This window comes from Desulfohalobium retbaense DSM 5692, assembly GCF_000024325.1.
GTDB classification, from domain to species: Bacteria; Desulfobacterota; Desulfovibrionia; order Desulfovibrionales; family Desulfohalobiaceae; genus Desulfohalobium; species Desulfohalobium retbaense.
In genome coordinates this window covers 346,029-403,699 of the sequence record NC_013223.1, presented here as the reverse complement: position 1 = coordinate 403,699, position 57,671 = coordinate 346,029, and the positions used below count along the sequence as shown (strand labels likewise).

Here is a 57,671-nt window from a genome sequence, read left to right as displayed (position 1 = left end):
ATCCGAGAACGGAAACGCTGGACACCGCCTCCGGACCATTTCACGGCTGACAGGAGCTATACGATCCCTGCGAGCGAGTTTTTCCGGGCCGTTTTGCAAAGTTCCGGAACCGCCCCCCTGACAATCTAAAAACTTCCCTGCGGTGGCTCGGGCCACGGTCCATGAAAACCGTAACACAGGTAGATGGAAAAACCCTGCGCCGACTGACCGCGGTGTTGACTGCGGTAGTCGATGCGCTCACTGACCCGGGCGAACATCTTCCGCACTTCCGGGGCCATGGATTCACCCAGTTCCTGACGGACGTAGATGGCGTCCCAGCCGTGACGTTTCACCGGACCGGGCCAGAAATCGTATTGATTGAGTCGACGTCCGGTATTGACGCAAAAGGCCCGCTTTTGCCCCGGCACATAAAACGACAGGGCCGCTGTGGTATTGTAGCGGTCGCTGAAAACAAACACCCGCTGGGGAAGGGCGAATTCCTCCCGCTTCAGGGTCTGGACCTGCGCTCCGAGATCGCTCCACCCCTTGAGCCGGGCTGCGGGATTATACTCGGCTGGCAGCGGCAGAAGATTTTGCATGTGCACAAGGATAAAGAGCAATACGCCCAGACAAGGCCAGAGATACCGGAGTTTCTTGTGCCGCCCTGACGCAGTGTTCCAATACCGTTCCCAGGCCAGTGCCGCCAGCAAGATCCCGGCGCCGTAACTGACCGCCGACCAATTGGCCTCAATATGGGTGTGCAGACTCCAGATCAGAAAAAAGAGCCAGACCGGCCAAAAACCGACCGTCAACAACCACGCCTGCCGGCGCTGCAACCCCATGCCGTCGGCTCCGGGCCGTTGCAACCGCTTCACGGCCCCCCACGCTCCGAACAGAAGAAAAACAAACCACCACGGGGTCAGCACGCCCACTTGGCTGCCGAGATATTCCGGAAATTCTTCCCAGTCGAACCACTCCAACAGGCCAGCCCCGCCCACGCCGCCACGATGCAGCACGTGCCGAAACCCGACCCAGTCGTGCCCGGCGTTCCAAAGAACAATCGGCAGCAGGCCGACAACCACACCGCCCAGGCAGGCCAGCACCAATCGGCGCCAATACCGTTGCGGCAACATGGCTTGCCGCTGCACTCCGGCGCTGTACAATACGGCAATGAGCGGAAACACGACCATCATGTATTTGGCCCAGGTGCCGAAAGCGATAGCCAAGGCGAGAATCCAGAAATAGCGCCGGCTGTTTTCTTCCCGGACACTGGCGGCGTACAGGGCGAACAGTCCAACAACCCAGCTCAACAAGAGCGGATTGTCCGTGGTCATCAGGACTCCTGCAGCCATGAACAGGAGCATCGTATTGGCGATGACCAGGGCCCACAAACCGGTCAGCGGCCGTCCCCACAACCGGGCCAGCCCCCAATAGACCACCCCTTGGATGGCTGCGGATCCGGCAATGGCCATACTGCGCACCCCGAGTTCGGTGGCCCCGAAAATTTTGGTCCCCAGGGCAATCAGGTAGGCGATCAGCGGCCCCTTCGAGTAGTAGGAGAGCTGGAGATGGCGGGTCCAATCCCAATAATGGGCCTCATCCTGGACCAGATCGAGTTGCCCGGAGGCGACGAACCAGACCCGGACCAGAGTTGTCACGCAAATAATGACGCCGGCCCACAATCCCGGCCGGCGTTGCAAGTGTCGCGCAAAAAGAGACTGCGTTTGGGGCATACGACTATTCCGTGGAACAGACCGTGTCACGGCCTGCGTGTGTTTGGACAGTGCTCGACTATCGATTCAACTCCGATCCAGCGCGCACTGCGGCGTGCGCCGTCAATCGGATACCCAGCCGGGAAATCAGCGCCGGGCGGACACATGGCGAGGTTCAGGCAAACCGGAGACGCCCTTTGCCCAACAGGTCGTGCAAATGGATAATGCCCTGCAACCGGCGCTCTGCATCGACTACCGGCAAAACGGTAATCGCCTTTTGTTCAAGGATGTCCAAGGCTTCGGCCGCACTTTGCTCCGGATGCACCGCACTGGGACGCACGGTCATCAATGTCTCCACCGGCACGGCCACATCCAGACCCCCGCGGCAGACCAGGCGGCGCACGTCCCCGTCGGTCAAAACCCCGGCCAGACGGTGCTCCTGATCCACAACGACTACGGTTCCCAGACCGCCGCTATTGAGAACCTCCAGGGCCTGCTGCAGGGAAACGCCCTCCATGACCAACGGCACTTGCACTGTGTGCATCAAATCCTTGAGACATTGGCGCAACCGGCGCCCCAGCGAGCCGCCTGGATGGTACCGTTTGAAATCCTGGGAATCAAAAGACCGATGGGTCAACAGACAGACAGCGAGCGCATCGCCCATGGCCAGGGCCGCCGTCGTGCTGGCTGTCGGAGCCAGCCCCAGAGGACAGGCCTCCCGCGGCACCCTGGTCTGCAAGACAACATCGCTTTCCCGGGCCATGCGCGAGTCCGGATCGCTGGTCAGCGCAATCAGCCGCGCCCCCAGGGAGCGCAAGGTCGGCAAAATGGCGTTGAGTTCGTCGGTCTCCCCGGAATTGGAAAGAGCCAGCACGACATCGCCCTTGCGAATCAGACCCATATCACCGTGCGCGCCTTCGACCGGATGCAGAAAATAGGCCGGCGTCCCGGTACTGCTCAACGTGGCGGCGATCTTGCGTCCTACCAGACCAGATTTGCCGAGCCCGGTGACGACTACTCTGCCGCGGCATCCGGCCAAGACCTCCACTGCCTCGACAAACGATTCGCCAAGGCTGGCGCGAATGGCCTGCAGCCCTTCGATCTCCACATCAAGGACATCGCACCCCAGGCGCAGCCAATCGGCCTGCGGGTCCGCATCACATTGCGGCGAACTTGTATTGCTCTGATTGTGATCCATAGTCCTGCGATCTACTCAAGACAGGATTTACTGCCGCCTTGGGGCGGCGGCACGGGATACGTGCCCTGAAAGCAGGCCAGACAGTATTCGCTCTTGGCCTGAACCGAGTCCAGCAGACCATCGACACTCAGGTAATGCAGAGAATCGAGGTTCATGTAGCGGGCGATATCCTCGACGCTGTGGTTGGCGGCAATGAGTTCGCCTTTGGAAGAAAAATCGATCCCATAATAGCACGGGTGGCAAATAGGCGGACAGCTCACCCGGAGATGGAGTTCCCGGGCCCCGAGTTCGCGGAGTTTTTTGACCCGTGTACGAATAGTCGTACCGCGAACCACCGAATCCTCGACAATAACGATCCGCTTGCCGTTGATCATGCTCTTGACCGGGTTGAGTTTGACCCGGACCCCGAAATCGCGCATATCCTGCGACGGCTGGATAAAGGTCCGACCCACGTAATGATTGCGGATCATGGCCATTTCGTAGGGCAGTCCCGATTCCTGGGCGTATCCGACCGCCGCGTACACGCCTGAATCCGGGAAAGGCATGACGAAGTCGGCGTCCACCGGAGCTTCGCGAGCCAGAGTCCGGCCCATGGCCTTGCGGCTTTCATAGACGTTCTTGCCAAAGACAATGGAATCCGGCCGGGCAAAATAGATGAGTTCAAAGATGCACGGGGAGGTTCGCTCGGGCTCGCAGAAGCGGTAAGAATGCAGACGGCCGTTTTCTATGACCACCATCTCGCCGGGTTCGATATCCCGCAAATACTCCGCTTCCAGGAGATCAAAGGCACAGGTCTCGGAGGCCAGGACATACGCGTCGCCGACGCGTCCGAGGCACAGGGGACGAAACCCCCAGGGGTCGCGCAGGCCGATGAGTTTATTGTTGGCCATGAAAAGCAGACTGTAGGCCCCCTTCAGCCGGCGGCAGGCCGTGGACATGGCCTCTTCCAGACTGGAGTCGGACAGGGTCTGGGCCACCAGGTGCATGACGATCTCACTGTCCATGCTCGTCTGAAACAGGGACCCGTTGTTTTCCAATTCCCGCCGCAATTCGACGGTATTGACGAGATTGCCGTTGTGGGCCACGGCCAGCCCCATATCCTTGTAGCGGACCATGAAGGGCTGGGCGTTACGCAACAAAGAGGCCCCGGTGGTCGAATACCGGATATGCCCCATGCCCACCGTGCCTTTGAGCTGACGCGAAAGGTGCTCTTCGCGAAACACGTCGGCCACCAGGCCCATGCCGCGCTGTTCGCGGAGTTTTTGACCGTCCCAGGTCACAATGCCGGCGCTTTCCTGACCCCGATGCTGCATGGCGTAAAGCCCAAAATACGTCATCCGGGCCGCTTCCGCATGACCGGAAATACCGAAAAGACCGCAATACTCTTTTTTCAAAATAGCCTACCTGAGGGTTACAAGACACACATTGCAGCTGACTGATTCGTCAAGATATACTGACGGACGATAGGTCTGCTCTCCGTGCGCGGCGGGCGGGAGCCCTATGTTGCGCGGGAGCGAGTTTTTTCGCCCCTCTGCATTGAGCCGACCTCCCATTATCCTTTGCCCAACTTAAGGGCGGCGACGGGGATGGGCCCACTGGGGCGAAAGCTGTCTGAGCGACCTGCGCAGCGTTGGTTCTCCGCCTGCTCTCAATACAAAACGCAGAACTTTCTCGGAGACGGCTCCAACGCTGGCCTCTATTCCGGGCGGGCGGGAGCCCTATGCTGCGCGGGAGCGAGTTTTTTCGCCCCTGTGCATTGAGCCGGCCTCCCATTATCCTTTGCCCAACTCAGGGGCGGCGACGGGGATGGGCCCACTGGGGCGAAAGCTGTCTGAGCGACCTGCGCAGCGTTGGTTCTCCGCCTGCTCTCAATACAAAACGCAGAATTTTCTCGGAGACGGCTCCATCGCTGGCCTCTATTCCGGGCGGGCGGGAGCCCTACACTGCGCGAGAGCGAGTTTTTTCGCCCCTGTGGGCCCATCCCCGTCGCCGCCTTCGTCGCGGGATCACTCCATACCGTAGTATTCCTGAAGGCTTTTCACCTCCAGTCCATGCCCCTGCAAAGCGGCAATGGCCTGGGCCATGGCTCGGGCACCGGCGACTGTGGTCGTATACGGGATACCGTAGAGCAGGGTCGTCTGTCGCAGGGAAGACGAGTCCCGGATCGTTTTCTTGCCCGAGGAGGTATTGATGACCAGATCGATCTCGCCGTTTTTGATCAGATCGATGGCATTGGGGCGGCCTTCATAGACCTTGTTCACCCGTTCGCAATCCACACCGGCCCGCGTCAAATAGGCCGCCGTGCCCTCGGTGGAAACAATGCGCAATCCGATCCGGGCAAAAGTCCGAGCCGCTTCGACCACGGCATCCTTGTCGGCATCGTTGACGGAAATGAACACCGTGCCGCTGGCAGGGAGTTTCTGCCCGGCACCGAGCTGGGCCTTCATAAAGGCCAGGCCGAATTCCGTGTCCACGCCCATGACCTCGCCGGTGGAGCGCATCTCCGGGCCAAGCAGGACATCCACGCCCGGGAAGCGGTTAAACGGCATGACCGCCTCCTTGACCGCCAGGTGTCCCCATTGACGCATCGACCAGGGATTAAGGTCCTCCAGCGTCCGGCCCATCATGACCTGGGTCGCCAGTTTGGCCAGCGGCACACCGGTGGCCTTGCTGACAAAAGGAACCGTTCGCGAGGCCCGCGGGTTGACCTCCAGGATAAAGATCTCCCCGTTTTGAACTGCGAACTGGACGTTCATCAGCCCGACCACGCCGAGTTCCTCAGCCAGGGCACTGGACTGCCGGCGGATTTCGTCGATGGTCTCCTGACTGACGGTGTGCGGCGGCAAGACACAGGCCGAATCCCCGGAATGGACACCGGCTTCTTCAATGTGCTCCATGACCCCGCCGACGTAGGTCTGGGTCCCGTCACACAAGGCGTCGACATCGATTTCCACAGCGCCTTGCAGGAATTTGTCGATCAGGATCGGGTGGTCGGGAGAAGCGACTACCGCATCGCGGAAATAATTTTTGAGTTCATCCGAATCGTAGACGATTTCCATGGCCCGTCCGCCCAGAACATAGGAGGGGCGGACGACCACCGGGTAGCCGATGCGCTCGGCCACATCCAGGGCACCCTCCTCAGAGGTCGCCAGGCCGTTATCCGGCTGCTTGAGACCGAGTTTGTTAAGCAGAGCGTGGAACCGCTCACGGTCTTCGGCCCGGTCGATGGAGTCCGGGGTCGTGCCCAGAATCGGCACGCCAGCGCGCAGCAGCGGCACAGCCAGATTGAGCGGCGTCTGGCCGCCAAACTGGACAATAACCCCTTCGGGTTGCTCCTGCTCGATAATGTTCAGGACATCTTCGCGGGTCAGGGGCTCAAAATAGAGTCTGTCCGAGGTGTCGTAGTCGGTGCTGACCGTCTCCGGATTGGAATTGACCATGACCGACTCGATATCCATGTCGCGCAAGGCGTAGGACGCGTGGACGCAGCAATAGTCGAATTCGATCCCCTGACCGATACGGTTCGGGCCACCGCCCAGGATGACTACCTTGCGTTTGCCCGTAGCCCGGTTTTCATTTTCCCGCTCGTACGAGGAATAATAATACGGCGTATAGGCTTCGAATTCCGCCGCGCAAGTATCAACGAGCTTATAGGTAGCGGTGATCCCCATTTGGATCCGCAACTGCCGGATGTCGTCCTCGGTGCGCTTCCAGAGATTGGCCAGTTGGAGATCGGAAAACCCGAACTCCTTGGCATGGCGCAGGACTTCTTCCATATGGGGGTTGTCTGCGCTGATGGCCTGCTCCAGGCTGAAATGTTTCAGCTCGGCCTCGCAATCCACGATCGCCTTGATCTGCTGCAAAAACCAGGGATCGACAAAAGTCGCCTGGTACAGGGTCTCCAGTGGCATCCCCTGGCGCAAGGCGTCGCGAATAGCGAAAAGGCGCTGCGAATTCGGGGTCTTGAGAAGCGCCATCAGGCTCTCGGCATCCAGATCGTCTTCGCCGGTGCCATTGCCCAGGCCGGCCATGCCGACCTCCAGGGAACGCAGCCCTTTTTGCAGGGATTCCTTGAAGGTCCGGCCGATGGCCATGGTTTCCCCGACACTTTTCATGGTCGTGGTCAAAAAATCTTGGGAACCGGGAAATTTTTCAAAGGTAAATCGGGGAATCTTGACCACGCAATAGTCGATGGTCGGCTCGAAGGAGGCCATGGTTTCGCGGGTAATGTCATTGGGGATCTCGTCCAACGTATAGCCCACAGCCAATTTGGCCGCGATCTTGGCGATGGGAAATCCTGTGGCTTTGGAAGCCAGGGCCGAAGAACGGGAGACCCGAGGGTTCATCTCGATGACCACCATGTCGCCGTTTTCGGGATTGACGGCGAATTGGACGTTGGAACCGCCGGTTTCGACGCCAATTTCGCGCATGATCGCCAGCGAGGCGTCACGCATCTTTTGAAATTCCCGGTCGGTCAATGTCTGGGCCGGTGCGACCGTCACGGAATCGCCGGTGTGCACTCCCATGGCATCGAGATTTTCGATGGAGCAGATGATGACGCAATTGTCGTGCTTATCGCGCATGACCTCGAGTTCGTATTCTTTCCAGCCGAGCACGGACTCTTCGAGCATGACCTCGTGACTGGGGCTGGCCGCCAATCCCTGACGGGCGATCTCTTCGAGATCCTCCCGGTTGTAGGCCACTCCGCCGCCAGTTCCGCCCAGGGTAAAGGCTGGTCGGACAATCATGGGAAAACTCAAGGTGTTGGTCCATTCCCGGACCTCCTCGAGACTGGAGGCGATACCGCTTTGGGGAACAGTCAGCCCGATATTTTCCATAGCGGTCCGGAATTGGCGCCGGCTTTCGGCCTTCTGGATCACCTCCAGTGAGGCGCCGATGAGTTCGACCCCGTATTTTTCCAGCACCCCGGATTCGGCCACGGAAACCGCCGTATTCAAGCCCGTTTGGCCGCCGAGAGTCGGCAGCAAGGCATCCGGACGCTCTTTGGCAATAATCTTGGCCACACTTTCTGGTTCCAGGGGTTCGACATAGGTGCGGTCGGCCAAACCCGGATCGGTCATAATCGTTGCCGGATTGGAGTTGATCAGGACAACCTCGTATCCCTCTTCTTTCAGGGCCTTGAGGGCCTGAGTGCCTGAATAGTCAAACTCGCAGGCCTGTCCGATAATAATCGGACCGGAGCCGATGAGCATAATTTTCCGGATATCAGTCCTTTTGGGCATACCTTTTCCCGTCTTCGGTTTGGCTTGGTGTTGAACAGAGGTGATGTACTCTATTCGTTTCCTGCGAGCAAGTCTCGGCCCGCCAGACCGGTAGCGGCGGGAGCCCAGCTAGAGCCGCACCAACACCCCGTCCGAACCTCTGCCTCGCTTCCCTTTGGACCCGCTTTGCGCTTCAACGCAGACAGCTGTGTTGCCGGACACAAGACTGGCTCATGGGCTCTGCGGAAAAATCAGATCTTGACAAGACCCGAAACGGACTATAGTTTGCATTCACGAACTTTTTTTGGGAGGCCGCATGACATCACGCCCTTTATGCCAGTTCCCGAGTGGGAGCAAAGTCCGGGTCACCGGACTCGAATCAGGTGGCGGAGCACGTTGCCGATTGTGCGCTTTGGGTCTGACACCGGGAACGGTCATTGAGGTCACCCAAAACGGCCCCGGGCCGTGTCGCTTGAAGGTACGCGGTTCCGACCTGGTCTTGGGGCAAGGGTTAGCGCACAAGGTCATGGCCCTCCCGGCCGACGCGGCCTAGAGGGGCCATTTTTTTTGGGTTAAAAGTTAGGACCACCTAACTTTGGAGGTTTTATGTTGGAAAAAATCATCGTCATCGGCATAGTACTGGCCGCGCTTGCTTTCGTCCTCCGGCGCTGGCGCGCCTCCTGGAAAGCGGCCCAGCGCGGGGAATCACTCTGCTCGGGATGCGGTGGATGCGGTCCCGACCAGACCACCTGTCAATCACAAACCACCATAAAGGATATGCGTGATGAGTAAGCCCTCCATATGCCTGAGACACCTCAAAGCCGGGCAGCGCGCCCGTATCATCTCCCTCGCCGCCCAGGGCGAATTGGGCCGGCGCATTAGAGACATGGGGCTGATCCCCGGTACGGAAGTCCGCATTATCGGCCGGGCGCCACTCAAAGATCCTGTGGCCCTGCGATTGAAAGACTTCACCCTGTCCCTGCGCAACAACGAAGCCGACCACATTTATGTCGAGCCTTTGGAGGATGAAAATGGCTAACACCCTTTCCGTGGCCCTGGCCGGCAATCCGAATTCCGGCAAAACCACTCTTTTTAACGCCCTGACCGGATCTCGGCAGCATGTCGGCAACTACCCCGGGATCACCGTGGATAAAAAAGAGGGGTTTGTCCAAGCCGCCGGTCAGGAACTGCATATCGTCGACCTTCCCGGGACCTACTCCCTGACCGCCTATTCCCAGGAAGAACTCGTGGCCCGGAATTTCCTGGCCGATACCCGGCCCGACGTGGTCGTCGATGTGGCCAACGCCAGTTCTCTGGAGCGCAATCTCTATCTCGCCGTCCAGTTTTTGGAGATGGGGGCCCCATTGGTCCTGGTGCTGAACATGATTGACGAAGCCCGCAAGCACGGCTTGGCTATCGACAGCGATCTCCTGTCGCAGCGGCTCGGGGTCCCAGTTGTGGAAACCGTCGCCCGCTACGGCCAAGGTAAACAGGCCTTGCTCAAAGCCGTTCAACAGCGCGGCAAACAGACCGAAGGCGACTGGGAGCCACTGTATATTTCCTACGGCCCCGACCTCGATCCGGTTCTCCAGGAAATGACCGAGTGGATCGAACGCGAACACTTCCTGACCGACCGTTACCCCGCTCGCTGGGTGGCCTTGAAATACATGGAAAGCGATGACGAGATCCGGGTGCTGGGGCGCAAGCACGGACAACTCGCCTCTGCCCTGGAAGAAGCGACCCGCAAGGTCGCCGAGCATTGTGAAAAAACCCTGAACACCTATCCGGAGGCGATCATCGCCGATTACCGCTACGGATTTATCACCTCGGCCCTGCGCGGGGTCATCCGGCGTGACGAGCATCCGCAACGGCTGGCGGTTTCGGATCAGATGGACAAAGTCTTGACCCACCGGATGCTAGGCCCGGCGATCATGTTCGGCATCCTCTATCTGGTTTACCAACTCACCTTCAGCGTGGGGGAAATCCCCATGGGCTGGGTGGAAAATTTTTTCGCCTGGCTGGGTGACACTACCCGGGCGGCCCTGCCGGACGGCCTGCTCCAATCGCTGCTGGTCTCCGGGGTCATCGACGGCGTGGGCGGGGTCCTGGGGTTCGTGCCCCTGATCATGATCATTTTCCTGTGTATCGCGGTGTTGGAGGACTCCGGCTACATGGCCCGAATCGCCTATATGCTGGACCGGGTCTTCCGGCTCTTCGGCCTGCACGGCTGTTCGATCATGCCCTATATCGTCTCCGGAGGCATCGCCGGAGGCTGCGCTGTGCCCGGGGTCATGGCCAGCCGAAGCCTGCGCAGCCCGCGGGAAAAACTGGCCACCCTGATCACCGCGCCCTTTATGGTCTGCGGAGCCAAGGTGCCGGTCTTTATCCTCCTGGCGGGGGTGTTCTTTCCCCAGTACGCCCCGCAAGTGCTGTTTCTGATCACCCTCGTCGCCTGGGCCATGGCTCTGCTTGTGGCCAAATTCCTGCGGCTGACCATCATCCGCGGGCCCAGCACCCCGTTCGTCATGGAGCTGCCCCCCTACCGCACCCCCACACTGCGCGGCGTGCTCATCCATACCTGGGAGCGCACCTGGCAGTACATCAAAAAGGCCGGGACAGTCATCCTGGCCCTGTCCATCCTTATCTGGGCGGGCATGACCTTTCCCCAACTGCCCCAGGACGAGGTCCGTTCCTTCCAGGCCCAAAAACAGAACCTGGAAGACAAGCTGGCGGCCGCGGACACGGAAACGACCAAGGCGGCCCTCAACGAGGACCTCAACACCCTGCAGCAGCGCCATGCCCAGGCCAAGATCTCCAATACCGTGGCCGGACGCCTGGGGCAGGCCCTGGAGCCGGTCTCCGAGTGGGCCGGATTTGACTGGCGCACCAATATCGCGCTTATCGGCGGGGTCGCGGCCAAAGAGGTTATCGTCTCTACCCTGGGTACCGCGTACTCCCTGGAAGTCGGGCCAGAGGAAGCCAAGCCCCTCGCTGAACGCTTGGCCGCAGACCCGCAATGGACCAAACGCACCGCTGTGAGTGCCATTTTGTTCATTCTGCTCTATGCGCCCTGCTTTGTGACCGTGGTCGCCATGGCCAAGGAGACCGGCAATTGGCGCTGGCCGCTGTTCAGCGTGGTCTTCAACACTGTGCTGGCCTTCGGTATCGCGGTCGGGACGTATCAACTCGGCGGATTGTTCATGGCCTGACAGATTCCCCATTTCGGCTTCGGCTGACGCCGGAGCCGACCTACTGGATTCCAGCCCAGGACTGGACCACAAAAAGCCACGAAGACCGCAACAGCAGCGCTCTCTTGCTCCCCTCCCCTTGCCAAGGGGAGGGGCAGGGGTGGGGTCCCCGTTTCAGGCACTGCAGTCTGACGGCACCGACACCACCGGGCCAGACAAAAAAGGGCGTGCGCCACACGCCCCTACACGTGGTAATAGAATGCGTTGCTTCCTGACGAAATTCCTGTCGCATTCCAAGTTCTTACCGTCCAGTCTTGCTTCGTGACTTCGCCTCTTTGCGTGCCCGTTTCTCCTCCCAGCCCAACTTCAGAGACCAAAAAACCCCGCGCCACGGCCTCACAGCCTTGGCGCGGGGTTGAAACACGATCCCCAAACAGCGTACTGCCGAATCGCGACCCCCGGAACTAACTGACGCGGCTGCCGGCTGGAACCGCTCCCCCGGGCTGCACCAGCTGCAATCCCTTTTCTGCGTGGACCGCCAGGATCATGCCCTGGGAGAGGATCCCGAAGACCTTGCGCGGTTTCAGATTGGCCACCACAACGACCTGCTGCCCGACCACCGCCTCTGGAGCAAAATGCTCGGCGATGCCGGAAACCACCTGTCGCGGCTCTTCTTCCCCGACATCGACTTGCAATTGCAAGAGCTTATCCGCCTTGGCCACCGGTTCTGCTGCCAGGATTGTTCCCACCAGCAACTCGACCTTCTGAAAATCCTCAAAACTCGCCACGCCGGTTTCAGGCTCCTTTTGGGCCGATGCCTGTTTTTTGGGCTTATTCTTTCCGCTCTGGCCTTCAGACGGGGTCTCCTCTTTCTTGGCGACCGCTTCCTGTCTGGGGAACAGATTCGATTTTTTCGCCACTTCGGTGCCCACCGCCAAAATATCCCACTGCCGGACATCCTCCTCCATATTCCGTCCGCTCGGATCGGTCGGCTGGCCCAATTGCTGGAGCATACTCCCGCTGGCGTCCGGCATGACTGGCCAGAGCGCCAGAGCCACCTGACGCATTCCTTCAAGAACCGTGTACATGACCGTGCCCAAGCGCTCGGTCTCACCGGCCTTGTACAACGTCCACGGCGCAGTGGCGTCGATATATTTATTCAGTCCCCGGACAAGGTCCCACAACTGGCGCAGGCCTGCGGCAAAGGCAAAGGATTTGCCGCTGTCGACATACCCCTGTACAGCGCGCACACCGAGTTGGCGGATGGCGTGGTCTTCATCCTCCAAAGCCCCCGGAGACGGGACCCGGCCGCCAAAGTATTTATGGGTCATGGCCAGGGCGCGGTTGAACAGATTGCCGAGATCATTGGCCAAATCAGCGTTGAAGCGGGCCACGAGCCCTTCTTCGGAAAACGAGGCGTCCAGACCGAACTGCATCTCCCGGAGCAGAAAATAACGGAAGCCGTCGAGGCCGTAGGTGTCCCTCATGGTCAGGGGGGCGACTACATTGCCGAGACTCTTGGACATCTTGGTCTCGTTGACCGTCCAATAGCCGTGGACATGCAGTCCCTGATACGGTTCAAGGCCGGCTGCCTTGAGCATTGTCGGCCAGAAGATCGCGTGGGGCTTGAGAATATCCTTGGCCACCAGATGGTGGGCAACCGGCCAGAATTGCCGGTACCTGTCGCCGTCAGGCCACCCCAGGGCTGTGATATAATTGATCAACGCGTCGAACCAGACATAGGTCACATACCGGTCGTCAAAAGGGAGTTCGATCCCCCAGGTCAACCGTGTTTTCGGCCGGGAAATGCACAGATCGTCGAGCGGCTCGCGAAGCATACCCAACACCTCGTTGCGGTAACGCTCCGGCTGGATAAACCCAGGATTGTCCTGGATATACTGGACCAGCCAGTCCTGGTACTTTTGCATCCGGAAGAAATAATTCTTTTCCTCGATGTACTTCGGGGGCTTGAGATGGTCGGGGCACAGGCCGTCGACGAGTTCTTTTTCGGTATAGAACCGCTCACACCCAAAGCAATAATACCCGCCGTATTCTCCGAAATAGATATCGCCGTTGTCGTACACCTGCTGCAGAAAACGCTGCACGCAGTCTTTGTGGTCGCTGTCTGTGGTCCGAATGAAACGGTCATTGGAGATATTGAGATCCGGCAATTGCTGCTGGAACTTGCTGCTGATGCGATCGACGTATTCCTGAGGCGACTGTCCGGCGTCTTCGGCTGCCTGGACAATCTTGTCGCCGTGCTCGTCGGTCCCGGTCAGAAAAAAGGTTTCCTGCCCCAAAAGCCGGTGAAAACGGTTCACGCAATCGGCGACAATGGTCGTATACGCGTGTCCCAGATGGGGATTGGCGTTTACATAATAAATTGGCGTGGTAATATAATAACGTGACACTCTGTCTCTCCTTGCCTGACGGCCCGACGCCGCCCTGAGACCCTTTTGACGGATTTCCCGGCCCCGTGAGCCCCCGTGCTCCACTTGCCATGCACCCAGGAGAAGTCAGGGCCCCGGTATCCAAAAGACAACGCCCCGCGTACACGGGGCCGTCGCTCTTCTTCCACTCTCCACATTGCTCCGCGCAACACGGCCCAGGCGCAATGCCCGAGCCTGTGGCACGAATCCGAAAACAGCACAAAATTGCCCAGAGACCCCAGCGGCCTCCTACGTATCGTTGTGTCGCTTGGAGCGCCGTTTCTTGCGACTCTTGCCGCTACGCCGTTTTTTTTGCCCCTGGCCCTGCGTCTGGGCTGAAGACGTTGTTTTTTCAGGCTTGTTCGCCTTGTTCTCCGCTGGCTTGCCCTCATTGTCCGGGCTTGGGGACGAAGGGGAGTTTTCCCGGCGCTTCTCAGGCGCAGGCGTGTGGATCTTTGGTTCAGGCGTGCCAGCTCCGGAATTCTGCTGCGGGGGAGCGCCGTCGGCCTCGCCCACAAGACGTTCCCACTCCTCGAGCTTGAGTTCCTGTTCCTCGCCTTCGGCGGTCAACAGGACCAGGGAATCCCGCATCAGATTGGCCCGTAAGACCTTCACCCGTCCCCAGGCCGTCTCGTAATTCTTGCCCACTTTCGGGCACCGGCGTTGGAAATCGGCGTAGGCCTCTTTTTCAAAACTCAGACAGCACAACAGCCGTCCGCAAACCCCGGAGATCTTGGCCGGATTGAGAAACAGCTGTTGCTCTTTGGCCATCTTGATGGTCACCGGCTCGAATTGGCGCATAAATCGCCGACAACAGCAGACCTGCCCGCAATTCCCGATCCCGCCGACCATCTGGGCCTCATGCCGCACCCCGATCTGACGCAGCTCAATCCGGGTGCGGTATTTTTTGACCAGATCTTTGACCAGCTCCCGGAAATCGACCCGGCCGGGGGCGGTGAAATAAAACATCATCTTGCCGCGATCGAAAAACACGTCGACGTCCACCAGCTTCATCTCCAGCCCGTGGTCCTCGATGCGTTCGCGGCAATAGTAGTAAGCATCCCGTCCCAGCGCGAGGTTTTCCTGCTCCTGCTCCAGGTCTTCTTCGGTGGCCAGACGATAGATCGGCTTGATCTCCTGCTCGGCCAGTCCCTCGGGAAGCGTATCGCGCACCACGGCCACCCGTCCGATGCCCAGGCCCTGGTCCGTTTGCACCAGAACCGAGTCCTGCGGAGCGACAACATACGGATTAGCCTTGAAATAGTAGATCTGCCCCTGATCGCGGAATTTGATTCCCGCATACAGGGGCGTCTCCTCTCCTGAAGGTCCTGTATCGCTGGAGACGGTATCGTTGAGAGGCTCCACCTCGTCCGGGCGGGTCTCATTGTTGCTGTTCTGTGTCATGATATCCTGACTGAATCCTCCCTCCTGAATAGACTGTCCGAAAATCCGGGAAAGGATTGTTCTCTTTATGGTGTAGGCAAACGTGGCGGCGCCACGGTCCGGCAATGATTGTCAAATCCAGGTTACCCCTGCTTGAGCAGGCGCCGGCTGATCTCCTTGCCCGCCTGCCGTCCGGCCCCCATGGCTTCAACCACGGTCGCGGCGCCGGTGACGATATCTCCGCCGGCAAAAACCATCGGCATGTTGGTCTCCAGGGTTTCCTGGTCGACCTCGATATAGCCGCGGCTGTTGAGCCCCAAATTCGGTGTGGCATTGAGCAGGATCTGATTCGGGCCGGATCCCACGGCGATAATCGCCAGATCGGTCTCCAGGTCGTAGGCTTCGTCCTCCACTGGCATGGGGCGGCAGCGACCGCTCTCGTCGGGCTCGCCCAGACACATCTTCTGGACCCGCATGCTGGTCAGCCGTCCCCCCTCGTCGCCCTGAAAAGCGACCGGACAGGCCAGGATTTCCAGTTGGACCCCTTCTTCGAGGGCGTGTTCCAGTTCCTCGAGCCGTGCGGGCATTTCTTCCTGGGTCCGCCGGTAAACGATGCGGACCTCTTCAGCCCCGAGCCGCAGAGCGGTCCGGGCAGCATCCATAGCCACATTGCCGCCACCGATGACCGTGACCTTGCGACCGGGAAACACGGGCGTGTCATAGTCCGGAAAACGGTATCCGCCCATGAGGTTGACCCGGGTCAGATATTCATTGGCTGAAAAAACGCCGATCAGATTTTCTCCCGGCAACTTCATAAACCGGGGCAGTCCGGCCCCAAGGCCCAGAAAAACGGCCTTGAATCCTTGATCAAAAAGATCACCGACGGTCATGGTTTTGCCGCCGACCCAGTTCATGTGGAATTCCACGCCCTGTTCCTTCAGGGTTTCGACCTCGGTGCGGACAATGGATTTCGGCAGCCGAAATTCCGGGATGCCGTAAGACAGCACGCCGCCGGGCAGATGCAAGGCCTCGAAAACTTCGACCTTGACCCCCTGCGCTGCCAAATACCCAGCCAGGGTCAAACTCGCTGGTCCGGAGCCGATGGCCGCCACCCGGAGATCCTCACGGATCATGGGGCAATCCTCACGGCCAACCGTGGCTTCACAGGCCGTGCCAGCATAGAAGGCGTCGGCCACATACCGCTCCAGACGGCCGATGGCCACGGGTTGCCCCGTCGGCCGGAGTTTGCAGCGGCCTTCGCACTGGTTTTCCTGCGGACAGACCCGGCCGCAGACCGCGGGCAGGCTGTTGGTTTCCTTGATGGTCCGAAACGCCTGTTCCACCTGCCCTTCGGCCAACTCCCGAATAAAACGTTTGCAATCGACTTCAACAGGGCAACCGTCCTGACAGGTGGGCGTTTTGCACTGCAGGCAACGGCGCGCCTCTTCCTGGGCCAGCTCAAGACTATAGCCGTTGGCGACCTCATTGAAATTCCCCACTCGTGCGGCGGGGTCCTGCATGGGCATAGAACGCCGGGGAAGAATCTTGGATTTCTTTTTAGTCATGATGGCATTTCCGGCAAAAATGGTCGTAGGAGAGTTTTTCCTGCTCGGAGAAAGTGCATTGCCGCCGCATCATTTCCTCGAAATCAACCTGATGGGCGTCGAATTCCGGGCCGTCAACACAGGCGAAGCGCACCGCGTCTCCCACGGTGACCCGGCAGGAGCCGCACATACCGATCCCGTCGACCATGATCGAATTCAGGCTCACGGTGGTCTTGATCCCGTAAGGCCGGGTCAATTCCGCAACGGCACGCATCATGGGCACTGGCCCGACGGCCACAATCTCACCGATGGACTCCCCGGCTTCGATCCCCTGCTGGATACGCTGTTCCAGAACTTCGGTGACCAATCCTTTATGGCCGCGAGACCCGTCGTCCGTGGCCACGAGCACCTCTGCGCTGATGGCCGTGAGCTCTTTCTCGAAAAGCAGCAGATCTTCACTCCGGGCACCGATAACAGAAACGACATGGTTGCCGGCCAACTGGTGCCCTTTGGCGATGTGGTGCATGGCAGCGATGCCAGTGCCGCCGCCGACGCACAGGACCGTTCCCACTGGCTCGATGTGGGTCGGTCGCCCCAGTGGGCCGCAGACATCCAGGATGGTGTCGCCGGCCTCAAATGTCTCCAAGTGGGCCGTGGACTTGCCAACCACCAGGTACACCAGAGTGATCGTTCCCTTCGCCGCATCCGTGTCCGCGATGGTCAACGGGATACGCTCCCCGTCGTCCGCCAGCCGCAGAATAATAAAATTACCCGGCTCGGCCTTGGCAGCGATCTGAGGGGCTTCGAGCACCAGCTCGCTGACCCGGCCGGGAATGAGCTTCCGTTTATGAAGAATGGGAACAGCCATGTTCCTTCCTTGGTTGGTTGTCCATCGGCGCGGCTTGCAAAGCGCCGGATTCAGGCGCGCCGACTCGAGCACGTGGCTGCGCCGAAGATCAAAGACCGGTCCGACCGGGCCGGCGGTTGTCCCTGTGCCCGGGGAGCGACCTTATTGCCCGCCGACAAGGTTGCGCAAGGAATCCAGGGCCGCCGGGATCCCTTCGGGATTGCCGCCGCCAGCCTGGGCCACATCCGGGCGGCCGCCGCCGCTGCCGCCGATTTCCTGGGCCACCTGCTTGATCAGCCCCGGGGCGGTAAATCGGTCGTGCAGATCCTGAGAAACAAAAAGAATCAGCATGGCCTTGGCTTCCTGCTTGGCAGCCAACAGGACCACACCTGAGGACAATTTGGAACGGACATCATCCATCATCCCGCGCAGGGTCTTGACATCAGGGGCTTCGACCTCTGCGGTCAAAACCGGAATGCCGCCAAGCTCCTCGACCTGGCTCATGAGGTCGCCGCCTTTGGCCGATTGGAGCTGCCCTTCAAGGGCCTCTTTCTCCTTGCGCAGCGACTTCAATTGCTCCTGAAGATCCTGGATCCGTCCCGTGATTTCGGTTTGGGGGGCCTTCAACAGCTGAGCGGCTTCACGCAATCGGGTGCGCTGCTCGGTGAAAGTGCGCACCGCCTGCCAGCCGGTGGCGGCTTCGATACGCCGCACGCCAGCGGAGACCGCTGCCTCGCTCAAAATGCAAAAAAATCCGGCCTGCCCGGTGGCGCGCAAATGGGTGCCGCCACACAACTCCCGGGAAACACCGGGGATATCGATAACTCGGACCTCGTCCTCATACTTTTCGCCGAACAGGGCCACCGCGCCCCCCTGGACAGCCTGCGAATAGTCCATGTGGGCTGATTCAACCGGGGTGTCGGCGAGGATCGATTGGTTGACCTTGTCTTCCACCGCCTGGATCTCCTCGGCGGTCAAGGCCTGGATATGGGTCAGATCAAAGCGGAGGCGATCTGAGGCCACAAGCGATCCCGCCTGCTTGACGTGCTCGCCCAGGACTTCGCGCAAAGCCGCATGCAGAAGGTGGGTCACGGTATGGTTCCGGGCCGTGGCCACCCGCTCTCCCTCGTCCACAATGAGTTCCGCCTCATCGTCCACGGCCAGGGAGCCTTGCTTGACCGTAATGGAGTGTACCGTCAACTGCGCAGCGGGCTTGATCGTGTCCAATACCGCCCCGTCGCCGCGCGGCCCGATAACCCGGCCGCTGTCGCCGACCTGGCCGCCGGATTCGCCATAAAACGGAGTCCTGGCCGTAACCAGATACCCGTTTTCGCCGGCGGCGAGTTCCTGGACCTCCTGCCCATCGTCCTTCAATAACGCCGCAATCCGGCTGGTCGACTGCAATGTCTCGTAGCCGACAAAATCGGATTGGACGCCCGCTTCAAGCAGGGCCACAAATCGGGCGGCCATGTCAGTGGCGCCGCTGCCGGACCAGGCCGCTTTGGAACGCTCCTTTTGGGCCTGCATATGCTCCTGGAAGCCGGCCTCATCGACAGTGAAGCCCCGCGCTTCAGCTACGTCATTGACGATATCGATGGGAAACCCGAAGGTGTCGTAGAGCTTGAAGGCCACCCCACCAGGCACCTGGGTTTGTCCGGCGCCCTGCAGGGATTCGAGTTCCTCTTCCAAAAGGGCCAGTCCTTTATCCAGGGTGGTGCCGAACCGTTCTTCTTCCTGCCGGACGACTTTGACCATGAAGGCAGCGGTTTCGTGCAATTCCGGATAATCGTCGCCCATTTCCGAGACCACCTGGGAGCAGACATCGAACAGGAAAGGATCGCGCAACCCGATCAAGCGGCCAAAACGAAAAGCCCGACGGATCAAGCGCCGCAGAACATAGCCGCGCCCTTCATTGGAGGGCAGGATCCCATCGGCCAGCATGAACGCCACGGCCCGGCTGTGGTCTCCGATCACGCGCAAGGCAGTATTGATCTCCTCGTCCTTGCCGTAGACGACCCCGGCGCGTTCAGCCGTGGTCCGGATCAACCCGGAAAAGAGATCGGTATCGAAATTGGAGTAGACGCCCTGACAGACCGCAGCGATGCGTTCCAGGCCCATGCCGGTATCGATCGAGGGTTGGGGCAGCGGGGTCATGGTTCCCGAGGCGTCGCGGTCGAATTGCATGAAGACCAGGTTCCAGATCTCCAAAAACCGGTCGCATTCGCACACGCCGATCTCGCACTCCGGTCCGCAGGACATATGGCTGCCCTGGTCGATCAAAATCTCTGAACACGGCCCGCAAGGACCGGTATCTCCCATGGACCAGAAATTGTCCTTTTCTCCGAGACGGTAAATCCGTTCGTCGGGCAGACCGGCGATCTCCTTCCACAGCTCATACGCCTCATCGTCCTCACGGTAGACCGAAGCGTAGAGCCGATCCTTGGGCAGGCCGAGTTCCTCGGTCAAAAATCGCCAGGCAAAGTCGACCGCTTCTCTTTTGAAATAGTCCCCGAAGGAAAAATTGCCGAGCATCTCGAAAAAGGTGTGGTGACGGGCGGTGCGACCGACATTTTCAAGATCGTTGTGCTTGCCGCCGACACGCAGGCATTTTTGTGACGTGGTGGCCCGGACGTAGTTGCGCTTGTCCTGTCCCAAAAAGACCTTTTTGAACTGGACCATGCCGGCATTGGTAAACAACAGGCTGGGATCATCCTTGGGCACAAGGGGGGAACTCTTGACGATTTCGTGTCCCTGGCGGGCGAAGTATTCGAGAAAACGTTGTCTGATTTCGGCTGCCGTTACCACCATATTCTCCGTATTTCTTGCTCGTGTTGCCGGAAGTCTCCGCATTGTGCCGCAGGGCCCGGATGGCTATTCTTCGGTTTGTTCCTCGCCGCCGTCAGCGGCTGGCTCCTGCCCGTTATCCTTCATTCCCAGATGCACGAGAAGTTTGTTTTCAATATCCTGACTGATTTCCGGGTTTTGCTGCAAAAAGGCCCGCACATTTTCCTTGCCCTGTCCCAGACGCTCTGAGCCGTAGGCGTACCAGGATCCGGACTTGTCCACGATGCCATGCTCCACGCCCATATCCAGGAGTTCGCCTTCTTTGGAGATCCCGGTTCCATACAGGATATCAAACTGGGCCTCGCGAAACGGGGGCGCGACCTTGTTCTTGACCACCTTGACCCGGGCCCGGTTGCCGTAAAACTCTTCCTTGTCCTTCAAAGTCTGAATGCGGCGAATATCCAGCCGGACCGAGGAATAGAATTTGAGGGCGTTGCCGCCTGTGGTCGTTTCCGGGCTGCCGTACCCGGTCATGCCGATCTTCATCCGGATCTGGTTGATAAAGATGACCGAGGTTTTGGAGCGGTGGATAGAGCCGGTCAACTTCCGCATGGCGTGGGACATGAGTCGGGCTTGGCTGCCGACCTGGGTTTCGCCCATGTTGCCCTCGAGTTCGGCCTGCGGAATAAGCGCGGCCACCGAGTCGACGACAATGACATCCAACGCCCCGGAGCGCACGAGCAGGTCGGCGATTTCCAGGGCCTGTTCGCCGTAGTCCGGCTGCGAGACGACCAGTTCGTCGGTCTTGACCCCGAGGCGCCTGGCATAGTTGACGTCCAAGGCGTGTTCGGCATCGACGAAAGCGGCATTGCCGCCACCCTTTTGGGCCTGGGCGATAATTTCCAAGGCCAGGGTCGTCTTCCCCGAGGACTCGGGCCCATAGATTTCCACCACGCGGCCTCGCGGGATGCCGCCGATGCCCAGGGCCAGATCCAGCCCCACGGAGCCCGTCGGAATGAAGGGCACTGCTTGGTGGGCGTCATCGGACAACCGCATCACCGCCCCTTGGCCGTATTTGCGCTCAATGGTGGTCAGCGCCGTATCAAGGGCTTCTTTCCGCAATTCTTCCGGTGAAACATTCGGTTTACGGGCCATGCTCGTCTCGCTTGTTTGCTCGTGCGTGTTCCAAAAAGGAATGTCTATCAAAAGGGCACCGCCAGGGCAACCAAGGCCCATCCCCTTGGTGCCCCGCCCTCGATCCGGTCCGTGTTTTCGGGATCTTCCCGCAGTCCTGCAAAAAGAACGGAGGCGACCCCAAACGCTGAGCCCCATGCCAGGAACAATGTGCGCCCGCGAGCCAGCGTCTTATAACGCCCCTTGCCGAAGCGCCGTGCCTCGGGTAGACAGCCCGCATGGCGCACGAACACTACGACGGTCTAACCCTTTTTTCTGGTGGCCTGGACTCGATCCTGGCCACCAAGGTTCTGCAGGCTCAAGGGCTGCGTGTCCTTGGCGTTCATTTTGTGACCCCGTTTTTCGGGGCCCCGGACCGACTGGCCCATTGGCAGCGGACCTACGATATCCCCCTGCAGGCCATTGACGCCGGGCAGGCCTTTGTGGACATGCTTTTGGCTGGACCGGAGAGCGGATTCGGCAAGGTCCTCAACCCTTGCGTGGACTGCAAAATCCTGCTTTTGCAACTGGCCAAGCAGCATATGGCCGCTTACTCCGCCCGCTTTCTGGCCACCGGGGAAGTCCTGGGCCAGCGCCCCATGTCCCAGCGTTCGGACACCTTGCAGGCCATCCGGAAAAAGGCCGACGTTGAAGATATCCTGGTCCGCCCCTTGAGCGCTCAACTCCTGCCGCCGTCGGCAGTGGAACAGCAGGGGATCGTCAACCGCGAACACTTGTTGTCTGTCCGGGGACGGGGACGCAAGGAGCAGCTCCGCTTGGCCGAGCAGTTCGGGATCACGGAGATTCCCCAACCCGCCGGGGGCTGCCTGTTGACTGAACCGGAGTCAGCCAAACGGTACTGGCCCCTGCTCAAACGTGGGCACACCCCGCCGGCCTCGGACTTTCACTTGGCCAACCTCGGCCGCCAGTTCTGGGCTGACGCACGGTGGCTGTGTGTCGGGCGCAACCAGAGCGACAACATCCTCCTGGCCGAGACCGCCGCAGTCGATGACTTTGTTTTCAAACTCAAAGACCTGCCCGGCCCCCTCGCCCTCGCCCGCCCGTTGCCCGGCGCCCAATGGGACGAGACTGCCATCCGGTCGGCAGCGGCCTTGACCGCCTCGTTTTCCAGCAAGGCCCGCCAGCACAAAGAGGACATCCTCATGCTGGTCTCCCATCAGGGCCACACCCGGGAACTCGCGATCTCCCTGGACTGGGCGCAGGACCTTCCCTGGCGCGAACCGGACTGGGACGATGTCGACAAATCACGCCTGCCAGGCGGCTGGTAGCACTCCGTTCCCGCCGAAAAAACGGCGCCCCCGGAGCGGATAGCGACGCGTCGCAAAAGGCATTTCTATGACCCATATCATCCCCGTGGTCCAAATCACCATCAGTGTCCTGCTTTTATGGAAAGGCGCCGACTGGATTATTGAAAGTGCGGCTGCTCTGGCCCGGCGCTTGCGGATCTCCGAGCTGGTTATCGGCCTGACTGTCGTGGCGATGGGTACCTCACTGCCGGAATTTCTGGTCACCTCCACAGCGGCCTTCAAAGGCTACAGCGACATTTCCCTTTCAAATATCGTCGGCTCCAACGTCTTCAATCTGAGCATCATCCTCGGTCTGATGGCCCTCATGCGGCCGGTGCCGACGCGGCGGGTCATGCTCGTTCGCGAAGGATCGGTCCTCTTGGGCGTGGTCGGTTTTGTCCTTTTGGCCTCCTGGGATCTCGTCATGGGGCGGGGGGCCGGACTCATCCTCGTGACGACACTGATTGTCTTTCTCCTGTTGCTCTTTACTCGCGCCCAGCGGCTGCCGCCGGGGTTGGAGACCGAAACCCAACGGGAAGGGTCCTTCAAAGATGTCGCGATCATCCTGTTAGGGTTTGCGGCCGTGGCCCTGGGCGGCAATTGGCTGGTCGAGGGGGCCTCTACCCTGGCCAGAGGGTTCGGGATCAGCGAATGGATCATCGGGGTGACCATTGTTGCCGCCGGGACGTCCCTGCCCGAATTGGTGACCTGCCTGCAGGCTTCCTTGAAAGGCAAAAACGACATGATCATGGGCAATCTTCTCGGTAGCGATCTCTTCAATTTTGCCGGGGTGCTGGGATTGACCTGCCTGCTCAACCCGTTGCATGTCTCGGCTTCGGCCCTGCCGAGTCTGCGCCTGCTGGTACTCAGTCTGGTGGTGGTCCTGGCCTGTACGCGCACGGGATGGCGAATCAGCCGGGGGGAGGGCGCGCTTTTGGTCTGTATCGGTCTGGCTCGCTGGACCCTGGATATCCTTTAAGCCTGAGTCCGTAGTCGTTCAATCCCAAGGGGCGGCGACAAAAAAGCTCAAGATCACAGCGGGCGTAAGCGTACAAAAGAGTTTGAACGTATTGCAGTCTCGCTGCCCTTGGGCGATTTTCAACGGCCTGCTCAGCTTCCCAACGTTCGGTTCAACAAAAGGACAAGCCATGCGCATTCTGGTCACTGGCGGATGCGGTTTCATCGGTTCCAATTATCTGTACCATGTTTTTGGCACCACGAACGAGGATGTCGTGGTCAACGTGGACAAGCTGACCTACGCCGGCAATCCCGCCAACATCGCTTCCCTGACTGAACAGTACGAGGGATCGCGCTATTTTTTCGAACACGCCGATATCGCCGACCCCGAGGCAATGCAGCGCATCCTCGAGACCTACGACATTGAGGCTGTGGTCAACTTTGCCGCCGAATCCCACGTCGACCGCTCCATTGACGATCCGGCCCCGTTTGTGACCACCAATGTCCAGGGCACCCAGGTCTTGCTTGAAGCCAGCCGCCGGCACGGCCTCAAACGCTTCGTGCACGTGTCCACGGATGAAGTCTACGGCTCGCTGGGTCCGGAAGGGAAATTCACGGAAGACACGCCTCTGGCCCCCAACAGCCCGTATTCCGCCTCCAAGGCCGCAGCCGATCTTTTGGTCCGGGCCTATGTCATGACCTACGATTTCCCCGGCATCGTCACCCGGTGCTCGAATAATTACGGTCCGTACCAGTTCCCGGAAAAGCTGATCCCCCTGATGTACCTCAAGGCCAGGGCGGGGGAGCACCTGCCGGTCTATGGCGACGGCGGCAACATCCGCGACTGGATCCATGTTGCTGACCATTGCCGCGGAGTGGACACCGCGCTCCGCCACGGCCGCCCCGGCGCGATCTACAATTTTGGCGGCGACGCCGAGGTCAGCAACCTTGAATTAGTCAAACTCCTGCTCCGCCAGCTCGACCGACCCGAGTCCTTGATCCGCTTCGTCACCGACCGTCCCGGACACGACCGGCGCTACGCCATGGATTATACACGGACGCACAAGGAACTCGGATGGCAGCCCCAGATCAATCTGGAGCACGGCCTGCAAGCCACAATCGACTGGTACGGCCAACACGACCACTGGCTGAGCGAAGTCCAATCCGGCGCCTACCGGCAATTTATGGATCGTTGGTATGAACGACGCTAACACCGACCAGACAGCCGTCGTCTTCGGCGGCAAACGTGGACTGCTGGGGCAGGCCCTGGTGCAAACCCTGCAAGAACAGGGATGGCGGGTCTGCGCCCTTGGCCGTGAGGATGTGGATGTCGATTCCCAGGAAGCCCTGACGGATCTCCTCTCCCGGCTCCGGCCCGGCGCCGTGTTCAACACCGTGGCCTATACCCAGGTCGATGCGGCGGAAACCGATGTCCAGAACGCCCGGCTTCTGAACCAAAGCTTTCCCTGCCGTCTTGGACGGGCCCTGCCCTCCCCGGAAATCCCTGTGGTCCATTTCAGTACGGACTTTGTTTTCGGGGGCGACCAGCGCACGCCGTACACCCCGCTGGATACGCCCCGGCCCGGAACTGTCTATGGCAAAACCAAGCTCGAAGGGGAAAAAGCGCTTTTGCAACTGGACTTGCGCCGGTTGTTCATCGTCCGCACAGCCTGGCTTTTTGGACCGGGAAAAGAGAATTTCGTCTCGAAGATGCTCAAGCTGTCCGCCGAGCATTCCCGACTCCGCGTTGTCCACGACCAGATCGGATCCCCGACCTATACCCTGGACCTCGCGGCCTACACACTCCACCTCCTTGAAAAGACCCCCGCCGGACTGTACCACATCGCCAACAGCGGACGGGCAAGTTGGTGCGAGTTGGCTTCGGAGGCCCTGGCCCTGTACGGCAGTTCCTGCCAAGTCGAGGCCATCACCGCCGCCGAATACCCCCAGCAAGCTGTCCGGCCAGCCTATTCGGTTCTCGACAACACAGCGTTTTCCCAGGCGACCGGAATCAAACCCCGCCCTTGGCCGCAAGCCCTGCGGGATTATATTTACCTGAGTGTGGAGTGCAGCGGCTAAACAACCGAAAGGCTGACGGCATGGATCTTTTTTCCCGCGAACAGACCATCCTGCGGATTATCGTCGAGGCGTATATCGAAACGGCCTCGCCGGTCGGTTCGCGCTATGTCGCCCGTCATTCCGGCCTGGACCTGAGCCCCGCCAGTATCCGCAATTCCATGGCCGACCTCACCGAGGCCTGTTACCTCGAACAGCCCCACACTTCGGCCGGACGCGTGCCCACCGGGCGGGCATTTCGCTTTTATCTCGACACCATTTTACAATTGCGCGCCCTGAGTTTTGATGAAGAATCCTTCATTCAGCACCGCTTGGGGGCTCCCGGACTGGAAATTTCACAGCTGCTGCAACGGGCCGCGAAGCTGCTGGCCTCCTTATCCCGGCAGGTCAGCATGGTCCTGGCTCCACAGCATGATACCATCCGATGGCAGCAGATCGATTTTGTCCGCGTCCGGGCTGATACGGTCATGGCCATCCTGGTCGCTCAGGGCGGCATCATCAGGCAACGGTTGATTTCCGTCGAGGAACCGTTGTCGCAAGACGATCTCATCGTTTTGAGCAACTATCTCAATACCCATTTCCGGGACCGCCCCATCCACGAGGTCAAGACCGCTATTTTACACGAACTCCAGCAGGTCCACGGGGCCCTGGACGCCCTTACGGCTCGCGCCCTGCAGCTCGCTGGCGCAACCTGTCTGGAAAGCGACAACGACCGCAACCTTTTCGTCAACGGGACATCCCGAATCCTCGACCATCCTGAATTCGCGGATCTCCAGAACGCTCGGGAACTCCTCTCCCTTCTGGAAGAACGCACCCGCCTGTATACCCTGCTTGACAAAATCTCCTTGGATCACCCGGCGGTCACCCTGGGCAACGAATTCGACGACAAACAGCTCCAGGATTGCTCGGTTGTTTCCGCTCCCTACCGGCTTCACGGCCACCCTCTCGGCCTGGTCAGCGTCATCGGTCCCATGCGCATGAATTACGCAAAAGTGGTTCCGGTGGTTGACTTCACCGCTCAGATACTTACTCAACTACTCCAAAGCAGATAACGCGACGTGAAACGGGGCTGCCCCCGTCCATTATCCTGCGCTACTGTCCGGTCTCCACCACAAATCCGCCAACCCGGGATCACCGGCAAGGAGCGTATCGTGCTGGGCCAAAACAACGACAAGGAATCAGGAGCCCTTTATGAAGCAGAAAAACACCCCCAACGAACAGGAACAGCAGGCCGCTGAAGCGCAAGAAGTGGAACAACCCGCTGAAACGGTCCCCGGCGAGGAACTCACCGACGAGGAACTCTACGCCCTGTGCCAGGACCGGATCTGTCCGGATTGTCCTCAGATGCACGAGGCCAAAAATGAAAAACTCCGCGCTTTGGCCGATGCTGAGAACTATAAGCGCCGCATGACCAAGGAAAAGGACGACCACGTCAAATTCGCCTCGGAAAAGGTGCTCGAGGATATCGTCCCCATCATCGACACCCTGGAACTCGCCCTGCAACACGGCAGAAATGTCGAGGGCTGCCAGGATGTCGTTCAAGGGGTTGAAATGACGCACAAGCTATTCCTGGACACCTTGCAGAAGCACGGCCTGGATCAACTCGGCAGCACCGGGGAAGAATTCGATCCCGCGATCCATGAGGCCCTGGCCGAAGAAGAGCGCGCCGACATGGACAAGGGCATGGTCTGCCAGATCATGCAGCGCGGCTACCGTCTCAAAGGGCGCCTGTTGCGTCCCGCCAAAGTCATGGTCAGCAAAAATTGTGAAAATTCGTAATCGCCCCCTTTACTAACGGCTGACCCGACTTACTTTGGTGTTGCAGAACAGAATTTTGATTGCGAAAGGAGGCTTTTCATATGGGCAAAATCATCGGCATAGACCTGGGGACAACCAACAGTTGTGTCTACGTCATGGAAGGCAAGGAAGCGAAGTGCGTGAACAATCCCGAAGGCGGGCGCACGACCCCTTCCATTATCGCCTTTACGGATAAAGAACGCTTGGTCGGCGATATCGCCAAACGCCAGTCGGTCACCAACCCGGAACGCACGGTTCACGGGGTCAAGCGACTGATGGGCCGCGATTACGACGACCCCCAAATCAAGGAATGGCGGGAAAAGAGCCCCTACAAGATCGTCGCGGGCTCCAAAAACGACGCCTATGTCGAGGTGGAGGATAAAAAGTACAGTCCTCCGGAAATCTCGGCCATGCTCCTACAAAAGTTGAAAACCGACGCTGAGGCCTATCTCGGCGAAACGGTCACTGATGCAGTCATCACCGTGCCGGCCTATTTCAATGACAGCCAACGGCAGGCCACCCGTGACGCCGGGCGTATCGCCGGTTTGGAAGTCAAGCGGATCATCAACGAACCGACCGCTGCTTCCTTGGCTTACGGCCTGGACAAGAAAACGAACGAAAAGATCGCTGTCTTTGACCTTGGCGGCGGAACCTTTGATATCTCCATCCTCGAAGTCGGGGACAACGTCGTTGAAGTCCGCTCCACCCACGGCGATACCTTCCTCGGGGGCGAGGACTTCGACCAGCGGATCGTGAACCACCTGGTCGACGAATTCAAAAAGGAAAACGGCATCGATCTTTCCGCTGACCGCATGGCCCTGCAACGGCTGCGCGAGGCTGCGGAAAAGGCCAAGAAAGAACTCTCCACCTCCATGGAGGCGGAGATCAATCTGCCGTTTATCACCGCCGACCAGACCGGCCCCAAGCACATGAACATGAAGCTTTCCCGGGCCAAACTCGAGGCCCTGGTCGAAGATCTGGTCGAGCGGACCATGGCGCCGTGCAAGACCGCCTTGCAGGACGCCGAACTCAAGGCCGGAGAGATCGACGAGGTCATTCTCGTCGGCGGCATGACCCGCATGCCCCTGGTCCAGAAAAAGGTGCAGGAATTCTTTGGTAAGGAACCGCACCGCGGCGTGAACCCCGATGAGGTCGTGGCCATGGGGGCGGCCATCCAGGGCGGCATCCTGGGCGGCGACGTCAAGGACGTGCTCCTGCTCGACGTGACCCCGCTCTCCCTGGGCATCGAAACCATGGGCGGCGTGTCCACCAAGCTCATCGAGAAGAACACGACCATCCCGGCCCGCAAGAGCCAGGTCTTTACCACTGCCGCGGACAATCAGCCCTCGGTGTCCATCCATGTCCTGCAGGGTGAACGCCCGATGGCTCAGGACAACAAGAGCCTGGGACGCTTCGAGTTGACCGGTATCCCGGCCGCGCCGCGCGGCGTGCCACAAATCGAGGTCACCTTCGACATTGACGCCAACGGCATGGTCAATGTTTCGGCCAAGGACCTCGGCACCGGCAAGGAACAGTCCATCAGCATTCAGCCCTCCAGCGGTCTCTCGGAAGACGAGATCGACAAGATGGTCAAGGAAGCTGAATCCCACGCTGAAGAGGACGAAAAGAAGCGTAAGCTCATCGAGGCCCGCAATCAGGCCGACAACCTGATCTACACCACGGAGAAATCCTTGCGCGACCTCGGTGACAAGGTCGAGGACGACGTCAAGGCCGATATCGAACAAAAGATCGAGGCCCTGAAAAAGACAATGGAAGGTGAGGACGAAGAGGCGATCAAGAAAGCCACTGACGAACTCTCCCAGGCCTCCCATCAACTGGCCCAGAAGCTCTACGAACAGCAGCAAGGTGGCCAGGCCGCGGGCGACGCCGGCGGTGAACAGGCCCAGCAGGACGCCTCCAGCGGCGGACAAGACGATGAAGACGTCGTCGACGCCGACTACACTGAAGTCAAATAACTCCCGCGCCCCTACGGGAACCCAGCCCCGGTCGCCGGTAACGGCGACCGGGGCTTTGTGTATCTTGTCCTGGGGACGAGCCTCTGAGGCCCTTTCTTTGGTGACACGGCTCCTGCCAGATTCCGGGCTCTTGCCGTCCGGCCTTGCTTCGTGCCTTCGCGGCTTTGCGTGCCTGTTGGCTCTGCCCGGGCGGGCACAAGGCCCGCCCCTACGGTGGATGTGGGGGCAAGGGGCAGAATTGTGTTATCGCTTGTAGGGGCGTGTGGCGCACGCCCTTTTTCCGGGCCGTGTGCCCCCCCATGTCGGCTTCGGCTGGCGCCGGAGCCGACCTACTAGTTGATTTGAGGGCAACGATACGACCCAGCACCCCCTCCACGGCCCTCCTCCTTGGCAAGGGGGAGGGAGCCGTGAAAGCTCCTAACAACCACGTCCTGCCTTGACAGGCCTTCCGGGGCTTTCTAGACTTCCTCCGCCCGGGAGCCCCCGGGCTCGATTTTTTTTTGGACCTTGCCACACACGCTGGCCCAGAGCCGGCATGATCCGCGCATACGACCAGACCGCGCCCCGCCACGCGGTTTTTGCGCCCCGTACCCAAACCGGGGCGAACGGTCTGTACACCCGGCGACGAGCCCTTATGATGCCTCAAAAACTTTGCCTTATATGCCTGATCGGCTTCGTGTTGATCTCCGGCTGTGCAGTCAAGCCACCCTTGCCCACCCAGGAAAAGCCGCCCACGGCCCTGGAAGAACAGGCGGCCAGGATGTGGCAGGCCCAGAATTACGCCCGCAGTCTGCGCCTGTATCAAGAACTTCTCCAAACCCAGGATCTGGACCAGGAAACGCAACGCACGGCTTGGCGCCGAGTCAGTCGCAGTGCACTGGAGTTGGGTCGCTTCGAACGTGCGGTGCAGAGTCTGCGCCAGTGGGCCCAGGTCGACCCTAAGACCCGGGAAAACTGGACCTGGCATGAACTCTACACCCAGGCTCTGGGAGAGACCGAAGGCGCCCAGAAGGCCCGGGAGCACCTCCATACGGTTGCTGTTGCACCGAACACGGTCTGGAGCGTCCGCCGCCCAGCCGCCGAACGGCTGACCACCGCCTACTGGCAACAAGGCAGCTTTGCGCGCTTCGCTGCAGTCCAGAGCGCGGTGCACCAAGCCGCCTCCACCCCGGAACAGCGCAAACTTATCGAATCCTCCCTGCTCGAGACCGTCCAGGACGCCCCTGAGGCCCAATGGCAAAATCTATTGGACCAGATTGGTCCCTTAGGACCAAAGCGCTATCCGCACAATATCCTGCAGTGGGTCTGGACCCGGCGCCAACTTGCTGAGGAACGTATCGGCTGGGCGGCTGCCTGGCACCGATTGGAAGCTGTCGTCCGCGGGGAAACCCTAGCCCTGACGCCTGTTTTCCGAGAGACCTTGGACGCCCTTCGTCAGGAGTACGGCACGCCGGAACAGGAGATCGGCCTGCTCGTGCCCTTGAGTGGCTCCTACGCCCGCTTCGGACGCGATATTGTCCGCGGCGCCAGTGCCGCCCAGTGGCAGATCTCACGGCACGGGGGCAAAATCACCGTTCACGTCATCAACACCGCGGCCGAGAACTGGCAACACCAGTTGAACCGCTTGCCAGAGAACATCCAACTCATCGGCGGGCCACTGCGGCAGTCCAGTTGGAAGGCGATCACCCAGCTCGCCCCCACGAAGCGGGCTTTTTTCACCTTCCTGTCCAGCCTCCCCGCCAGCACAGAAGGACGCCAAGCCTGGCGCTTTTTTGCCAGCACCGCAGACCAGAGCCGCGCCCTGGTCAAAGCGGCCTCGGCTCTGGGGATCGACAAAATCGCCATCCTGTATCCCCAGGAAACCTTTGGCCGGCGCATGGCGGCCTCGTTCTGGGAGCAGAGCCGCCAGCACAACGCGACCATCACCGGTCTGGCCCATTACCTTCCCGACGCTCCGACCCGCTGGAGCGGGACGGTGGGCGATTTTCTGCGCGTCCCGGACAAAGAAACGAGCAGCGAAACCACAGGTGAGGGGAATCAGACCGCTCGCCCGGAACCCGACTTCGGGGCTGTCTTCCTGCCGGACACGCTCTCCAAGGCCCAGCTGATGGTCCCCAATTTCTTTTACCACGACGAAGACCGGCTTCTGTTTCTCGGACCCCGGCTCTGGAGCCAGGCCCTGGCCCGGGGCGCGGATCTGGAGCAGCGCTACTTCCGGCTGGCGCTCACCCCGGGCGCCTGGAGTCCCGGGATGCAACGGACCGGACTGGACGCTTTACGGCAGGAACTGGAGATGTCCGGTCTGCCCGGGCCGAATTTCTGGAGCGGGCTCGGCTATGATTTCGTCCGCTTTGCCGCCAGGTTCGATGATCCCGCTCCCGGGTTCACTGCGGACGAACTCAACAGCCGGCTCCATGCGTTTTCCGGTTTCTCCTGGGCCTTGGCCCCGATCCAATGGGACCGGGAAGGACACGCCCGCCAGGATCTTTTTGTATTTCAACCTGTTTCCGGAGGACTGCGCCCGGCCAACCTCGATGCCCTCGGCCGTCGCCTGGAAAGAACAAAAAAGGCCCACGCCGCAAGGCGCCAAGCCCGAAACGACAGCAACAGTACACAACCCAAAGAACAGACCGTGTCCTCTTCCGAACAATAACAACGGGACCTGTTCCCCCTCTGCCTTCCGAGGGCAACAGCACGTACCGAACTGGCCCCCGGCATGCCCCCCTGGTGGGTGCGCCGGTCATCAGTTTGTAGCCCCCCGGAAGCAGCAGCCACGAAATGAAGGAGCCGCAGGCATGAAAATCGATACCCGCGAGGTCGCCCACGTCGCCACTCTCAGCCGGTTGGAACTCGACGAGGCCACGCTCAATGAATACCGAGGCCAGCTCGACGCCATTCTGGATTATATGGAAACCCTGGGCGAGGTCGACACCACCGGAGTCGAACCGATGTACAGCCCGGTGGAACACCACACTGTCCTGCGCGAGGACACCGCGGCCGACGAGTTCGCGCGTGAAGAGGTCCTGGGCAATGCCCCTGACACCGACGGGGCCTACTTCAAGGTCCCCAAGGTCCTCTAAGCCCCCGGTCCCTCGCTCTGAAAACCGACCCCAGAACTCTGACCCAAAAGACAATCCATTATGAGTGCCATGCAGACCACTTCCTTGATTCAGCTCCGCGACGCCCTGCGCTGCGGCGATATTTCAGCCGAAAATGCGGTCAACACCTGTCTGGACCGCATCCGGACCACCGAACCGGTCGTCCAGGCCCTGGTCCATACCGATGCCGAAAACGCCCTGAACACGGCCCGGAGTCTCGATGCCCAGGGGCCTTCCGCGGACATGCCGCTATGGGGCGTTCCGATTATCCTCAAGGACCTTCTGGCGACCAAAGGGCAGCCCACCACCTGCTGCTCGAAGATGCTCGAGAATTTCACCCCGTTTTACAACGCCCACGTTGTGGACCGCCTCCAGCAGGCTGGGGCCATTGTACTCGCCAAGTCGAACATGGATGAGTTCGCCATGGGATCTTCCACGGAGAACTCGGCCGTCCAGCAGACCAAAAACCCCTGGGATACGACCCGGGTCCCGGGCGGCAGTAGTGGCGGTTCGGCCGCGGCCGTGGCCGCGGGACAAGCCCCTGGGGCCCTGGGCACCGACACCGGGGGATCCATCCGGCAGCCGGCCGGGTTCTGTGGCATTGTCGGCCTGAAGCCGACGTATGGCCGGGTCTCCCGCTACGGGCTGGTCGCCTACGGCTCCTCGCTGGACCAGATCGGTCCTATGACCCGTTGCGTGGCAGACAGCGCGGCAATACTCCAGGCCATTGCCGGCCATGACCCTAAGGACTCGACCTCCGTGGCTATCGAAGTGCCCGACTACACGGCCGCCTTGGAGCAGACCACTGATCTCTCCGGCTGGCGCATCGGCGTGCCCAGGGAATATTGGGGGGACGGGCTCAGCGACGAGGTAGCGGAGACCTGCCGCGCGTTTCTGGACCAGGCCCGGGAGCACGGGGCTGAACTCGTGGACGTCTCCCTGCCGCACACCAAATACGCCATCGCGACCTATTACATCCTGGTCATGGCTGAAGCGAGTTCGAACCTCTCCCGCTTCGACGGAGTGCGTTACGGCCATCGTGCCGATGACGCCGCAAACCTCATGGAAATGTACAGCAAAAGCCGCAGCCAGGGGTTCGGCCGGGAGGTTCAGCGTCGTATTCTGCTGGGGACCTACGCCCTTTCCGCGGGGTACTACGACGCCTACTACAAAAAAGCCGCCCAAGTCCGGCGTTTGATCCGGGACGATTATCTTCAGGCCTTTGCGTCTTGCGATCTGCTCTGCGGGCCGGTGGCACCGACGACCGCCTTTGGATTGGGAGAAAAAACAGACGACCCGCTGCAAATGTACCTGACCGATATCTTTACCAACCCGCTCAACCTGACCGGGTTGCCGGGTCTCAGCCTGCCGGCTGGAATCGGCAGGACCTCGGGGCTTCCGGTCGGGGTCCAGCTTTTTGGCCCCGCCTTTGGTGAATCGGCCTTGCTCCAGGCCGGACACGTTTTGGAACAGGCCCGGGGGCCACTGCCCGAGCCAACAGCCCTGGCTGGTCTGGACTAACGCGCTGCGGGGCAATGTTCGCCGCCGCTGCCCTCTAGGCCATCCCTGCCCCTCCCCTTGCGAAGGGGAGGGGAGCAAGAAAAACCGCTGTTGCCAAATCCTCGTCCCGTAAACCGTTCTCCACAATACAAACCCAATTGCAACACCACCCACACAAATCCATGCGAACTGCTGTCGCTGTCAGCGGCGGGGCCGACTCCCTGTTTGCCCTGCTCGCCCTGCGTGAGGCGGGGCACGACGTTCTCGCCTTGCACGCGCACTTCCTGGCGCCGGATGCCGTTGACGCGGATGTTCAAGACCGTTTGCGCCACTGCTGCAAGACGCTTGGCGTGGATCTGGAAATCGTCGACCTGCACCACAAATTTGCCGAGTTGGTCATCACCCCGTTTATCGAGCACTATGCGCAGGGGATGACGCCCAATCCCTGCGCGCTGTGCAACCCGCGGATCAAATTTGGGATCTTGCGCGATGCCGCGAAACAACTTGGCTGCAAGGGGTTTGCCACCGGCCATTATGTCCGACTCCTCCAGACCCCGAACGGGCCTCTGCTGTGCCGCGGCAACGATCCACGCAAAGAGCAAAGCTATTTCCTGAGTCTCGTCCCCCAGGCCAGCCTGGACAATGTCGTCTTCCCCCTTGGAACTCGACACAAATCAACGATCCAGGGCGAATTGGAGCAGCGGGGATTCACCATCCCCGAGAGCGAGGAAAGCCAGGAAGTCTGCTTCATCCCAGACGACGACTACCGGAGCTTTCTCCAAAACACCGGTGCCCCCCTCTCTGGCCCTGGCCCCATCGTCGATCGGGCCGGCAACCAACTCGGCCATCATAGCGGGCTCTGGCGTTACACCCTGGGCCAACGCCGAGGGCTCGGCATTGCGTACAGCGAACCGCTGTACGTGATCGACAAAGAAATCCGCTCCAACCGTCTCGTCGTCGGCACTCGGGCCGAGCGGCAGGCCACAGGCTGCTCGGTGCATGAACTGAACACATTGCTCCCCTTTGAAAAATGGCCGGACCAGATTTGGGTCCAGACCAATTACCGTCAGCAACCGGTCCCCTGCCGCATCAGGATCGTGTCTGAAACAGGTATGGAGATCTCTTTTCTAGAGCCCAAAGGCCCGGCTGCCCCCGGGCAGGTGGCAGCGTTCTACACGGCAAAGGGATATGTCCTCGGCGGCGGCATCATCCATGACAGCACAAGGACCTGACAACGTGTCTGAACCCCGTTTTGCCCTGCACACGCTTGGCTGCAAGGTCAATCAATACGAAAGCCAAGCCCTGCGCGAGGCGTGGCTGCAGCGTGGATACCGCGAAGCCAGCACTGATGAAGTCCCCGAATGGATCGTGGTCAATTCCTGTGCCGTGACCTCTGGGGCGGTCCAGGATACGCGTAAACTTGTCCGCAAGCTCCACCGCAACCATCCCGAGGCCGCTATCGTGGTCACCGGATGCGCCGCTCAGGTCTTTACCGAGGAAATGGCGGCCTTGCCCGGGGTGCTGCGCACCGTACCGCAGCAGGCCAAGGCCGATCTCTGCGTCGGACCGGACGCGCTCCACTTCGCCTGTCGCGAAGCGGACCACTTCCCCGAATTTCCAGTCACCGCCTCATCGCGAGCCCGGGGACTGCTCAAGGTGCAGGACGGTTGCTCCCACGGCTGCACCTATTGCATTGTGCCCCACACTCGGGGTCCTGCCGTGACCAGATCCCCGGAAAAAAGTCTGGCCGAGGCCAGACACCTTTTCAGGGGCGGCCTGCGGGAATTGAGTGTCAGCGGCATCAACTTGCGGCAATACGGCCGGGATCTGACCCCGCCATTGGACTTTTGGGATTTTCTCGCCTGGCTCGACGCCAACCTCGCCACAGAGTGGGCCGGCCGGGCCCGGTTGCGGCTCAGTTCCCTGGAGCCCTCGGAACTCACTGATAAGGCCCTGGATACCTTGCGCCGATGCCGCCTGGTGGCCCCGCACCTTCACCTCTCCCTGCAAAGTGGCAGCCCGGAAATCCTGCGCCGAATGGGCCGCGGTCACTATCATCCCGACACAATACGAACGTTTGTGGACCGGCTGCAAGAAATCTGGCCCCATTTCGGCCTCGGCGCCGATTTTTTACTGGGATTTCCCGGAGAGGACGATGCCGCCTTTGAAACCACCGCTGCCCTGGTCCGCGACCTCCCCTTTACCTACGGGCATGTCTTCCCGTATTCTCCCCGTCCCGGCACGCCGGCAGCAACCTTCACCGACCAGGTCGCCGAGCCGATCAAACGGGAGCGGTGCGCCATATTGCGGAGCATCCTGGAGGACAAGCGGACCGCTTTTTTGCAGCAGCAAGCCCAGCGGGACCACATTCCATTCATTGTCGAAAAGCATCCGGCCCAGGGCATCAGCGACACCTATGTCCCATGCCGCGAGATTTCCGGAGCGGCTCCGGCCGTTCGCTCTCTGGTCCAGGCACGTCCGGTCGGCTGGGATGACAAGGGGCTGCTGGTCCAACTGGAAACCACGGCGTGAACCAGAATCAATACCCCTTGCCCTTCAAGGGAGCACAACCGGCCATCTCATGAGCACTCCGAAATCGGCCCCCAAAGCCGTTCTGGTCATCCCGGTGCTGACCAGTGTCTGGCAAACAGTCTGGCCCACGCTGCGCCCCCGGCTGGAAGCGCATTTCGGGCCGGTCCACGATTTCGGGGACGCACTGTTCTTTACCCACACCACGTATTACAATACAGAGCTGGGAACTCCCTTGTACCGTCGGCTCCTGTACGCCGACCGCTTCTATCCCCAGGACCGTCTGGCGGAGGCGAAACTCGTGACCAACGCGCTTGAAGACGCTTTCCGCGACGCCGAGGGGAACCGACGGATCAATCTCGATCCGGGATTGCTCTCCCTGGAACGGCTGGTTCTGGCTACGGGGAAGGGATTTACGCACCGGATTTATCTCAAGGAAGGCATCTGGGCCGATTTGACCCTGATGTATCAGAAAGGCGGCTGGCGAGCCTTTGACTGGACCTTCGCCGATTACGCCGATGCTCCGTTGCAGGCTTGGCTGACGCGGTTGCGGGACGAATACAAGCAGGCCAGAAAGCAGACGTCCCAGACGGGGGTGGAATCCTTCTCAGGGCTCAAGACATGAAGAGCGCACAGGATGCGTCTTTCCGGCGCCCTCGAACATAAGCTCTTTGATCAACAAAATACGCACAAACTGCGTTGCTTTGGCTCCCTCCCCCGTCCAAGGGGAGAAGAGCTAGAAAAACACTGGTGCGGGATTTACGTTTGCCTTCCGTCCAAGAAGCACGAAAGCTGGGCACACGCAAACGGAGCAATCACCCCTACAACCCCCAACACCGAGCAACACCTATGCCCAAAAGCATGACCGGCTACGGCCGTTGGAGCGGTCAGAGTGCCGCCCTGGCCCAGACCTGGGAAATCAAAAGCGTCAACGGCAAACAACTTTCCATTCGCTGGAAAATGCCCCAATTCCTGTCCATGATGGAGCAGGAGTGGGAAAAACAGGTCCGGGAAACCGCCGAGCGGGGCCGGATCGATATCCAGCTCCACCTCCACATCTTTGAAGCCGAAGAGCTCAGCCCCAAGCTCAACAGCTGGATCGCCCAATCCATGCTGGACCAACTCCGGCAGCTGGCTGAAGCCAACGGCGAGACTCCAGAACTCGATTACAGCCACCTGTTGCGCATGCCCAGCCTGTGGGAGGAACCGGATCAGACCCCGCCCCAGGAAATCCTCGACTCGTTGCAAACCGGCCTGGAGATGGCCTTAAGCGCCTGGAACGACAGCCGGGAGCGCGAAGGGCAGGCCATGATCGCCGATCTGCAAAATCGCCTGGAAACCGTCACCAACTGGGTCGAACGTATTGCCGAACGGGTACCTACCCTGCCAGAGCAACGTTTCGCGCTCCTCAAGCAGCGGGCCGAGGCCCTGCTTCAGGAGCAGTCCCCAAGCCTTTCCCAGGAGAGGCTGCACCAGGAGTTTGCCCTGCTCACCGACAGGATTGATGTCAGTGAAGAAATCACCCGTTTGCAGACCCACCTCCAGGAACTCCAGCGGCGGTTTGCCATGGAGACCCCTAGCGGACGCCACATGGATTTCGTGCTCCAGGAATGTTTCCGTGAGATCAACACCTGCGGCAATAAAGCCCAGGACAGCGAAGTCAGCCGCTTGGTGGTCAATGTCAAAACCGAACTGGAAAAATGTCGCGAACAGGTGCAAAACATCGAATAGCAAGCAGGCTGTGCCAGCCGCCCTTCGGAGTGCGCGAGACATCGCCGTGGCGGGAAGTGCTGAGCAGCTTTTCAAGTGGCAATGCGACAACCGAGTTGACAACCCCAGGTTCGGGACTGCGCCAGCCCGACTCATCCGGCCTGTGCGGCCGGCAAGCCCAGAAAGGATGACCGAGAATGACCAAACAGCGCCTGCTCAATATCGGCTTCGGCAACTATGTCGTTGGTTCGCGAATTGTGGCCATTGTCAATCCCAACTCCTCGCCCATGCGCCGGTTGCGTGAAGACGCCAAAGAAGCCGGGCGGCTGGTCGACGCCACCCAGGGGCGCAAGACCCGCTCGATCATCGTCACCGATTCCAACCATATCGTGCTCTCCGCGATCCAGGCCGATACCGTCGGGCAGCGCTATGCTTCAGAGGAGGATGAGGATGTCGCATCCTGAGCGTCCTGGTATCCTGCTGGTTCTAAGCGCCCCCTCAGGAACGGGCAAAAGCACCCTGATCCATCGTCTGACCGCCGAATTCCCGGATTTCGCTTTTTCCGTGTCCTATACAACTCGAGCGCCCCGGTCCGGTGAGATCGACGGCCGGGACTACCATTTTGTGGACAAGGACCGCTTTTATGAGCTGGCCGAGCAGGATTTTTTTGCCGAATGGGCGGAGGTACACGGCAATTGCTACGGGACCCCCAGACAGGCGACCCTGGACATGCTCTCTGCCGGACGGCATGTCCTTTTCGATATCGACATCCAGGGCGCGCGCCTGCTTAAAGCCAACCTTGGACAGGGGCATTTCGTCTTTCTACTCCCCCCGTCGCGCCAGGAGCTTGAACAGCGGCTCCGTCGACGCGGGAGCGACAACGAAGAGGCCATCGCCCGTCGCCTTGAAAACGCCCGGCAGGAAATCGCCGCGGCCCGGGAATTCGATTCCTGGATTGTCAACGATGACCTGGAACGAGCGTACGATTCGCTGCGCGCCGTCTATCTCGCCCTGACCACGCGGCCCGCCGCCCAACCCCAATTGCCCGAGACCATTCTCGCAAGTTGGCAGGAGCCGCAACATGGCTGAGCTTATCGCTGCCCTGGACTTCCCTGACGCCGAAACCGCCTTTGCGGCCGTCACCCCGCTTCGCGGCGAACTGGATTGGGTCAAGGTCGGCCTGGAGCTCTTTACCGCCGCAGGGCCGAGCATTATTTTCCGGCTCAAGGAACTCGGCTTTCGCGTCTTTGTCGATCTCAAACTCTTTGACATCCCGAACACCGTGCAAGGAGCAGTCCGTTCGCTGACCCGCTCCGGAGCCGATATGTGCACTCTCCACCTCCTGGGCGGGCAGGCCATGGCCCAGGCCGCGCTGGCAGGACGGGAGGAAGCCACCGGCCAGACAGGCGGACCGCTCCTGTTTGGCGTGACCCTGCTCACCAGCATGGACATCACCGACCTCCCCGGCACCACGGCCACAAACAGCGGACGATTTGCCCTGGACCTGGCGGGGAATGCGGCTGACTGGCAACTGGACGGCGTGGTGTGTTCCGGGCATGAAGTCCGGGCCATCAAACAGGCCGATCCGCGGCTGGCCTGCCTGACCCCCGGCATCCGTCTCAAAAAAAGCGCAGACGACCAGAAACGGGTCATGACTCCGGAAAAAGCGGTCCACGCCGGCTCCAATTTCCTGGTCGTCGGACGGCCCATTTTCACTGCGACTTCGCCCGTGGAAATGGTCCGTACAATTCGCAAAAAAATGACGCTGGAATTCAGGGATTGAGGGAATTGGAAATTGAGGAATTGAGGAATTCAGGAATTCAAGGATTGAAGGATTGAAGGATTGAAGGATTGAAGGATTGAAAAAGCTGAACCCTCAAGAGCACAGCAAAGAAAAATTTTAACAGTTCACTTTAAAAGTGCAAGGCATCTATACATCATATCAGTAAAATTTTTTGTCCCATGCCATGCACTTCTTCAACTCTTTACCTCTTTAATCTTCCAATTTCCCAATTCCTGAATTACTCAATTCTTCAATCCCTAAATACAATACAACAATGCCCAACACCCAATGGATTTTCCGAGAACAGCCCGCTAGCGAAAAAACTGCAGAGTTCAGCACCTGGGCCAAGCAGCTCGAGATATCGCCGTTTCTCTGCGATCTCCTCTGGCAACGCGGCCTGTCGAGTCCGCAGGAAATGGACGTTTTCCTCAGTCCGGGACTGCGCCATCTGGCACCGCCACACACGTGGTCCGGCCTGAACGAGGCGGCCGCGGTGCTGGCTGCTGCCTTGGAACAGGACACAGGACCATTGGCCGTCTGGGGCGATTACGACGTGGACGGCATTACCGCTACGGCCCTGGTCACGGAGATCCTGCGCGGACGCGGCTATGCAGTCCTTCCCCATCTCCCGAACCGCATGGAGGACGGCTACGGACTGAACACGGCTGGGATCGAAGCTCTCTATGACCAGGGTGTCCGAGCCCTTTTGACCGTGGACTGCGGCATGGGCGACCTGGAGGCCATCACCAGAGCCAAGGAATTGGGGATGCGCGTCGTGGTTTCCGACCACCACCAGCCCCATGCCACTCTGCCGCCCGCCGATGCCATCGTGAACCCCTGTGTCGACGCATGCCCCTGTCCGGAGCTTGCCGGGGTGGGCACCGCGTTTTTCCTCATGGCCGCGCTCAACCGGCTGCTGCCGGGGACGCCGTCCGACCTGCGGCCCTCACTTGACCTCGTCGCCCTGGGAACCATTGCCGACGTGGTCAGCCTCAGGGGCCAAAACCGAATTGTGGCCAAAAACGGCCTGTTACTCCTCAGCGAAGGATCCCGTCCGGGGATCTACGCCTTGAAAGAAGCCAGCAGGCTGCCCGGCAAGGCCCCGATCGGTGCCGGGCAGGTCGCCTTCGGGCTCGCCCCGCGGATTAACGCGGCCGGGCGGATGGGCTCGGCTACAGAGGCCCTTGATCTTCTCCTGGCTCCGGATTTGGCCACCGCCCAACCCCTGGCCGCCAAACTCGAGGCCGCCAATCAGGAACGGCGAACCTGTGAAGACGGCATCCTGGAGCAGGCTGTGACCCAGGTGGAGGAGCGCGGTGTCACCGAGGGCCTGGTCCTGGCTGACGCGCAGTGGCACCAAGGCATCATCGGTATCGTGGCCTCGAGGGTCGTGGAACGGTTTTATCGGCCGACGATCCTCTTGACCCGCCACAACGGGTATTGGAAAGGATCGGGCCGGAGCATCGTGGATGTGGATCTCCACGCCGCGCTGACCGAATGCGCGGATCTGCTGGCCGGGTTCGGTGGCCATCCCCAGGCTGCAGGACTCAGCCTGACCGAGGCCAATCTGAAGCCCTTTACGCAACGGTTTTCCCAGGCTATTAGCAAACAACTCGGCGGAGCGGAGCCGCTGCCCCGGCTCAAACTGGACGGGCACATTCCCTTTGGGCAAATTGATCTTGACCTGATTCGGGAGATCGAACTCTTGCAACCCTTCGGCATGGGCAACCCCCAGCCCGTCTTCTGCTCAGAACCGCTCCAGGTCCAAAAACACAACGTCTTCGGCAAAAAGCATGTCAGCTTGCAATTGCAGGACCCGAAATCAGGCATCGTCCTGACCGGCAAAGCGTGGCGCCAGGCCGAGGCCCTGACCCCCTCAATCCAGGGAGAAACGGTTCAACTGGCCTTCACCCCACGCCTGAACCATTATCAGGGGCTGACGTCCATCGACCTGGACATCAAGGACTGGCGGCTCCCCCATGATAGGGAGGCTGCAAATTCAAATTGACGCACTCTGATGCAAAACCCCCATCGCCCCTGTAGCTGTTGCAAGCCAACGCCTTCACCTCAGGATCTTTCTATGCTTTCCGGTACATCGCCTCAACGTATCGCTCTCATGCTCCCCAGACTGAGCCGCTACGGCGGGGCGGAACGTTTTGCCTCGCGCTTAGCCAACCATTTGGGTCAAACCGGGTTTGACGTGGACTTTATCTGCGCCCGGCAGGAATCAGAAGCGCCCCAAGGCGTGACCCCCAGGGTGGTTGGTCGCAAGGGGCTCTGCCGCAGCGGCAAGATCCTCTGGTATGCCATGGCGGCAGAACGGCAGCGCCGGGCAGGGAACTACGACCTCACCTTGAGCATGGGCAAGACCTGGAACCAGGATGTCTTACGTTTGAGCGGCGGGCCGCTGCCCGTATTCTGGCGTCTGTCCAAACAAGCCTACGACCCGGGTATGGCTCGGACGTGGAAAATGCTGCGCCGGAAAACTGCTCCGGCCAACCGGCTGATCAATTGCATCGAGCGCCGCCAGATGCGGACGACGTCCCATTTTGTGGCTGTCTCCGACAAACTCGTCGATTGGGTCCAGGAGGCCTACCCTTCGTTTGACACAAGCCGCATCCAGGTTATCTATAATCAGCCAGATCTGACCGCTTTCGAACCGTATCCCCGCGCCAAGCAGAGGGCTGAACGGCAACAACGCGGGCTTGCGCCAGACATGATCTATATCGGCACTGCTGGGACAAATTTCGCACTCAAAGGGGTCGGCTGCCTCATTGCCGCCCTGGCGCAATTGCCGGATTCCCACCATCTTCTCGTGGCTGGCGATCGCAATCCGGACCGGTATCGCAAACAGGCCCAGCGTCTCGGGGTCGCGCACCGGGTAACCTTCCTCGGCCGAGTAGAAGACATGACCGGATTTTACAACTGCCTGGACGCCTTTGCCCTGCCGACCTTTTACGACGCCTGCTCCAATGCAGTCCTGGAAGCCTTACGCTGCGGCATACCGACCCTGTCGAGCTCTGCAAATGGCAGCAGTGTTTTCCTGGATCCGGAAAACACCATCAAAGATCCCCACGATACACAGAACTTAGCTCGAACCTTGCGACGCCTCTGCGCTGAGCCCCGCCGGAACGCGTTTGCCTGGCCCAATCATATCCGTGCCGGCCTGGAAGCCTACACCGAACTGATCGAGACCGCACTATGCCGATAACGTGGCGCTCCATCCCCATTCTCTGCTACCACAACACGTGCGGCCCGGATGGACACGACCAGGCGCAGTTGGCCGCCCATCTCGATTGTATCCGGGACATGGGATTCGCCACGCTCACCACGCGCGAGATCGTGGACATCGTCACTGGCACCACCCGGCTGAAGCGCCCGGCTGTGGGCATCACCTTTGACGACGGTCATGTCAGCAACTGGCTTTATGCCCTCCCGCTCCTTCAACAGCGAGGAATGCGGGCCTCGTTTTTCGTCTGCAGCGATTTTAGCAGCGATGGCCCGGCACGCCGCACTGAAGAGATACCGCACCTTCTCGGAGGCGCCCAGAGCTTCTATCAAGCTACGGTCCTGGGCGATACGAGCCAATTCTGCACAACCACAGAACTCTATCATCTGGCGCACACCCACGGCATGGATGTCCTACCCCATTCAGCCCGCCACGCCTTTTGTTTCCATGAGACGGCTCCCCGGCCCCAAGCCCGAGAAATCCACTGGGGGGCACACCTTGTCTACGGGCGGGACGTCACGTATGAAGACCTTCCCTGCCCCAAAGGCGGGAGCGCTTATGCGCATAGCGGCTGGTGGCCGCAAGAAACGCAAAAGGGTATCCGGTGGACGAGCCGCAGCGAGCAGGAACGCTACCGCTTCTGCCGTGAGGATTTCACCCGCTGCAAGACGCGCTTGGAAGCGATCCTTAAACAACCGCTGGACATCTTTTGTTGGCCGTGGGGAGAATACGATCAGGTGGCGGAAAGGGCTTTGAAAGACACCGGATTCCAGGCCGCCCTGACCCTTGAGCGAGGTCGAGTCGAACGGGGAACGAACCCCATGCGTATCGGAAGACTCTCGGTTTCGCCGCGCAAATCCCTGTCCTGGCTTAAGAGCCGACTGAGGCTCATGCGCTTCGCCCCAAGCGCCGGACTGACGTATAAAAACGGTTCGCTGTAAGACAAGTGCTCGAGTAGGCCTTTGCTGGGTGCGATCGCAACGTTGCCACGAAATTTCTCCTAGAAAAAACCGTGAGGGAACGACTCAATCGACAGGATTGTCTCGTCCTCCAAATCCTGGATCCCCCAATGCTTACATCCCCGAATCCTTGAATTCTTGAATTCCTGGATTCCTCAATACCTCAATTCCCCAATCACAAAATAGCATATACCATGAAACTCCAAGACCAACCGGAAACCTCAAGCAGTTGGCAACTCGCCAAACGCACATTTTCCTATTTTGCGCCGTACAAGGTCCGGATCGTCCTGGCCATGTTGGCCATGATCGTCGTCGCCGCCTGTTCTGGGGCGACTGCGTTTCTGGTCAAGCCAGCCCTGGACGACATCTTCATCGCCAAGGACAAAACCGCTCTGGCTCTCATCCCAGCCCTCATCGTCGGAGTTTTCCTGCTCAAAGGCGCGGCCCGCTTTCTGCAAAACTACGAAATGAACGTCACCGGCCTGAAAGTCCTGGAAAAACTGCGACAACAGCTTTACGACAAGATGCTTTGTCTCCCGGTGCGGTTTTTCGACGACAACCAGGTCGGCAACCTCATGGCCCGAATCCTCAACGACGTGACCCAGGTCCGCTCCAGCCTCCCGGCCTTGGTCACCCTGTCACGGGAAGTGTTGACGATGGTCGGCCTTTTGATCGTTGTTTTCTACCGCGACCCATTTCTGGCCAGCATAGCTATCTTTGTGCTCCCCCTGGCCATGTACCCGTTTTATTTTTTCGGCCGCAAGATCCGCAAACTCGGCCGCCGCAACCAAGCCAAGATCTCCAATATCTCGACATTTCTCCAAGAGATTTTCAGCGGCGTCAAAGTCGTCAAAGCCTTTGCCATGGAACGCCGGGAAGCGAAACGCTTTGAAGCTGAAAACAGCCGTTTGGTCTCCATTGCCACCAGGCAGGTGGTCTACAACGAGATGTCTTCGCCAATTATGGAAACCATCGGCGCGCTGGGAATGGGCCTGGTGGTCTGGTATGGGGGCAAGCAAGTTATTGAAGGCGCCTCCACCCCGGGTACATTTTTTTCCTTCATGACCGCGCTGATCATGCTCTATGATCCGGTCAAAAAACTGAACAAAGCCAACCTGACGATCCAAAAAGCCCTCGCCGCCGCAGAACGAATATTCGACATCCTGGACAATCCTCAAATCTGCGAGGAACAGAGCGGACGCATTGAGTACGCTCCTCCATTCCAGGGGCTCGCCTTTGAAAACGTGACATTCCATTACCCCGACAGTGCAACACCTGCTCTTGAGCATGTGACCTTCAGGATCGAACCAGGGGAACAGATAGCTATCGTCGGGCCCAGCGGCGGGGGCAAATCAACCCTGATCAACCTTATCCCCCGCTTTCACGATCCGACAGAGGGGCAAATTGTCCTCAATGGCCATCCCGTCCAGGATTACACACTGGCCAGCCTGCGCCGCAATCTGGGCATTGTCTCCCAGGACAACTTCCTTTTCAATGCCTCCATCCGGGACAACATCGCCTACGGTCAGGAAGATATCGATCCGAGCAAGCTGGAAAAAGCCGCTCAAGCCGCCTACGCCCATGATTTTATCTCGAACTTGCCAAATGGATACGAGACCATTATAGGCGAGCGGGGCGTCAAACTCTCCGGCGGCCAGCGCCAGCGCATCGCAATCGCCCGGGCCCTGCTCAAAGATCCGGACCTGCTCATTCTCGACGAAGCCACCAGCGCCCTGGATACAGAGTCCGAGCGCATCGTGCAGCAGGCCCTTGAAAACCTCATGCAGCACCGCACCAGCCTGGTCATCGCCCACAGGCTGTCCACGGTTCTCAAGGCCGATCGGATCATCGTCATGCAGGACGGCAAAGTCATCGATCAAGCACCGCATAGCATCCTGATCCAAAGGTGTTATTTATATCAAAGACTTTACAACATGCAGTTTAAAAACAACGAAAGACAAAAGAATGAACATTTGCAGACTTACCAACAACCTTAATATTGGCGGCGTTCAAAAACGCTTATTTACTCTACTCCCGCTCCTTGCCGAAGAACACAAAGTCACATGTATTACATATAAAGAAAAAGGATACTATTATGAGAAGCTACCCAACTTAGGGGTAAATACTTTTTTTCATCCAATAAAATCAAAAACCAACATTAAAGATATTATCAAATTAAAGAAGAAGCTGCAATCACATAATACAGATATAATCCATACTCACTCTTTGGGAGCCAACATCCCCGGCATACTAGCAGGTGCGCTGGCAAAAACACCAGTAAAAATAGCACAGGTTCATCGCAAAAATTACCACTGGTATGCCAAAAATTCGATTCAAAGAAAAAAACAAATTTGTTTAGAGTCAATGGTTCATCGAATGTTTACTGACAAAATCCTTTTTGTGTCTAAAGAATCACTCGATTATTTTCAAAAGAAAACAAAAATTTCCAACAAAAAGCTAAAAATACTACATAACGGAATAGAAATTCCAAACCATACAACCAATAAACGCAAATATCGTAAAGAACTCAATATTCCCCCAGAAAAAAAAGCGATAGCTTTTATAGGTCGCATAGGCAAAGGAAAAGGATTAGATTTTTTTATAGACTTTGCATTAAATGCGCTACACCATTCTAGCGATTTTGTATTTCTTGTTATCGGTGACGGCCCAGAAAAAAAACACTACGAAAATATTATAGCAAAAGCAGAAAAAACAGGGAACATAATTTTTTACGGAACTCAAAGTAATGTTTCCAAGTTCTACGAATCTATAGACCTCTTGCTTTTCACATCAGAACCTGGCGCTGAAGGTATGTCGGGAGTTGCCCTTGAAGCTTGTTCATTTAAAGTCCCAATTCTTGCCAGAAAAACAGAGCCCTTGACCGAACTCAAACAATACTACAACAACATCACTTTCATCAATGAAGAAGAAAAACCATCTTTAAACATCCATAGAGCACTAGAAAAAAGACTGAACACCTACGATAAATTTATAAATGAATTCAGCTTAAACAACATGCACTACAAAACAATACAACTATACAACAAATTACTATCAAAAAACCAACAAATGAAACGATAAAATAATGCGTAATATTTTCAAAAACAACTATATAGAACCTGTTTACGTATCATTTTTTTTAATTAGCTTTTCTATTATTCCATTTTGGTATCACGGAATAGAAAAAACAAGATACATACTACTATTTTTATTTGCAATAATACTCTACAAAAACTCAAAAATAATATCGTATTTAATTAAAAACACATTCACTTACCTCTTATTGGCATTTTCTTTTTTTGTATTTATAAGTTTACAAACCAACAACATCAGCCTTACAAACCTGGATGAAGTCTTAAACTGGGCGATAACTTTTTACCTTACAATCACCGCATCAATAATACTCAAAGATAAAGAAAAATACATACTATACTCTCTTATAATTTCAGTTTTTTTATTTTTTATAATTTCAAATTTATTGTTTTTCCTAAACATAGCCGAAGAAAACCAAAATTCACATATTTACTTTCAAAACCTTTTTGACTTCAACTACCTACACCTGGCACTAGTATTTGGAGCTACGTCAATTATAAATATTGTTTTTCTTACTCAATCTAAAAGTTATGGGCTAAAATTTTTTCACTTTCTTGCATTTTTAGCCTCCGCTTTTATGCTAATAAAAACAACCTCTCGTGGAGTTATCGGCGGATGCGCCTTAAGTGCCTCAATATACTACTTCTATCATGCTAAACTTAATTCTAAGCACATTTTAATTTTTATATTAATTGCGTTTTCTTTCAGTATCATCCTATTTAAAACCCCACAGGGAATCAGAACTAAAAATGAGATTATCCAAACATTCACTGCAACAGAAAAAGATAAATCTTTAAGAATGCGCTTTTTTTTATGGTACGCGTCTTTCAAATCCTTTCTCGACAAACCTTTTTCAGGAAATGGATTTGAAAACTTTCGCAATACATATGAAAAGCAATACCATATTTACAAAAATAATAAAAAACTTCAGAAAAAATTCCCTCTTGTCAAATCTAGTGACAAAAATGCTCACAATTTCTTTTTACATTTTCTTCTCGAAACAGGTATATTTGGAACTTTAGCAATTACATTATTTTTTTGTTCAATTATATTTTATGGCTTTAATCGATTTTCAATGACATCTATAGCTTCAGCACTTGCTTTAATAACCTCACTTGTGCATTACCAAGTAAATATGGACCTTTATAGCCCCCTGCCGAGCACATTAACATTTACATTATGTGGAGTAATTGCTGGTAGCCATATTAAAAAACAACTCCAGATCCCACAGACTCTCTAAATATATAAAGATTACTATATTTTTCAGATATTTATTGTGAATTTATACCTGCAAAAAAGAACAGGCTTTTTCACTTTTAAATATATTTAATAACCATAATGCTACTTTTACTTTTAATTTTAAAGTACATTTTTTCTGAAATCCAGGAGTAGATATGTTACATCTTAATTTCATAAATTGGAACGTCACTCGTCATATAAAGTCATTTAAAGATTCTGATGTAATCGTATTTCTGTAAGCAAATCTGGAAGAACATGGCTCCGTGTGATTCTTGACTATTATTTTAACACACTTAATCATGAGGAAAATATAAATAACAATTCTAAAAAATTAAAATTTTTTTACACTCATGAATTTTTTGAGCATCGTAATAATGCTAATTTTTTCGAAAAAGTTAAGGGTCGATACATCATGCCCGACAATATAGCGAAAAGTAAAAAAATTATCTTTCTTTACAGGGACCCTCGGGATGTCATTGTTTCTTATTTTCATCAAAAAACCAAACGATCATCTAAGCGTGTAAATCTAAACATGAGCGAGTTTATTAGGCATCCTACATATGGCATTTACTCTATTATATATGTAATGAATACCTGGAAAAAACGACTTGAAAGCCATCAATGGTGTCATTGCCTTTCCTATGAAGAACTAAAAATTAAAATATATGATACTTTATATAGCACCATTAAATTTTTAAGCTCCAACCCTGTGTGCTCAAATTCTCTCAATAAAGCAATTGACTACGCCACATTTGAAAAAATGCAAAAGAGAGAAACCGCCTGCTTGTCAAAACAAGGAGAACTTTTACCTGGCGACCCCTCCGATCCTGAGTCATTCAAGGTTCGTAAAGGAAAAATTGGAAGCTACACTGAAGAACTAACTGAGGATGATCGATTGTATGTTGACCAAGCATTAAATCAACTTGATCCTTTCTTTGGTTATTCGCCTAACTAGTTTATTGCTATTATTGATTCTAAATAAATAACGATAAAATTAACTCAGTTTAAAATTTAAAAATCTATATTATGACAAGACAAGGTTGACCAAAAATTACAAATTAAAAACTCAAAACATATAAAATATTTTACATACACATATTCTTTTTTAACAAATATTAATTCAAATTTTTATTTTTATCTATTAAACAAATTATTCTTTAACTTGAAACAGAATAATTATTTTCAAAAAAATTTAACAACTTTCAGCTATTTTTTTGGAGCTTTTATGATTTTTTGGAATATTTCAAATAGGCGTACGCGCATAAAAAACGCAGATATATTCTTTATCTCTCTTGGCAAGAGCGGAAGAACATGGATTAGAACCTTCGTAAACAAATATTTTAGCATAAAATACAATACCCCATTTCACTTATACCTTACTGACGAGACAGAAAAAGAATGGAAAAACATTTTTTTCACTCATGAACTATGGGAGCACTATACAAAAGCCACCTTTCCTCAACGACTGACCGGCAAATACATTATTCCTAATAAATATTTACGCTCTAAAAAATCTATTTTTCTTTACAGAGACCCTCGAGACATTGTAACATCTCTCTATTATCAGATGACAAAGCGATCTTCTAGCTCGCAATCATTCTCAAAACATGAATTTATTCGCCATGAGGTTTACGGCATTCAAAACATTATTTCAACACTTAATAAGTGGCACGCAAGGCTTTATGGATTAAACAATTCACTGTGGAATTCTTATGAAAATTTCCTACTGGATCCTTACACTAATTTTTTTAACCTTGCCTATTTTATAGAAAGTAAACATCCACAAATGGACGCTTTTGAGCAATCGCTGTCTTTCTCGGATTTTAAAAATATGCAGAATCTCGAAAAGAACGACTCTTTTAACACCAGCATTCTCCGCCCCAAAAATATTAATGACCCAAACTCTTTTAAAGTACGAAAAGGAAAAATCGGAGGGTATTTAGATGAATTTTCTGATGAAGATATCAATTATATGAATCATGAATTACAAAATCTACACCCTTTTTTTAATTACAAATAATATTTTAATCCGATTCACTCGCAACCTACAAATCATGCTTTGCATATGAAAAAACTTTTTTTTACTAAGTTATTAATTGTTTGTTTTTTGACTTATGTTGCTGGTTTATTTTTGAGATTCTGGGAATTGCCGCTATGGCTTGATGCGAGCTATTGGGTTGCGGGTGAGCCCCTTATGGCCACTCATGACGCCTACGCCTGGATGGCAGGGGCTAAAGGAGCAGGACGCTTGGTCGGCCGGCCCATGTCCGAGTTGCTCGCAGGGCTCCATGCCCTGACCGGACTTAATGTGGGGGTTATCAACTTCTGGCTTCCCGCAATCTGCGCTCCGCTTGCCGCCATCCCTGTTTGCCTGCTTTGCGCGTATTGGAGACGGCCTGAAGCCGGGTTAGCCGCAGGAGTGATGGCGTCAGGCAGCTTGGGGTTCCTGTTACGAACCCGCCTTGGATTTGGGGACACGGATATCCTGACGCTTTTCCTGCCGCTTCTTTTCGTAGCGGCACTGGTCTACTGGCTCACCCCTTTTCTTTCCCAGAACTGGGGCCAAGTCTTCCCTTTTCGCAAGCCCTCCTCACAGACCTCAAAAAAGAAAAACGCTGACGCCCCTGAGAGGGAACTGCTTTTCAGTGGTCCCCGGTTCTATTGGGCCGCATTTGGCGCTGGTCTCATATTCCTCGCCTACTCCTGGTTCTACCCCAACGCCTACCCCATTGCCATGTACGTGCTGATCACCGCCGTAGGGGTTGCCTGCCTGCTGAACCGCTCCCTGCCCTGGCAGGACTTTTGGGCCGGGTTAGCCGTTGTTCTGGCTCTGGGAAAACTCGGTTGGGTGGGATTGATCATTGGCGGCGGCATCACCTGGCTCGGACTGCAGCGCCCGGATATTATCCGCACCCGCTTCACAGGTACAGCGTTGCTCGCTGGCGTCCTGGTCCTTTTCCCCGTCTTCCATGGCGCGGCAGTAGTGACCAAGCTCATCGAACCGGCCTTGAGCTACGCTAAAATCAATCTCAGCCGGGAAACAGAGTCCTTGCTCAAGCTCCCGACCGTCAAACAGAGTATCCGCGAGGCCCAGAATATCGATTGGCTGGCCATTATGGACCGCTTGGCCGGGCATTGGGCCCTCTTTATCCCAGCCCTGCTTGGGACGGCCTGGATGGTCATCAAACGCCCCCTGGCGCTCAGCCTGCTACCGCTTTTGGGCTTGTCCATCCTCTCCTTCAAACTCGGCAACCGATTTGCCATGTACGGGGGGCCTGTGCTCGGTCTTGGCCTTGGCTTCGGCACAGTCTCGCTATTGTCCACGATGAGTTCGAAACGTACGATTCTCTGGTTTGGGGCCCTCTGCGTCGCCTTTGTTGCTTCCTGTCCACTTTCTAATACAGCAGACATGTTGCGCCCAGGCCCTGTCATCCCCAAGATCTACGCCCAGACTTTTATGGAACTGGCCGAAAATACGCCCCAGGACGCCCAGCTCTGGCAATGGTGGGATTACGGCTATGCGGCCCAATACTACGCCCAGCGACGAAGTTTCGGCGACGGCGGCGCCCACAGCGGCCCACACCTCTATCCACTGGCCAAAATCCACTCCACAAACTCGCCAGCCAAGGCAGCCCAATTAATGCGCCTTATCGGGGCCCACGGAAAAGAGCAACGCCTCGAATGCCAACACAACGGCACCAAGCCCCAGAACCCTGGGGCCTCTGTCCTGTACTATCCTACCAAACCCCTGGCCCCACTAGAGGCGATGGGCCCGGAAAAGGCACAGGACTTTGTGGACACCTTGGACGCCGGGACCGACCTCACACTGCCCGAGCAACCTGATCCGCAGTACTTCGTGCTTTCCTGGGAAAACCTGCGCCTGGCCTATTGGATTACCTATTTCGGCAATTGGAATCTGGAAACCGGCAACAGCTTCCACGGCCGCGTCCAGCGAGTGCGCAGACAAGCCCAGTTCGATCTTCAACAGGGCGTGCTGCAAACCACCGATCGCCAAGTTCCCCTGGTCAGCCTTGATGTCATCGACGAATCTGGTCGCAACCACCGCTCCTGGCCGAATTCAGGCAACATCCACGCCGTATTGAACCAGTTGTCCAGGGAACTCTACATCATGGACGACACGGTCTATAATTCGCTTCTCGTGCAAATGCTCATCGGCGAGAGCGACCAGTTCGCGCCCCATTTCGAGCTCGTCCAGGACCGTTTTCCCTGGACACGAGTGTACCGGGTCAGCGCAGCGGATACGAGTGGGCAATAACAAAATAAACGGGCCACAGGACGGGGATTGGGCGTGCGCCACACGCCCCTACGAGTAGGGCCGGGATGGTGCTGGCAAAGGTCCGATTTCGCTTGGCCACGGGACGTACGGATACCCGCCGGAGGGTCTGCATTGGTGGCCTTTCGATGGACCAAGAAGTGCCACTGCCGCTAGGAATGGTCGTTATCATGGTCGAACTTTGTAGGGGCGCATGGCGTGCGCCCTTGTTGGTTTCGTGGGCAACCCGATGATTGGGCGTGCGCCACACGCCCCTACAAGTAGGACCGGGATGGTGCTGGCAAAGGTCCGATTTCGCTTGGCCACGGGACGTACGGATACCCGCCGGAGGGTCTGCATTGGTGGCCTTTCGATGGACCAAGAAGTGCCACTGCCAGCTAGGAATGGTCGCTATCGTTGTCAAACCCTGTAGGGGCGCATGGCGTGCGCCCTCTTGGGTTGTGCATTTTGTATTGGAATGAGGCGTGGCAATGGATGACACTATCCCTCTTTTACGTGGGAATCGACGATCTATCCGACTTAATGGCTACGATTATACTCAGGCCGGGGCATATTTTGTGACTTTATGTGTTCGGGGCCGAAGATGTCTTTTTGGCCAAATACATAATGAGGCTATGGTTCTTAATCGAATAGGACAGATGGTTCAGGAAGAATGGATACAATCAGCTAATATCCGCCGTGAGATTGAATTGGACGTTTTCGTAGTCATGCCCAACCATTTGCATGGGATTGTTGTTATTGCCAATATGGAAAATCGGGACGGCAGCGACGAATCATCCCTGAGAAAACACATTTCCCGAATGCCAATACCGCCCGCGAGCCAGAGTTTAGGGGCCTTTATTGCCGGATTCAAGGCGTCAGTGACAAAGCGGTACAATTGTTTGAAAGGGGGAGGGGATGGCCCGGTATGGCAACGCAATTACCATGATCATATTATTCGCAATGAGGAAGATTTGCGTGTGATTCGGGAATATGTCGCGATGAATCCGATATGTTGGGAAAAGGACGGGTTCCATCCTGTATTCGGAGGATAAAGATGGGCGTGCGCCACACGCCCCTACGAGTAGGACCGGGATGGTGCTGGAGGAGATCGTTGCGGCAGGACCTGGCCCCTTGCGAATGGCGAATCGAAGTCGGTTTTCAATAGGTGCCTTGTGACGCACGGGAGGATGGTCCGGCCAGGATGGGATGGTCGTTGCCGTGGTCGAACCTTGTAGGGGCGCATGGCGTGCGCCCTTGGTTTTAGGCATCCCGAAAACGGGCGTGCGCCACACGCCCCTACGAGTAGGACCGGGTTGAGTGCTGGATGAGATCGTTGCGCCAAGTCCGGGCCCGTACGGATGGCGAATCGAAGGTAGTTTTCAATAGGTGCCTTGTGACGCACGGGAGAATGGTCCGGCCAGGATGGAATGGTCGCTGCCGTAGTCGAACCTTGTAGGGGCGCATGGCGTGCGCCCTTGGTTTTAGGCATCCTGAAGATGGGCTGCGCCACACGCCCCTCCAAGTGTAACAGGGGTGGTACTGGCTAACGGCAAGCTCCTCAGGAGAGCAGGACCTCCAGATCCTCGCGGCTGAGTTCCTTGAGCACCCCTTTGGAACCAGATAAAACAGACTGCACCAACTCCTGCTTTTGATTCTGCAGGGTGCGAATCTTTTCTTCCACAGTGCCTTCGGTCACAAACCGATAGGTAAATACGGTCTTATCCTGTCCGATACGGTGGGTCCGGTCCACGGCCTGCATCTCGACGGCCGGATTCCACCACGGATCCGCGATGAACACATAATCCGCAGCCGTCAGATTGAGGCCGGTCCCCCCGGCCTTCAAGCTGATGGTAAAAACAGGTGGTCCATCCACATCTTGAAACCGGGCCACCCGCTCCTGGCGACGTTTCGCCGGAGTCCGCCCGTCCAGCGAACAATAGGCTATGCCCTCCGATTCCAGCATGTCCTTGATAAGCCGCAAAAAACGCGTAAATTGAGAAAAAACCAACGCCTTATGTCCACTGCCCACAACGGCCGTAATCCGTTCGCGCAGTTCCTGAAGCTTGCCGGATTCGTATTGGCCATTACCGCCCACTAACTTCGGGTGACAGGCGACCTGACGCAGACGCAACAACCCCTCCAAAACATGCATCTTGCTTTGGGCCAACCCCTTCTCCTCCACCCGGGACAACACCTGGGCCCGGTAATGGTCACGGATTTCACTATACAGTTTCGCCTGTTGCGGCGTCATGGAGCAGGACACAACCTGCTCCATTTTTTCCGGCAGGTCGGCCATGACCTCTTCTTTGGTCCGTCGCAACAAAAAGGGGCGGAGAAACCGGTGCAACTGCTGCCACTTTTCCGGGGTATTGCTCTGCTGGGCTTCACTCCAGACCTCTTCAAAGGTCTTGAGACTGCCCAAAAGGCCGGGATTCAAAAACTCCATCTGCGACCACAATTCCCCGGCATGGTTTTCCAGCGGGGTCCCGGTCAGACACAGGCGGTGACGCGCCTGAAGCTGCCTGGCGCACTGTGCGGTCTGGGTCTGGGCATTCTTGATGGCCTGACTTTCGTCCAAAATGAGGTGCGCAAATTCGCGTTGAGCCAAAAAGACGGTGTCTTGGCGCAAGAGGCCATAGGTCGTAACCACAACATCCGCCGTTTCCCAGGCCTCTTCACAGGCAAAGCGCTGTGGCCCTGTATGCAGATGCACCGCCAATTCCGGCGTGAAGCGGCGGGCCTCACTGGCCCAATTTAAAGCAAGAGATGTCGGTGCCACGACAAGAGCCTGGCCGGAAGCTCCACGTTCCTTGGCCTGTAAGAGATGAGCCAGGACCTGAATGGTTTTACCGAGCCCCATATCATCGGCCAGAATGCCACCCAAACCGAACTCCTCCAAAAACGCCAGCCAGCTGAGCCCTTGCTGCTGATACTCCCGAAGCGTGGCCTGGAGCCCCTGGGGTGGCGTTACCGAGCGCAGTCCCTTGAAATCGTGCAACTTTTCCCTATAGCGAGAAAACTGCTCATCCTCGCGCACATGGTCTGTTGTTTGGGCGACGCTGTCGAGCAGAACCCCTTGTCCCGTTGTGAATCGCAGTGCGTCCTTGCTGGGGTTGTCCTCAGCGGCCTCTTTGCGCGTGGCTGTGCGACCGAGTTGCAAGGCCAAGCCGTTGTCCGCCAGCCACTTCTCCGGCAACATCCCAAGACTGCCGTCATCAAGGACCACAAACCGTTGACGGTCCTTGTAGGCCTGAAGCACTGCCGGCAAATCCATAAGCTCCTGGCCCTCAAAATCAACGTCCGCTGAGAGATCAAACCAATCCTGCCCCGAGGTAATCTGGACATTGGATACCGAACCAGTTTTGACCCGTTGTTTGTTCTGCGCCTGCAGCAGCCACCCTTGCTGCCTCAAGGTGTGCAGGGCCTCGGCCATGTTCTCTTCCCAGGCACGGCGGACTCCATCTTCCCCTGTGTGTTCAAATCCCTGGGCCTGCAAAGCAGACCAAGCAGAAGCCTCCACCGTATCGTCGCGCTCAATATACGCCCAGTGTTGAGCGTCAAAAACGTTGCGGATTCCGCTATGGGCGGCAACCTCCCGATCGCCGTAATAAAATGAGACCAGCCCCAGTAACGCCTCGCGCTGCGGGACCAGCGTCAGACAAGGCCGGATATGCTCTGGCGCAATCCGCTCCGGGGCAATTTCTTGGGGGAGAGAGAAGCTCTCCAGTTCTCCGGCCCTGGCCACAGTTTCCAGAAATTGCGGCAACTCCGCTCGGGGAACCTGGATCGGTTGATTCGCTTGGACGGCTTGGATATCCGTCCCCACCTCCTCGCGGAGCGCATACAGGCGGGAATTGTGAATCACGAAAAACGGTTCGGTGGGAAAGAACACCGCCACATTATCAGGAGCAACCTCCTGCTCGCCGAGGACAAGAACCCGGCTCAAGAACAAATCCTGCTCTTTCCCCACCAGTTTGCCCTGATAGCGGGCTGCGGCTGTCATTGGGCGTCCCAGTTTGAATTGCTCAACCACGCAGCTGTCATTGTGGTAAATGGCACACCGTTCTGTTTTGGCCAGCAACGGCAAGAGATACGACAGTTGTTCGGCTCCAAGCGCCCGGGCCGATAAAAGGAAGGAAGCACCAGACTCGAACATCCATTGGATTATCCTGCGGTCCGGTTCGGAAAGGAGTCCTTTCTCCAATAATCTGTAGGTGATGTTGCTCTGGCGCCGTCCAATGCTGCCGTCCTTGCAGATATACCGCTGCCATACCTGCAGGTACCAACGCTGACTGAAGCGCTCCAGCCCGTAAAAGGGACAGAACTCTCCGGGCATGGGAACGCATTGCGACGATGCTGTATTTTCTTCCTCACCCCACACCTGACGCCAAGAGGTGTATTGGGATTGCGGGTCCCGCTTGGACCTCGATGCGGCTGCCCGTTCGGCGAGCTTCGCGTCAGCCGCCCGAATAGCCGCCCATAAATGTTTACAGGCACCGCCCTGACTGAAATAGGGGCAGCTGCAATAGACCCGGAACCCGTCTTCCTCGGCGATGAGGTGGACGGTATAGGACTGTCCGCCGTCCACGGTCCCTTTAACGCTCGTGGCCGTGGCCTGACGCAAGCGAACGCGCCCCTCACGGAAATAGGTATTGCCGCGGTTGCGGATATGCTTCCGAAAGT

42 protein-coding genes (1 of these 42 only partly in view) are annotated in these 57,671 nt (G+C 57.3%); 31 read left to right on the top strand and 11 right to left on the bottom strand.

The genetic code is table 11. From position 1 onward, the window contains the following. Positions 1–125: 125 nt before the first annotated feature. The 4 genes from DRET_RS01605 to carB all read right to left on the bottom strand — a co-directional run bounded on the left by DRET_RS01605 (position 126) and on the right by carB (position 8,132). Positions 126–1,712 (bottom strand): ArnT family glycosyltransferase, encoded by a 1,587-nt coding sequence (locus DRET_RS01605; RefSeq protein WP_015750784.1) that lies wholly within the window; start codon positions 1,710–1,712, stop codon positions 126–128. A gap of 154 nt (positions 1,713–1,866) precedes the next feature. Next, positions 1,867–2,889, bottom strand: coding sequence for a KpsF/GutQ family sugar-phosphate isomerase (locus DRET_RS01600; RefSeq protein WP_015750783.1), 1,023 nt, complete (start codon positions 2,887–2,889; stop codon positions 1,867–1,869). An 11-nt stretch (positions 2,890–2,900) separates the two neighbouring features. Beyond that, a complete protein-coding gene (gene purF, locus DRET_RS01595) occupies positions 2,901–4,283 on the bottom strand; it encodes an amidophosphoribosyltransferase (RefSeq protein ID WP_041281817.1) in 1,383 nt (460 codons plus the stop codon). Positions 4,284–4,895: 612 nt separating this feature from the next. After that, a complete protein-coding gene (gene carB / locus DRET_RS01590) occupies positions 4,896–8,132 on the bottom strand; it encodes a carbamoyl-phosphate synthase large subunit (protein ID WP_015750781.1) in 3,237 nt (1,078 codons plus the stop codon). A 295-nt stretch (positions 8,133–8,427) separates the two neighbouring features. Between carB and DRET_RS13205 the strand changes: the two genes are divergently transcribed. The 4 genes from DRET_RS13205 to feoB are packed head-to-tail and all read left to right on the top strand — an operon-like array spanning position 8,428 to position 11,320. Further along, entirely contained in the window at positions 8,428–8,664 is a 237-nt protein-coding gene (locus tag DRET_RS13205) for a FeoA family protein (protein WP_015750780.1), read from the top strand. Between the two features lie 53 nt (positions 8,665–8,717). Further along, positions 8,718–8,903, top strand: coding sequence for a FeoB-associated Cys-rich membrane protein (locus DRET_RS01585; RefSeq protein ID WP_015750779.1), 186 nt, complete (start codon positions 8,718–8,720; stop codon positions 8,901–8,903). After that, positions 8,896–9,150 carry a FeoA family protein gene (locus DRET_RS01580; protein ID WP_015750778.1) on the top strand — a complete coding sequence of 85 codons (255 nt, stop codon included), beginning with the start codon at positions 8,896–8,898 and terminating at the stop codon, positions 9,148–9,150. Before DRET_RS01585 ends, DRET_RS01580 begins: the two co-directional genes overlap by 8 nt. Next, complete coding sequence (gene feoB, locus DRET_RS01575) at positions 9,143–11,320, top strand: ferrous iron transport protein B (protein WP_015750777.1); 2,178 nt, start codon at positions 9,143–9,145, stop codon at positions 11,318–11,320. The genes DRET_RS01580 and feoB overlap by 8 nt, the downstream gene beginning before the upstream one ends. 443 nt (positions 11,321–11,763) lie before the next feature. On the opposite strand, the gene metG is transcribed toward feoB, so the two are convergent. From metG to recA, 6 genes are all read right to left on the bottom strand, one after another. Then, positions 11,764–13,710, bottom strand: a complete 1,947-nt coding sequence (metG, locus tag DRET_RS01570; protein WP_015750776.1) for a methionine--tRNA ligase — start codon at positions 13,708–13,710, stop codon at positions 11,764–11,766. 267 nt (positions 13,711–13,977) lie between these two features. After that, on the bottom strand, positions 13,978–15,132 hold the full coding sequence (locus DRET_RS01565; protein ID WP_015750775.1) for a PSP1 domain-containing protein: 1,155 nt from the start codon (positions 15,130–15,132) through the stop codon (positions 13,978–13,980). A 122-nt stretch (positions 15,133–15,254) separates the two neighbouring features. Next, positions 15,255–16,676 (bottom strand): NADPH-dependent glutamate synthase, encoded by a 1,422-nt coding sequence (gene gltA, locus DRET_RS01560; protein ID WP_015750774.1) that lies wholly within the window; start codon positions 16,674–16,676, stop codon positions 15,255–15,257. Further along, positions 16,669–17,523 carry a sulfide/dihydroorotate dehydrogenase-like FAD/NAD-binding protein gene (locus DRET_RS01555; protein ID WP_015750773.1) on the bottom strand — a complete coding sequence of 285 codons (855 nt, stop codon included), beginning with the start codon at positions 17,521–17,523 and terminating at the stop codon, positions 16,669–16,671. The genes gltA and DRET_RS01555 overlap by 8 nt, the downstream gene beginning before the upstream one ends. A 141-nt stretch (positions 17,524–17,664) precedes the next feature. Next, positions 17,665–20,307 carry an alanine--tRNA ligase gene (gene alaS, locus DRET_RS01550; RefSeq protein WP_015750772.1) on the bottom strand — a complete coding sequence of 881 codons (2,643 nt, stop codon included), beginning with the start codon at positions 20,305–20,307 and terminating at the stop codon, positions 17,665–17,667. Positions 20,308–20,373: 66 nt separating this feature from the next. Beyond that, positions 20,374–21,441 carry a recombinase RecA gene (recA, locus tag DRET_RS01545; protein ID WP_015750771.1) on the bottom strand — a complete coding sequence of 356 codons (1,068 nt, stop codon included), beginning with the start codon at positions 21,439–21,441 and terminating at the stop codon, positions 20,374–20,376. Positions 21,442–21,698: 257 nt separating this feature from the next. Here recA and DRET_RS01540 point away from each other — a divergent pair, with 257 nt between their 5' ends. The 27 genes from DRET_RS01540 (at position 21,699) to DRET_RS01415 (ending at position 54,040) form a co-directional block, all read left to right on the top strand. Further along, a complete protein-coding gene (locus tag DRET_RS01540) occupies positions 21,699–22,748 on the top strand; it encodes a tRNA sulfurtransferase (RefSeq protein ID WP_015750770.1) in 1,050 nt (349 codons plus the stop codon). Positions 22,749–22,815: 67 nt separating this feature from the next. Then, positions 22,816–23,745: a calcium/sodium antiporter gene (locus DRET_RS01535; protein WP_015750769.1), complete on the top strand. Its 930-nt coding sequence runs from the start codon at positions 22,816–22,818 to the stop codon at positions 23,743–23,745. Positions 23,746–23,914: 169 nt separating this feature from the next. Then, on the top strand, positions 23,915–24,934 hold the full coding sequence (rfbB, locus tag DRET_RS01530) for a dTDP-glucose 4,6-dehydratase (RefSeq protein ID WP_015750768.1): 1,020 nt from the start codon (positions 23,915–23,917) through the stop codon (positions 24,932–24,934). Continuing rightward, complete coding sequence (gene rfbD / locus DRET_RS01525) at positions 24,921–25,802, top strand: dTDP-4-dehydrorhamnose reductase (protein WP_015750767.1); 882 nt, start codon at positions 24,921–24,923, stop codon at positions 25,800–25,802. Before rfbB ends, rfbD begins: the two co-directional genes overlap by 14 nt. Positions 25,803–25,822: 20 nt before the next feature. Next, positions 25,823–26,851: a heat-inducible transcriptional repressor HrcA gene (hrcA, locus tag DRET_RS01520; RefSeq protein WP_015750766.1), complete on the top strand. Its 1,029-nt coding sequence runs from the start codon at positions 25,823–25,825 to the stop codon at positions 26,849–26,851. Positions 26,852–26,990: 139 nt separating this feature from the next. Further along, positions 26,991–27,578: a nucleotide exchange factor GrpE gene (gene grpE, locus DRET_RS01515; protein ID WP_015750765.1), complete on the top strand. Its 588-nt coding sequence runs from the start codon at positions 26,991–26,993 to the stop codon at positions 27,576–27,578. An 80-nt stretch (positions 27,579–27,658) separates the two neighbouring features. Then, positions 27,659–29,572, top strand: coding sequence for a molecular chaperone DnaK (dnaK, locus tag DRET_RS01510; RefSeq protein ID WP_015750764.1), 1,914 nt, complete (start codon positions 27,659–27,661; stop codon positions 29,570–29,572). A gap of 634 nt (positions 29,573–30,206) precedes the next feature. Then, entirely contained in the window at positions 30,207–32,225 is a 2,019-nt protein-coding gene (locus DRET_RS01505) for a penicillin-binding protein activator (RefSeq protein ID WP_167317780.1), read from the top strand. A gap of 142 nt (positions 32,226–32,367) precedes the next feature. Then, positions 32,368–32,652, top strand: a complete 285-nt coding sequence (gatC, locus tag DRET_RS01500) for an Asp-tRNA(Asn)/Glu-tRNA(Gln) amidotransferase subunit GatC (protein ID WP_015750762.1) — start codon at positions 32,368–32,370, stop codon at positions 32,650–32,652. Positions 32,653–32,712: 60 nt separating this feature from the next. Continuing rightward, entirely contained in the window at positions 32,713–34,191 is a 1,479-nt protein-coding gene (gene gatA / locus DRET_RS01495) for an Asp-tRNA(Asn)/Glu-tRNA(Gln) amidotransferase subunit GatA (RefSeq protein WP_041281813.1), read from the top strand. Between the two features lie 161 nt (positions 34,192–34,352). Beyond that, on the top strand, positions 34,353–35,402 hold the full coding sequence (gene mnmA / locus DRET_RS01490; protein WP_015750760.1) for a tRNA 2-thiouridine(34) synthase MnmA: 1,050 nt from the start codon (positions 34,353–34,355) through the stop codon (positions 35,400–35,402). A gap of 4 nt (positions 35,403–35,406) precedes the next feature. Then, positions 35,407–36,702 (top strand): MiaB/RimO family radical SAM methylthiotransferase, encoded by a 1,296-nt coding sequence (locus DRET_RS01485; protein ID WP_015750759.1) that lies wholly within the window; start codon positions 35,407–35,409, stop codon positions 36,700–36,702. Between the two features lie 49 nt (positions 36,703–36,751). Next, positions 36,752–37,324, top strand: a complete 573-nt coding sequence (locus tag DRET_RS01480; protein ID WP_015750758.1) for a DUF4416 family protein — start codon at positions 36,752–36,754, stop codon at positions 37,322–37,324. A 224-nt stretch (positions 37,325–37,548) separates the two neighbouring features. Continuing rightward, a complete protein-coding gene (locus DRET_RS01475) occupies positions 37,549–38,430 on the top strand; it encodes a YicC/YloC family endoribonuclease (RefSeq protein WP_015750757.1) in 882 nt (293 codons plus the stop codon). A 176-nt stretch (positions 38,431–38,606) separates the two neighbouring features. Then, positions 38,607–38,873 carry a DUF370 domain-containing protein gene (locus DRET_RS01470; RefSeq protein ID WP_015750756.1) on the top strand — a complete coding sequence of 89 codons (267 nt, stop codon included), beginning with the start codon at positions 38,607–38,609 and terminating at the stop codon, positions 38,871–38,873. Continuing rightward, entirely contained in the window at positions 38,860–39,498 is a 639-nt protein-coding gene (gmk, locus tag DRET_RS01465) for a guanylate kinase (protein WP_015750755.1), read from the top strand. Before DRET_RS01470 ends, gmk begins: the two co-directional genes overlap by 14 nt. Continuing rightward, on the top strand, positions 39,491–40,192 hold the full coding sequence (gene pyrF, locus DRET_RS01460) for an orotidine-5'-phosphate decarboxylase (RefSeq protein ID WP_015750754.1): 702 nt from the start codon (positions 39,491–39,493) through the stop codon (positions 40,190–40,192). Before gmk ends, pyrF begins: the two co-directional genes overlap by 8 nt. A 274-nt stretch (positions 40,193–40,466) precedes the next feature. Further along, positions 40,467–42,200 carry a single-stranded-DNA-specific exonuclease RecJ gene (recJ, locus tag DRET_RS01455; protein ID WP_015750753.1) on the top strand — a complete coding sequence of 578 codons (1,734 nt, stop codon included), beginning with the start codon at positions 40,467–40,469 and terminating at the stop codon, positions 42,198–42,200. A 72-nt stretch (positions 42,201–42,272) separates the two neighbouring features. Then, positions 42,273–43,403 carry a glycosyltransferase family 4 protein gene (locus DRET_RS01450; protein WP_015750752.1) on the top strand — a complete coding sequence of 377 codons (1,131 nt, stop codon included), beginning with the start codon at positions 42,273–42,275 and terminating at the stop codon, positions 43,401–43,403. After that, positions 43,394–44,362 carry a polysaccharide deacetylase family protein gene (locus tag DRET_RS01445; RefSeq protein ID WP_015750751.1) on the top strand — a complete coding sequence of 323 codons (969 nt, stop codon included), beginning with the start codon at positions 43,394–43,396 and terminating at the stop codon, positions 44,360–44,362. Before DRET_RS01450 ends, DRET_RS01445 begins: the two co-directional genes overlap by 10 nt. A 212-nt stretch (positions 44,363–44,574) precedes the next feature. Continuing rightward, complete coding sequence (gene msbA / locus DRET_RS01440) at positions 44,575–46,377, top strand: lipid A export permease/ATP-binding protein MsbA (protein ID WP_015750750.1); 1,803 nt, start codon at positions 44,575–44,577, stop codon at positions 46,375–46,377. Further along, positions 46,346–47,461 (top strand): glycosyltransferase family 4 protein, encoded by a 1,116-nt coding sequence (locus DRET_RS01435; RefSeq protein WP_015750749.1) that lies wholly within the window; start codon positions 46,346–46,348, stop codon positions 47,459–47,461. Before msbA ends, DRET_RS01435 begins: the two co-directional genes overlap by 32 nt. 4 nt (positions 47,462–47,465) lie before the next feature. Next, positions 47,466–48,713 (top strand): O-antigen ligase family protein, encoded by a 1,248-nt coding sequence (locus tag DRET_RS01430; protein ID WP_015750748.1) that lies wholly within the window; start codon positions 47,466–47,468, stop codon positions 48,711–48,713. Positions 48,714–48,941: 228 nt separating this feature from the next. Next, positions 48,942–49,667, top strand: a complete 726-nt coding sequence (locus DRET_RS13200) for a sulfotransferase domain-containing protein (RefSeq protein ID WP_083777056.1) — start codon at positions 48,942–48,944, stop codon at positions 49,665–49,667. A gap of 270 nt (positions 49,668–49,937) precedes the next feature. After that, entirely contained in the window at positions 49,938–50,732 is a 795-nt protein-coding gene (locus DRET_RS01425; protein ID WP_015750747.1) for a sulfotransferase domain-containing protein, read from the top strand. Between the two features lie 174 nt (positions 50,733–50,906). Further along, positions 50,907–52,988, top strand: a complete 2,082-nt coding sequence (locus DRET_RS01420) for an STT3 domain-containing protein (RefSeq protein WP_167317778.1) — start codon at positions 50,907–50,909, stop codon at positions 52,986–52,988. Positions 52,989–53,476: 488 nt separating this feature from the next. Continuing rightward, positions 53,477–54,040: a transposase gene (locus tag DRET_RS01415; RefSeq protein ID WP_015750745.1), complete on the top strand. Its 564-nt coding sequence runs from the start codon at positions 53,477–53,479 to the stop codon at positions 54,038–54,040. A gap of 506 nt (positions 54,041–54,546) precedes the next feature. Here the strand turns inward: DRET_RS01415 and DRET_RS01410 are convergent. Then, on the bottom strand, positions 54,547–57,671 hold the 3' portion of the coding sequence (locus DRET_RS01410) for a DEAD/DEAH box helicase (protein WP_052293249.1). It continues 46 nt past the right edge of the window; only the last 3,125 of its 3,171 coding nucleotides appear in the window; its start codon lies off the right edge, out of view — the gene reads right to left on this strand; its stop codon occupies positions 54,547–54,549.

Excerpts from the sequence above, each read along its gene's own strand:
- DRET_RS01605 (WP_015750784.1), bottom strand. The coding sequence starts at position 1,712 with ATGCCCCAAACGCAGTCTCTTTTTGCGCGACACTTGCAACGCCGGCCG.
- DRET_RS01600 (WP_015750783.1), bottom strand. The coding sequence starts at position 2,889 with ATGGATCACAATCAGAGCAATACAAGTTCGCCGCAATGTGATGCGGAC.
- carB (WP_015750781.1), bottom strand. The coding sequence starts at position 8,132 with ATGCCCAAAAGGACTGATATCCGGAAAATTATGCTCATCGGCTCCGGT.
- DRET_RS13205 (WP_015750780.1), top strand. The coding sequence starts at position 8,428 with ATGACATCACGCCCTTTATGCCAGTTCCCGAGTGGGAGCAAAGTCCGG.
- DRET_RS01585 (WP_015750779.1), top strand. The coding sequence starts at position 8,718 with ATGTTGGAAAAAATCATCGTCATCGGCATAGTACTGGCCGCGCTTGCT.
- DRET_RS01580 (WP_015750778.1), top strand. The coding sequence starts at position 8,896 with ATGAGTAAGCCCTCCATATGCCTGAGACACCTCAAAGCCGGGCAGCGC.
- feoB (WP_015750777.1), top strand. The coding sequence starts at position 9,143 with ATGGCTAACACCCTTTCCGTGGCCCTGGCCGGCAATCCGAATTCCGGC.
- DRET_RS01565 (WP_015750775.1), bottom strand. The coding sequence starts at position 15,132 with ATGACACAGAACAGCAACAATGAGACCCGCCCGGACGAGGTGGAGCCT.
- gltA (WP_015750774.1), bottom strand. The coding sequence starts at position 16,676 with ATGACTAAAAAGAAATCCAAGATTCTTCCCCGGCGTTCTATGCCCATG.
- DRET_RS01555 (WP_015750773.1), bottom strand. The coding sequence starts at position 17,523 with ATGGCTGTTCCCATTCTTCATAAACGGAAGCTCATTCCCGGCCGGGTC.
- recA (WP_015750771.1), bottom strand. The coding sequence starts at position 21,441 with ATGGCCCGTAAACCGAATGTTTCACCGGAAGAATTGCGGAAAGAAGCC.
- DRET_RS01540 (WP_015750770.1), top strand. The coding sequence starts at position 21,699 with ATGGCGCACGAACACTACGACGGTCTAACCCTTTTTTCTGGTGGCCTG.
- DRET_RS01535 (WP_015750769.1), top strand. The coding sequence starts at position 22,816 with ATGACCCATATCATCCCCGTGGTCCAAATCACCATCAGTGTCCTGCTT.
- rfbB (WP_015750768.1), top strand. The coding sequence starts at position 23,915 with ATGCGCATTCTGGTCACTGGCGGATGCGGTTTCATCGGTTCCAATTAT.
- rfbD (WP_015750767.1), top strand. The coding sequence starts at position 24,921 with ATGAACGACGCTAACACCGACCAGACAGCCGTCGTCTTCGGCGGCAAA.
- hrcA (WP_015750766.1), top strand. The coding sequence starts at position 25,823 with ATGGATCTTTTTTCCCGCGAACAGACCATCCTGCGGATTATCGTCGAG.
- grpE (WP_015750765.1), top strand. The coding sequence starts at position 26,991 with ATGAAGCAGAAAAACACCCCCAACGAACAGGAACAGCAGGCCGCTGAA.
- dnaK (WP_015750764.1), top strand. The coding sequence starts at position 27,659 with ATGGGCAAAATCATCGGCATAGACCTGGGGACAACCAACAGTTGTGTC.
- DRET_RS01505 (WP_167317780.1), top strand. The coding sequence starts at position 30,207 with ATGATGCCTCAAAAACTTTGCCTTATATGCCTGATCGGCTTCGTGTTG.
- gatC (WP_015750762.1), top strand. The coding sequence starts at position 32,368 with ATGAAAATCGATACCCGCGAGGTCGCCCACGTCGCCACTCTCAGCCGG.
- gatA (WP_041281813.1), top strand. The coding sequence starts at position 32,713 with ATGAGTGCCATGCAGACCACTTCCTTGATTCAGCTCCGCGACGCCCTG.
- mnmA (WP_015750760.1), top strand. The coding sequence starts at position 34,353 with ATGCGAACTGCTGTCGCTGTCAGCGGCGGGGCCGACTCCCTGTTTGCC.
- DRET_RS01480 (WP_015750758.1), top strand. The coding sequence starts at position 36,752 with ATGAGCACTCCGAAATCGGCCCCCAAAGCCGTTCTGGTCATCCCGGTG.
- DRET_RS01475 (WP_015750757.1), top strand. The coding sequence starts at position 37,549 with ATGCCCAAAAGCATGACCGGCTACGGCCGTTGGAGCGGTCAGAGTGCC.
- DRET_RS01470 (WP_015750756.1), top strand. The coding sequence starts at position 38,607 with ATGACCAAACAGCGCCTGCTCAATATCGGCTTCGGCAACTATGTCGTT.
- gmk (WP_015750755.1), top strand. The coding sequence starts at position 38,860 with ATGTCGCATCCTGAGCGTCCTGGTATCCTGCTGGTTCTAAGCGCCCCC.
- pyrF (WP_015750754.1), top strand. The coding sequence starts at position 39,491 with ATGGCTGAGCTTATCGCTGCCCTGGACTTCCCTGACGCCGAAACCGCC.
- recJ (WP_015750753.1), top strand. The coding sequence starts at position 40,467 with ATGCCCAACACCCAATGGATTTTCCGAGAACAGCCCGCTAGCGAAAAA.
- DRET_RS01450 (WP_015750752.1), top strand. The coding sequence starts at position 42,273 with ATGCTTTCCGGTACATCGCCTCAACGTATCGCTCTCATGCTCCCCAGA.
- DRET_RS01445 (WP_015750751.1), top strand. The coding sequence starts at position 43,394 with ATGCCGATAACGTGGCGCTCCATCCCCATTCTCTGCTACCACAACACG.
- msbA (WP_015750750.1), top strand. The coding sequence starts at position 44,575 with ATGAAACTCCAAGACCAACCGGAAACCTCAAGCAGTTGGCAACTCGCC.
- DRET_RS01435 (WP_015750749.1), top strand. The coding sequence starts at position 46,346 with ATGAACATTTGCAGACTTACCAACAACCTTAATATTGGCGGCGTTCAA.
- DRET_RS01430 (WP_015750748.1), top strand. The coding sequence starts at position 47,466 with ATGCGTAATATTTTCAAAAACAACTATATAGAACCTGTTTACGTATCA.
- DRET_RS01425 (WP_015750747.1), top strand. The coding sequence starts at position 49,938 with ATGATTTTTTGGAATATTTCAAATAGGCGTACGCGCATAAAAAACGCA.
- DRET_RS01420 (WP_167317778.1), top strand. The coding sequence starts at position 50,907 with ATGGCCACTCATGACGCCTACGCCTGGATGGCAGGGGCTAAAGGAGCA.
- DRET_RS01415 (WP_015750745.1), top strand. The coding sequence starts at position 53,477 with ATGGATGACACTATCCCTCTTTTACGTGGGAATCGACGATCTATCCGA.